Origin of the sequence: Alkalihalophilus marmarensis DSM 21297, assembly GCF_000474275.2 — a bacterium.
GTDB classification, from domain to species: domain Bacteria; phylum Bacillota; class Bacilli; order Bacillales; family Bacillaceae_D; genus Alkalihalophilus; species Alkalihalophilus marmarensis.
Genome location: NZ_ATAE01000025.1, coordinates 1 through 49,624, shown reverse-complemented (window position 1 = coordinate 49,624; position 49,624 = coordinate 1). Strand labels below are relative to the sequence as shown.

General features: G+C 39.3%; 55 protein-coding genes, 1 tRNA gene and 1 pseudogene. 45 read left to right on the top strand and 12 right to left on the bottom strand.

Going from position 1 to position 49,624, the window contains the following annotated elements; translation table 11 throughout:
- The first annotated feature begins 201 nt into the window (after window positions 1-201).
- On the top strand, window positions 202-624 hold the full coding sequence (locus tag A33I_RS08665) for a hypothetical protein (protein ID WP_022628077.1): 423 nt from the start codon (window positions 202-204) through the stop codon (window positions 622-624).
- 112 nt (window positions 625-736) lie between these two features.
- Here the strand turns inward: A33I_RS08665 and A33I_RS08660 are convergent, their stop codons facing one another.
- Complete coding sequence (locus A33I_RS08660; RefSeq protein WP_022628076.1) at window positions 737-1,831, bottom strand: metallophosphoesterase; 1,095 nt, start codon at window positions 1,829-1,831, stop codon at window positions 737-739.
- Window positions 1,832-1,984: 153 nt separating this feature from the next.
- On the opposite strand from A33I_RS08660, the gene A33I_RS08655 reads away from it, so the two are divergent.
- On the top strand, window positions 1,985-3,103 hold the full coding sequence (locus A33I_RS08655) for a PQQ-dependent sugar dehydrogenase (RefSeq protein WP_022628075.1): 1,119 nt from the start codon (window positions 1,985-1,987) through the stop codon (window positions 3,101-3,103).
- A gap of 75 nt (window positions 3,104-3,178) precedes the next feature.
- Here A33I_RS08655 and A33I_RS20570 read toward each other — a convergent pair.
- A tRNA-Sec gene (locus A33I_RS20570) sits at window positions 3,179-3,275 on the bottom strand.
- A gap of 459 nt (window positions 3,276-3,734) precedes the next feature.
- On the opposite strand from A33I_RS20570, the gene selB reads away from it, so the two are divergent.
- The 6 genes from selB (at window position 3,735) to phnC (ending at window position 9,638) form a co-directional block, all read left to right on the top strand.
- Window positions 3,735-5,687 carry a selenocysteine-specific translation elongation factor gene (gene selB / locus A33I_RS08650; RefSeq protein ID WP_235806179.1) on the top strand — a complete coding sequence of 651 codons (1,953 nt, stop codon included), beginning with the start codon at window positions 3,735-3,737 and terminating at the stop codon, window positions 5,685-5,687.
- Window positions 5,684-6,694, top strand: coding sequence for a glycosyltransferase (locus A33I_RS08645; protein WP_022628073.1), 1,011 nt, complete (start codon window positions 5,684-5,686; stop codon window positions 6,692-6,694). Before selB ends, A33I_RS08645 begins: the two co-directional genes overlap by 4 nt.
- A gap of 25 nt (window positions 6,695-6,719) precedes the next feature.
- The gene (locus tag A33I_RS08640; RefSeq protein WP_022628072.1) at window positions 6,720-7,049 is read left to right on the top strand and encodes a hypothetical protein; all 330 of its coding nucleotides are present in this window, start codon (window positions 6,720-6,722) and stop codon (window positions 7,047-7,049) included.
- A gap of 133 nt (window positions 7,050-7,182) precedes the next feature.
- A complete protein-coding gene (gene phnD / locus A33I_RS08635; RefSeq protein WP_022628071.1) occupies window positions 7,183-8,118 on the top strand; it encodes a phosphate/phosphite/phosphonate ABC transporter substrate-binding protein in 936 nt (311 codons plus the stop codon).
- 11 nt (window positions 8,119-8,129) lie between these two features.
- Window positions 8,130-8,891, top strand: coding sequence for a phosphonate ABC transporter, permease protein PhnE (gene phnE, locus A33I_RS08630; protein ID WP_022628070.1), 762 nt, complete (start codon window positions 8,130-8,132; stop codon window positions 8,889-8,891).
- A gap of 12 nt (window positions 8,892-8,903) precedes the next feature.
- Window positions 8,904-9,638: a phosphonate ABC transporter ATP-binding protein gene (gene phnC, locus A33I_RS08625; RefSeq protein WP_022628069.1), complete on the top strand. Its 735-nt coding sequence runs from the start codon at window positions 8,904-8,906 to the stop codon at window positions 9,636-9,638.
- A gap of 72 nt (window positions 9,639-9,710) precedes the next feature.
- Here phnC and selD read toward each other — a convergent pair whose 3' ends face one another.
- On the bottom strand, window positions 9,711-10,763 hold the full coding sequence (gene selD / locus A33I_RS08620; protein WP_083477618.1) for a selenide, water dikinase SelD: 1,053 nt from the start codon (window positions 10,761-10,763) through the stop codon (window positions 9,711-9,713).
- Window positions 10,764-10,941: 178 nt separating this feature from the next.
- Here selD and A33I_RS21470 point away from each other — a divergent pair.
- The 3 genes and pseudogenes from A33I_RS21470 to A33I_RS08605 all read left to right on the top strand — a co-directional run.
- Window positions 10,942-11,130: pseudogene (locus tag A33I_RS21470) on the top strand (Rdx family protein); the annotation flags it as partial.
- A 75-nt stretch (window positions 11,131-11,205) separates the two neighbouring features.
- Window positions 11,206-12,597 (top strand): L-seryl-tRNA(Sec) selenium transferase, encoded by a 1,392-nt coding sequence (selA, locus tag A33I_RS08610; RefSeq protein WP_022628066.1) that lies wholly within the window; start codon window positions 11,206-11,208, stop codon window positions 12,595-12,597.
- Window positions 12,598-12,599: 2 nt separating this feature from the next.
- A complete protein-coding gene (locus tag A33I_RS08605) occupies window positions 12,600-13,094 on the top strand; it encodes an acyl-CoA thioesterase (protein WP_022628065.1) in 495 nt (164 codons plus the stop codon).
- 57 nt (window positions 13,095-13,151) lie between these two features.
- On the opposite strand, the gene A33I_RS08600 is transcribed toward A33I_RS08605, so the two are convergent.
- Window positions 13,152-13,289, bottom strand: coding sequence for a small acid-soluble spore protein P (locus A33I_RS08600; protein ID WP_012959260.1), 138 nt, complete (start codon window positions 13,287-13,289; stop codon window positions 13,152-13,154).
- A gap of 114 nt (window positions 13,290-13,403) precedes the next feature.
- Here A33I_RS08600 and A33I_RS08595 point away from each other — a divergent pair, with 114 nt between their 5' ends.
- Entirely contained in the window at window positions 13,404-13,652 is a 249-nt protein-coding gene (locus A33I_RS08595) for a hypothetical protein (protein WP_022628064.1), read from the top strand.
- A 103-nt stretch (window positions 13,653-13,755) separates the two neighbouring features.
- Here the strand turns inward: A33I_RS08595 and sspO are convergent, their stop codons facing one another.
- Complete coding sequence (sspO, locus tag A33I_RS08590; RefSeq protein ID WP_012959258.1) at window positions 13,756-13,917, bottom strand: small acid-soluble spore protein O; 162 nt, start codon at window positions 13,915-13,917, stop codon at window positions 13,756-13,758.
- A 270-nt stretch (window positions 13,918-14,187) separates the two neighbouring features.
- Here sspO and acnA point away from each other — a divergent pair, with 270 nt between their 5' ends.
- From acnA to A33I_RS08555, 9 genes are all read left to right on the top strand, one after another.
- A complete protein-coding gene (gene acnA, locus A33I_RS08585; protein WP_022628063.1) occupies window positions 14,188-16,911 on the top strand; it encodes an aconitate hydratase AcnA in 2,724 nt (907 codons plus the stop codon).
- A 141-nt stretch (window positions 16,912-17,052) separates the two neighbouring features.
- Entirely contained in the window at window positions 17,053-17,502 is a 450-nt protein-coding gene (locus A33I_RS08580; protein ID WP_022628062.1) for a MarR family winged helix-turn-helix transcriptional regulator, read from the top strand.
- Window positions 17,503-17,701: 199 nt separating this feature from the next.
- Window positions 17,702-21,052, top strand: coding sequence for an efflux RND transporter permease subunit (locus A33I_RS08575; RefSeq protein ID WP_022628061.1), 3,351 nt, complete (start codon window positions 17,702-17,704; stop codon window positions 21,050-21,052).
- 127 nt (window positions 21,053-21,179) lie between these two features.
- Window positions 21,180-21,323, top strand: a complete 144-nt coding sequence (locus A33I_RS21090) for a hypothetical protein (protein ID WP_012959254.1) — start codon at window positions 21,180-21,182, stop codon at window positions 21,321-21,323.
- Between the two features lie 9 nt (window positions 21,324-21,332).
- On the top strand, window positions 21,333-21,599 hold the full coding sequence (locus tag A33I_RS08570; RefSeq protein WP_022628060.1) for a DUF1657 domain-containing protein: 267 nt from the start codon (window positions 21,333-21,335) through the stop codon (window positions 21,597-21,599).
- Window positions 21,600-21,689: 90 nt separating this feature from the next.
- Entirely contained in the window at window positions 21,690-22,418 is a 729-nt protein-coding gene (locus A33I_RS08565; RefSeq protein ID WP_022628059.1) for a DUF421 domain-containing protein, read from the top strand.
- A 59-nt stretch (window positions 22,419-22,477) separates the two neighbouring features.
- Window positions 22,478-22,606: an FbpB family small basic protein gene (locus tag A33I_RS20245; protein ID WP_022628058.1), complete on the top strand. Its 129-nt coding sequence runs from the start codon at window positions 22,478-22,480 to the stop codon at window positions 22,604-22,606.
- A 75-nt stretch (window positions 22,607-22,681) separates the two neighbouring features.
- Complete coding sequence (locus A33I_RS08560; protein ID WP_012959250.1) at window positions 22,682-22,819, top strand: acid-soluble spore protein N; 138 nt, start codon at window positions 22,682-22,684, stop codon at window positions 22,817-22,819.
- 177 nt (window positions 22,820-22,996) lie between these two features.
- Window positions 22,997-23,473, top strand: coding sequence for a VanZ family protein (locus tag A33I_RS08555; protein WP_022628057.1), 477 nt, complete (start codon window positions 22,997-22,999; stop codon window positions 23,471-23,473).
- Here the strand turns inward: A33I_RS08555 and A33I_RS08550 are convergent.
- A complete protein-coding gene (locus tag A33I_RS08550) occupies window positions 23,468-24,112 on the bottom strand; it encodes a TVP38/TMEM64 family protein (RefSeq protein ID WP_012959248.1) in 645 nt (214 codons plus the stop codon). The genes A33I_RS08555 and A33I_RS08550 overlap by 6 nt on opposite strands.
- A 190-nt stretch (window positions 24,113-24,302) precedes the next feature.
- Here A33I_RS08550 and A33I_RS08545 point away from each other — a divergent pair, with 190 nt between their 5' ends.
- The 11 genes from A33I_RS08545 (at window position 24,303) to A33I_RS08495 (ending at window position 34,169) form a co-directional block, all read left to right on the top strand.
- On the top strand, window positions 24,303-24,875 hold the full coding sequence (locus A33I_RS08545; RefSeq protein ID WP_022628056.1) for a copper resistance CopC family protein: 573 nt from the start codon (window positions 24,303-24,305) through the stop codon (window positions 24,873-24,875).
- Window positions 24,872-26,491, top strand: a complete 1,620-nt coding sequence (locus tag A33I_RS08540) for a copper resistance D family protein (protein ID WP_022628055.1) — start codon at window positions 24,872-24,874, stop codon at window positions 26,489-26,491. The genes A33I_RS08545 and A33I_RS08540 overlap by 4 nt, the downstream gene beginning before the upstream one ends.
- Window positions 26,492-26,577: 86 nt before the next feature.
- A complete protein-coding gene (locus A33I_RS08535) occupies window positions 26,578-27,501 on the top strand; it encodes a DMT family transporter (RefSeq protein WP_031311524.1) in 924 nt (307 codons plus the stop codon).
- Window positions 27,502-27,545: 44 nt separating this feature from the next.
- A complete protein-coding gene (locus A33I_RS08530) occupies window positions 27,546-29,897 on the top strand; it encodes an AAA family ATPase (RefSeq protein ID WP_022628053.1) in 2,352 nt (783 codons plus the stop codon).
- A 5-nt stretch (window positions 29,898-29,902) separates the two neighbouring features.
- Window positions 29,903-30,319: an acyl-CoA thioesterase gene (locus A33I_RS08525; RefSeq protein WP_022628052.1), complete on the top strand. Its 417-nt coding sequence runs from the start codon at window positions 29,903-29,905 to the stop codon at window positions 30,317-30,319.
- A gap of 75 nt (window positions 30,320-30,394) precedes the next feature.
- Window positions 30,395-30,625, top strand: a complete 231-nt coding sequence (gene tlp / locus A33I_RS08520; protein WP_022628051.1) for a small acid-soluble spore protein Tlp — start codon at window positions 30,395-30,397, stop codon at window positions 30,623-30,625.
- 550 nt (window positions 30,626-31,175) lie between these two features.
- Window positions 31,176-31,445, top strand: coding sequence for a hypothetical protein (locus tag A33I_RS08515; RefSeq protein ID WP_152976458.1), 270 nt, complete (start codon window positions 31,176-31,178; stop codon window positions 31,443-31,445).
- A 31-nt stretch (window positions 31,446-31,476) separates the two neighbouring features.
- A complete protein-coding gene (locus A33I_RS08510; RefSeq protein ID WP_022628049.1) occupies window positions 31,477-31,788 on the top strand; it encodes a hypothetical protein in 312 nt (103 codons plus the stop codon).
- A gap of 62 nt (window positions 31,789-31,850) precedes the next feature.
- Complete coding sequence (gene nadE, locus A33I_RS08505) at window positions 31,851-32,675, top strand: ammonia-dependent NAD(+) synthetase (RefSeq protein ID WP_022628048.1); 825 nt, start codon at window positions 31,851-31,853, stop codon at window positions 32,673-32,675.
- 113 nt (window positions 32,676-32,788) lie between these two features.
- Window positions 32,789-33,274 (top strand): DUF4352 domain-containing protein, encoded by a 486-nt coding sequence (locus A33I_RS08500; RefSeq protein WP_022628047.1) that lies wholly within the window; start codon window positions 32,789-32,791, stop codon window positions 33,272-33,274.
- 28 nt (window positions 33,275-33,302) lie between these two features.
- Window positions 33,303-34,169, top strand: a complete 867-nt coding sequence (locus A33I_RS08495) for a PHP domain-containing protein (RefSeq protein ID WP_022628046.1) — start codon at window positions 33,303-33,305, stop codon at window positions 34,167-34,169.
- Window positions 34,170-34,329: 160 nt separating this feature from the next.
- Here A33I_RS08495 and A33I_RS08490 read toward each other — a convergent pair whose 3' ends face one another.
- Window positions 34,330-34,845 (bottom strand): RNase H family protein, encoded by a 516-nt coding sequence (locus tag A33I_RS08490; RefSeq protein WP_022628044.1) that lies wholly within the window; start codon window positions 34,843-34,845, stop codon window positions 34,330-34,332.
- Window positions 34,846-34,978: 133 nt separating this feature from the next.
- On the opposite strand from A33I_RS08490, the gene metA reads away from it, so the two are divergent.
- Window positions 34,979-35,893, top strand: a complete 915-nt coding sequence (gene metA / locus A33I_RS08485) for a homoserine O-acetyltransferase MetA (protein ID WP_022628043.1) — start codon at window positions 34,979-34,981, stop codon at window positions 35,891-35,893.
- A gap of 25 nt (window positions 35,894-35,918) precedes the next feature.
- Here metA and A33I_RS08480 read toward each other — a convergent pair whose 3' ends face one another.
- Window positions 35,919-37,451, bottom strand: a complete 1,533-nt coding sequence (locus A33I_RS08480; protein WP_022628042.1) for an HD-GYP domain-containing protein — start codon at window positions 37,449-37,451, stop codon at window positions 35,919-35,921.
- Window positions 37,452-37,538: 87 nt separating this feature from the next.
- On the opposite strand from A33I_RS08480, the gene A33I_RS08475 reads away from it, so the two are divergent.
- The 6 genes from A33I_RS08475 (at window position 37,539) to A33I_RS08450 (ending at window position 42,650) form a co-directional block, all read left to right on the top strand.
- Window positions 37,539-38,408 (top strand): alpha/beta fold hydrolase, encoded by an 870-nt coding sequence (locus A33I_RS08475; protein ID WP_338012129.1) that lies wholly within the window; start codon window positions 37,539-37,541, stop codon window positions 38,406-38,408.
- 68 nt (window positions 38,409-38,476) lie between these two features.
- A complete protein-coding gene (locus A33I_RS08470; RefSeq protein ID WP_022628040.1) occupies window positions 38,477-39,694 on the top strand; it encodes an EAL domain-containing protein in 1,218 nt (405 codons plus the stop codon).
- Window positions 39,695-39,824: 130 nt separating this feature from the next.
- Window positions 39,825-40,610 (top strand): VLRF1 family aeRF1-type release factor, encoded by a 786-nt coding sequence (locus tag A33I_RS08465; RefSeq protein ID WP_022628039.1) that lies wholly within the window; start codon window positions 39,825-39,827, stop codon window positions 40,608-40,610.
- A 70-nt stretch (window positions 40,611-40,680) separates the two neighbouring features.
- Window positions 40,681-40,878, top strand: coding sequence for a DUF2188 domain-containing protein (locus tag A33I_RS08460; RefSeq protein ID WP_012959229.1), 198 nt, complete (start codon window positions 40,681-40,683; stop codon window positions 40,876-40,878).
- Between the two features lie 174 nt (window positions 40,879-41,052).
- The gene (locus A33I_RS08455; protein WP_022628038.1) at window positions 41,053-42,210 is read left to right on the top strand and encodes an MFS transporter; all 1,158 of its coding nucleotides are present in this window, start codon (window positions 41,053-41,055) and stop codon (window positions 42,208-42,210) included.
- 236 nt (window positions 42,211-42,446) lie between these two features.
- Window positions 42,447-42,650: a hypothetical protein gene (locus A33I_RS08450; RefSeq protein WP_022628037.1), complete on the top strand. Its 204-nt coding sequence runs from the start codon at window positions 42,447-42,449 to the stop codon at window positions 42,648-42,650.
- A gap of 1 nt (window position 42,651) precedes the next feature.
- Here A33I_RS08450 and A33I_RS08445 read toward each other — a convergent pair whose 3' ends face one another.
- Both A33I_RS08445 and A33I_RS08440 read right to left on the bottom strand, forming a co-directional pair.
- A complete protein-coding gene (locus tag A33I_RS08445) occupies window positions 42,652-43,026 on the bottom strand; it encodes a YppG family protein (protein WP_022628036.1) in 375 nt (124 codons plus the stop codon).
- Between the two features lie 13 nt (window positions 43,027-43,039).
- On the bottom strand, window positions 43,040-43,474 hold the full coding sequence (locus A33I_RS08440) for an Hsp20/alpha crystallin family protein (RefSeq protein ID WP_022628035.1): 435 nt from the start codon (window positions 43,472-43,474) through the stop codon (window positions 43,040-43,042).
- Between the two features lie 93 nt (window positions 43,475-43,567).
- Between A33I_RS08440 and A33I_RS08435 the strand changes: the two genes are divergently transcribed.
- From A33I_RS08435 to A33I_RS08415, 6 genes are all read left to right on the top strand, one after another.
- A complete protein-coding gene (locus A33I_RS08435; protein ID WP_022628034.1) occupies window positions 43,568-44,491 on the top strand; it encodes a dipeptidase in 924 nt (307 codons plus the stop codon).
- A 77-nt stretch (window positions 44,492-44,568) separates the two neighbouring features.
- Window positions 44,569-44,853: an iron-sulfur cluster assembly accessory protein gene (locus A33I_RS21465; RefSeq protein ID WP_336623224.1), complete on the top strand. Its 285-nt coding sequence runs from the start codon at window positions 44,569-44,571 to the stop codon at window positions 44,851-44,853.
- Window positions 44,854-45,117: 264 nt separating this feature from the next.
- Window positions 45,118-45,879 carry a SurA N-terminal domain-containing protein gene (locus tag A33I_RS08430; RefSeq protein ID WP_022628032.1) on the top strand — a complete coding sequence of 254 codons (762 nt, stop codon included), beginning with the start codon at window positions 45,118-45,120 and terminating at the stop codon, window positions 45,877-45,879.
- Between the two features lie 141 nt (window positions 45,880-46,020).
- Window positions 46,021-46,920: a chemotaxis protein gene (locus tag A33I_RS08425; RefSeq protein ID WP_022628031.1), complete on the top strand. Its 900-nt coding sequence runs from the start codon at window positions 46,021-46,023 to the stop codon at window positions 46,918-46,920.
- Window positions 46,921-46,983: 63 nt separating this feature from the next.
- Complete coding sequence (locus A33I_RS08420) at window positions 46,984-47,202, top strand: hypothetical protein (RefSeq protein WP_022628030.1); 219 nt, start codon at window positions 46,984-46,986, stop codon at window positions 47,200-47,202.
- A 322-nt stretch (window positions 47,203-47,524) separates the two neighbouring features.
- Window positions 47,525-47,824: a HesB/YadR/YfhF family protein gene (locus tag A33I_RS08415; RefSeq protein WP_012959216.1), complete on the top strand. Its 300-nt coding sequence runs from the start codon at window positions 47,525-47,527 to the stop codon at window positions 47,822-47,824.
- A 35-nt stretch (window positions 47,825-47,859) separates the two neighbouring features.
- Here A33I_RS08415 and A33I_RS08410 read toward each other — a convergent pair whose 3' ends face one another.
- Both A33I_RS08410 and A33I_RS08405 read right to left on the bottom strand, forming a co-directional pair.
- Complete coding sequence (locus A33I_RS08410) at window positions 47,860-48,804, bottom strand: nucleoside hydrolase (RefSeq protein ID WP_235806180.1); 945 nt, start codon at window positions 48,802-48,804, stop codon at window positions 47,860-47,862.
- A gap of 93 nt (window positions 48,805-48,897) precedes the next feature.
- Entirely contained in the window at window positions 48,898-49,125 is a 228-nt protein-coding gene (locus A33I_RS08405) for a YuzF family protein (protein ID WP_022628027.1), read from the bottom strand.
- Window positions 49,126-49,624: the final 499 nt, after the last annotated feature.

The following is a 49,624-nucleotide window of genomic DNA, read 5'->3' as shown; positions in this document are numbered from 1 at the left end:
TTTAGACATTAAAAATACTCCCCTTAAAGTAGCCAGATTTTTATTTTTTAATCTGTCTACCTTATGGGGAGCATATCATAATGGATGTGAAGGGCTTTTGCCTGCCAGTAATAAAAAAATGGACTTTCTCTATGTGAACCGTGTGAGATCATGGTAGAGTAAGGAATAATAGGTACGATCGAGGAAAGGAAAGTGTATGAAATGCTTTACATATGGGATATTGAAAAAGCGATCAAAGAGATCGTAGAGGAACATAATTTACAAATCAACTATGAATTTAACAATGAGCTCACCTCGCCGATGAGCTTTAATATTTCTACTACGACATTAAAGTTTAACTATCTTGAAATTAACGGGTACTTAAGTAAAGTCAGGATAAAAGAGTCAAAAGAAAATCTTCTTAAGGTCATCATTTATCATGAACTCGGCTATTATGTGGATTATAAAAAGACAAAGTATGACCTAAGAACATTTATTTATGGAGACGAAGAAGAAATTGAACAATTGAAAGCGCAAATTGAAACAAATGCTTGGGAATACGGGAGAACGTTAGTACCTGAAGAATTGATAGATGCTTATGACAAAGTTCGCGAGCTCGATAAAATGCTTCTTAAGGGACTTTAAAGAAGCGTCTTAAAATAAGGAAAGCCACTGCTTAATGTTAGTCTGCAGTGGCTTTCTTTAATGAAAAATGTTCGTTTTAAAAAATACTTGAACTAGTTAAATTTAATTAAATTTAATTAAATTCAACATTGATCTCAACCAATTCTGCTCTGCTCCCGATACGAAACGGCGGTCCCCATATACCATAGCCAGATGAAACAATGGTGTGGAGATCGTCTAATTGCAGGTGGCCATAATGGTTTTCATAAATCGCGTTTGTAATTAGATTTCCAGGGAATAACTGGCCTTTATGGGTGTGACCAGATACCATCACATCGACTCCAGCGGCACCTACTTTATCAAATTCTCTTGGTTGATGATCAATTAAAAGAATTGGCTTGTCGTGATGCGCGTCTTTAGTAAGCTCGTCAATTGGTAATCGGTTAAAGTCTGAGTAATCCTTGCGTCCAATGACATAAAAAAGGTCATCAATAAGTGCAGCCTCATCGACTAACACCTCAATATCAATTTCATTCATTTCCTTAATAAAAGCAGGAATGTCATCTCCGTAATATTCATGGTTGCCTAAAACAGCATATACTCCCAGCGGAGCCGTTAATCCTGCCATAATTTCACCTAGGTTATGTGAATAATAGGGCTCTATACTACTATCAATAATATCACCAGCTAGTAAAATAACATCCGGCTCGACCTCGTTTGAGAGGTTGATTAGCTCTGTCATCGTTTTAGGGCCAATTGTTTCGCTGATATGGATATCAGACACTAAGAGCAGCTTAATCTCATCCAGTTCGGATTCTTTAGCAACTTCAATATCATATGAAACAACAACTGGATTCCACATGTTATAGGAGCCATATATAAAAACAAACAAATAAAATAAAGAGACAATAAACCCGGCCCATTTTATTCGTTTTCTCGTATCCAGCCTTTTTTTCTTCAAAACGAAGAAAAGGATATTCAATAGCGGAAATAGAAGCAGACTATAGCCAAACACAACAAGCCAAATGTATCCAACCCATAAAAGACCTGAAATAGAATAAAACTGCGCTAAAAAATAGGAAATAGAAATAAAGAAGACGACGAGGAAATAGGTTCGTTTAAAACCGAAACCAAAGGATTTCTTCAGCCAAATCCAGCCGTTATAGGCTACATAAAAAGTAAGGGAAAAATAAATCAATAGAAAGAAAATAAAAAGCATGATTGTCATGAAGCAGTACTCCTACATTAAGTTTTATATATGCCATCTATCATATCATTAGTCTTACATTAACTCATGCTAGAAGTCCTTCCTTTTAGTTTAAGTTTCCGTTCTGGCAGGGTATTCTAATAAAAATAGGTAGTAGAAAGGAAGAGGTGCTAGATGAAAAGACTTATAGCTGTATGTATATTCCTGCTGATAGTAGGGTGTTCTAGTGTAGGGTGCTTTAGTAATGAACAAGAAGACTCTACAGCGGAGCAGCCTGATATAAATGAAGATTCTAATCACTCTGAGGAGGAGCATGCAGCTGGGATAGAAGTCATAGCAGAAAACCTCGAGATTCCATGGTCAATTGAAAAAGCAGACGATACTTTTTACTTAACAGAAAGACCGGGCTCTATTATAAAAGTAGAAAATGGAGAAATGACACGGCAAGATGTACAGCTAGAAAAAAATATTGCAACGGCAGCAGAGGCGGGACTTTTGGGGTTAGTGCTGGCACCAGATTTTTCTGATTCGAATCTAGCATTTGCTTACTACACCTATGAAGACAATGCCGGACAATTCAATCGAATTGTCACTCTGCGATTGGAGGACGACAGTTGGAGGGAAGAGAGCTTGCTTTTGGATCAGATCCCAAGCGGTACCTATCATCACGGAGGACGGTTAAAAATCGTACCAGATGAAACGCTTTACGCAACAGCAGGTGATGCCTCTGCCCCAGATCTAGCACAGGACCTTAACTCATTAGGCGGAAGCATATTAAGGATGAATCTAGATGGATCGATTCCAGAAGATAATCCACTGCCTGACTCCTACATCTACAGCTATGGACACCGCAACCCTCAAGGACTAACATGGTCATCTACAGGGAAGCTTTACTCCAGTGAACATGGCAGCAGTGCCAATGATGAAATAAATGAAATTGAAGGCCGACAAAATTATGGCTGGCCAATTATACAAGGAACAGAGAAAGAAGAAGGAATGATCACACCTTTATTCACTTCAGGAGGTACAGACACATGGGCACCATCAGGTATGGATTATGCGAATGGAAAGCTGTATGTTGCAGCCCTTCGAGGAGAAGGCGTGATCGAATTTGATCTTGAAACAGGAGAGCAACGAAAAGTCATTACTGATTATGGCAGGATACGAGATGTGCTGATTGAGGATGATACATTATATTTCATCAGCAATAATACAGATGGACGCGGCAATCCAAAAGAGAATGATGATAAACTGTATAAAGTCTCTTTAACAGAATTGATTAGAAGTGAATAGAGTCGCTAATAAAATGAATGCCCCTGTGATCAAACGATCCAGGGGCTGATTTATATAAAAAGAATATGTGAAATTTGGCGGGACTGTGTAGGAATCGAACCTACCAGAGACGGCACGCGCCTCTCGAGCGGTTTTGAAGACCGTGACGAACACCAGTGTCGCAGCCAGCCCCAAGAAGTATATATAACTATTAAATTTGAACGATCTCTATTATGCATGAATTACTTATTTTAATCAAGTGAAATGTAAATTAGATGTGTAAGGGATAAAAGTAAGTTGAGTAGAGATTTAATAGTGTGTAATCCTTAGGAATCTTTTGGTTGAAATTCCCTATAATCACATAACAAATTACGCTCTACCTCAGCGGATGGACGATACGAAGACTCCAGCGGGACGAGTGGGTAGGTGAGATCCCACAGGTGTGAAACACCGAGGAAGCTCACCACCCGCCCCGCGGAAAGCGAAGTATCGTTCAGGAGCGGGATGTCACACTACTCCCTGTTTGTCTTTAATATAATTATTTTATGATTACTAACCAAATAGTAACCAGACAAGACTTCCACTCAGATGGCTTCTTTACGTCCCCTTAACATTTTAGTAAATCACTTTTAACAGCTGTGTGGCGTGTAGTATGATAATACAACGTACATACGGAGAGAAGGAAGTGGCTTGTGTGAAAAAACATTTTACGATTGGAATGGCCGGTCATATTGATCACGGGAAAACATCTCTGACCAAAGCATTAACAAATGTCTATACAGACCGTTTAAAAGAAGAGCAGGAACGAAAAATCTCCATAGAGCTAGGTTATGCGCCGCTCACTTTAAATGAAGATATGGAAGTATCGATCATTGATGTTCCTGGTCATGAACGTTTTATTCGGCAAATGATTGCCGGGGTGGCAGGGATAGATATGGTGATGCTTGTGATCGCGGCGGATGAAGGGGTCATGCCGCAAACCCGCGAGCATTTAGATATTCTGACTTTGCTTGGGATCAAGCGAGGTGTGGTTGTGTTGACCAAAATTAATAAAGTAGACTCTGAAATGCTAGAACTAGCAATAATGGATATAGAAGATTCAATCAGAGGAACGTTTCTTGAGAGTCAGCCTGTATTTTCCGTGGACAGCATAGAAGAGGTAGGATTAGAAGAATTGAAAGCAGGGTTAATCGAGCAATTGTCTGACCTAGACGAGCGTAATGCAGGTGGTGCATTTAGACTGCCAATTGATCAAGTGTTTACCGTTCACGGACAAGGTACGGTTGTGAGAGGAACGGTCTATGAAGGGATGCTGCAGGAGGGCGAGATGGTTGAGGTACTGCCGCAGGGGAAATTAGTGCGAGCCAGGCAACTTCAAGTCCATCATCAGCCTAGAGAGAAGGGACACGCCGGGCAGCGGGTAGCTGTTAATTTAGGAGGCATTGAAAAAGCCTCGCTAAAAAGAGGCGATGTGATCGTTGCCCCAGGGCGATATGAAGCAACACAAACGATCGATATTGCTTTAAAAACAGTCAGTGAATTAAACCATGTAATCAAACAGCGTCAATCGATAAAATTACATATTGGTACATCAGAAGTATATGGAAAAATTATCTTTTTTGATCGCAATGAGTTAAAGGCGGAGCAAGACGAGATCCTTTGCCAGCTGCGCTTAGATGAGCCTGTTGTTACAAGACGTGGAGACCGATTTATTTTAAGACGTCCTACTCCAATGGAGACGATCGGCGGCGGAGAAGTCATTGGTGGGCATGGCCAGACGTATAAATTTGGACAGGCTACTGTTCAGATGCTTGCTAAAAAGCGTGAAGGGACGTCTGAAGAATTAATCACGAATCTCTTATCAGTAGAAAAAGCATTGTCAATCGATGAGATAATTTCACATACCGGATTACAAGCAGAAACAGTAGAAGCAGCAATTAAAGGAAAAGAATTTATACCATTGAGCAATTCAATGGTCACCTCAAAAGAAGTGTCAGCCCTTGCTGCGAGAACAGTTATACAAGATCTAACGACATATCATAACGACCATCCAATGAGAAAAGGGATGGCAAAAGCAGAATTGATTCAAGCAAATAAGTCAGCATTCCCGAACGTTTTATTTGAATCTGTAATAGAAAATGAAATTGAGAATGGTTCAGTCCGCCGAATTGGTCCAAGCATTGCTCTTGTCTCTCATCACCCGCACCCTCCGAAGAAGTGGGAGAAAAGGGTTGAACATGTGTTAGGCGCTCTTCGAAAAGAAGGGTTTAAAGTTTCGCCTCTTATCGAGCATCTAGACGCTCAGCAGCTGCCTGAGAATTTAAGAACGGAGCTTATTCACTATTTTGAACAAGAAGAGCTCGTGTACCGTTTAGATGAAAAATTAGTTGTTCATTATGAGCCATTTAAAATGATGGTAAAAGACTTATGGGAGCGCACGAATGAGAGTTTTACATTACAGGAAGCAAAAGATCATACTGAACTTTCACGAAAATATCTTGTTCCTTTTTTAGAAAAACTAGATTCTCTAAAGCTCACAAAACGGGATGACCAAAAAAGAGTGTGGATCACTGAACACGTAGAGCAGTGGGTGAGACAATCGTGAGAGTGTTGTTTTTTACTCCTTACTTTAAACAAAACAGAGGAAATGCGACTACTGCGAAACGTATCGTGCACGGACTGCGTCTAATGGATATAGAAGTAGTTGTTTTCGCTTATGAGGAAATGACGTGGAATGATCGTTGGCAGGAAATTTTTGATGAAATGGATCTTTACCATATTCTACATTTACGAAGGTTTGCCAACTGGAAGAATAAGCATGATGTTAGCCTCAACAAGCCATATGTCCTTACATCAGGAGGGACGGATATTAACGAAGACTTAGCTGATCCAAATGCATTGCTTTTGATGGGGAATGTAGCTGAAGACTCATGTGCTGTTACTGTATTTACGGATGATGGGAAAGAAAAAGTATTAGCCTCCTATCCGGAACTGAGCGACCGGACTCATGTGATTCCGCAAAGTATATGGCTGCCAACAGAGACTGATGAATCTATTCTTTTGCCTAAAGGAAATCCTGTGATTTTATTACCTGCAGGATTGAGAAAGGTTAAGGATATCTTTTATTTATGGGAGGCATTTACTTCCTTATCTGAACGGTATCCAGAAATGAAAGTGGTATTTGTCGGTGCAGCTCTTGAGCATGGTCTTATTAAACAAGTAGAAATGAAAGAAGATGAAGTGGAATGGTTTACGTATATTGGGGAAGTATCTTTAGAGGCAATGGCTCATATATTTAAGCAAGCGGATATCGTGATCAACACTTCGATTTCAGAAGGTCAGCCAACAGCATTACTTGAAGCGATGTATTCAAAACGAGTCGTAGCGGCAAGGAGGAATCCCGGCAATTGCAGTGTGGTCATAGATGGAGAAAATGGGTTTACTTTCGATTCACCAGAGCATTTTATTATGAAGGTGGAATCCTTAATAAATAACCCGAAGCAACAACAGGAAATCGCAGAAAAGGCTTTTCAATACGTGAGTCATCATCATCAATTTGATGCTGAAATAAAAGCTTATGTGAATGTATTCAATCATTGTTTAGACAAGTAATCAATTGAATGAAGGGGGAGTATGTATGGTTCGGACCATCTATTATTATGCAGTGATGTTTGTAACCCTCGTGATGATGATTGGCGGAGGTGTGGCGATGGCCATGAATGTATCTGACTTAGTGGTGCCGTCTCCGTATTATTACTCATTTCAAGATTTTAAGATGAATCAAGAATCGATGCCTGATTTTGATAAAACAGAAGAAGAAATTCGCGCGATTTATCTTGAACAAAAAGAAGAACAAATGGAGATGCAGCGTACTCAGGCGATGAATCAATTATTGAAGAACATTGCTTGGATACTAATCCCTCTGCCTTTCTTTATCTTGTCTAGAAGACAGTTGAGGCGAGAATAGTGTACTAAAAAGTGAATCTACCCTTTCACAAAAGGACATTGCTTTACAAGTGGCCTGTGAAAGTGGTAGATTCATTTCATGTAAAAAAGTAGAAATAGAACATAATTGATGCTGATGAATGGAGAGAGATCGTATGAAAAAATGGCTTTTATCAATTGGACTAGCTCTTACCCTTACTGCTTGCGGAGGAGGAGATGCTCCGGCACCATCTACTGATGAGGCGGATACATCTACTGGCGGTGAATCTTCTGATGAAGTGTTTGAAGTGGCGGTTATTCCGTCGCAGTCTACAGGCGAAATGGAAACAGGACTTTCTAATTTAGAATCACATTTAACGGATGCGCTCGGCCGTGAAGTAGAAGTGAATCAATATCCGAATTATAATGCGGTTGTTGAAGCATTAAATTACAATCACATTGACCTTGCATTTCTTGGACCTTTAACGTATTTAATTGCCCACGAACAAAGCGGAGCACAGGCAATCATTACTCAAGAAATTGACGGGGAACCTTATTACTATTCCTATATCATTACACATTCTGATTCAGAATGGGAAACTCTTGAAGATATGCTTGCCGACCGTGAAGAAGTTAATTTTGCCTTTGCGAGCAACTCTTCGACATCCGGTCATCTAATTCCAGGCCTTGAATTACGTAATCGCGGTCATTATGAAGATGATTTGAATAATGATTTTACTCAAGTGCAATTTGCAGGTTCGCATGACATTGTAACAACTCTTGTTCAAGATCAGTCGGTACAAGCAGGAGCCGTTGACAGTGCAATTTTAGAAGCATTAATGAAAGACGATGAGGCGAATGGCGGAACATTGCGTGAGGATATTAAAGTGATCTGGCAGTCAGATAAGTTATATCAGTACCCTTGGGTCGTTCCAAGTGAGATGACAGAAGAAGAAATTGAAGACATTCGAGCAGCATTTTATGATGTTACTGATGAGGAAATTTTACGTATTTTTGGCGGTGCATCTTCATTTGTAGAGGCTGATGACACTCAATATGCTGATGTACTTGAGGCTGCTCGTGAATTTGACATGCTTAAGCTAGAAGAATAGGAGTTTAATGAATGGTCTGGTTCAGACGTAGATACCTCTTTTATTTGCTGCTGATTATAGCAGCAACTTGGTGGAGTATGAATATGACGGGATTTGAGTGGAGAAAATTAGCTCAAATCCCGAATATTTTTGAAATGATAAGCAATCGCTTCTTTCCAGTGGAGTGGTCACTGTTCCCTCGCATGGCAAGGGAAAGCTTAGTTACGCTTGCTATGGCATTTTTAGGGACTTTTTTTGCACTAATCGTAGCAGTGCCATTAAGTTTTTTAGCAGCTAGAAATACGAGCGGCTCTAGCGTCATATATGGCTCTGTCAGATCGTTCTTAAGCGGCCTGCGGTCCATTCCTGAGATAGTATTCGGTTTAATTTTTGTTACTGCATTTGGTCTTGGTCCTTTTGCAGCTGTACTTGCCATCATTTTGCATAATATCGGGGTGCTTGGCAAACTGATTTCTGAATTAATTGAAGCAGCAGATGACGGACCTCAAGAAGCGATGAAATCTGTTGGCGCAACTAGATGGGTAGGGCATCTTTTTTCGATCATTCCGCAGATTTGGCCGAATATCTTATCTCATTATTTTTATCGTTTTGAAGTGGCGATCAGAACGTCGCTTATTTTAGGTTTTATTGGAGGCGGCGGAATCGGGCAGCAATTATTTAATCACTTTCAAAGCTTTTATTATACAGCCGTTGCCCTAGACATCATTTGTATTATGATACTAGTCATATTCGTTGATGTTATTGGCGGGCGAATCAGAGCTAGAGTCATTTAGGAGAGAAACCTTATGCTAGAGATCTCAAATTTAACAGTCAGGTATCCAAAAGCGAAGGATAACGCATTAGATCAAATAAGCCTTACGATGAATAAGGGAGAATTTATTTGTATTCTAGGACGAAGCGGAGCAGGTAAGTCGACCTTTATTCGGTGTATTAACCGGCTTATTCGACCTACTTCAGGGTCGATACGTTTTGATGGGAGAGAGCTCGTTGGTCTTCGTGAAAAAGAAATGCGTGAAATTCGGGCAGAAATGGTCATGATTTTTCAGCATTTTAATCTTATTCCTCGGATGTCTGTATATCAAAATACATTAACTGGCTCATTTGGGGGGCGTCCTGCTTATAAAAACCTGCTAGGACTCTTCAATGCTTCTGAAAAAGCACAGGCTGATCAAGCATTAAGAGAAGTTGAGCTGGATCGTTTTAGGGATAAGCGTGTCGAGGCCCTAAGCGGAGGGCAGAAGCAGCGTGTAGGTATTGCAAGGGCCCTGATGCAAAAGCCTAGTATCATTTTAGGAGATGAGCCGGTAGCCAGTCTAGATCCTACGACTTCTGAGCGGATTTTTAACTTGCTAAAGCAAATTCATGATGAGAGAGGTCTGTTGACCATCATTAACGTGCATGATGTTGAGCTTGCCAAAAAGTATGCTACACGAATTATCGGCTTTAAAGAGGGAACGTTAATTTTTGATAACAAGCCCGAAGCGCTTACGAATGATGTGTTTGCTAAGATTTATAAATAAAAACGATTCAGCTTTCTTAAAAGCTGAATCGTTTTTTTATGGTTTTTTGGTTTTCTTAAGTTTTTGGTTTTCTTAAGATTGAACATAAAGAGGATAATCTGATTTGTCACTCACGCGGCCAATAATAGAAGCAGTGAGTCCTCTTTTATGCATGTCTTCTACATACTGCTGTGCTTCTTCTTCCGTTAAACTTACAAGAAGACCGCCAGAAGTAATCGCATCACACAAAATGCTTTTTTCAACTTCTGTGATGGAGGATTGATACTCCACATCAGAAGCGATCCAGCGCTCATTCGCTTTTGAGCCGCCAGGAATAATTCCTTGCCGAGCCAATTCTTTTGTACCCTCTAACATAGGTACACTTGATGCTTGAATCTCAAAGCTGACTTCACTGCCCTTAGCCATTTCCAGGCTGTGGCCTAATAAACCAAAGCCCGTAACATCAGTAACCGCATGAGGGTTTAATCCTTCGAGAGCTTCTGCAGCTTCTTTATTAAGAGCTGCCATTGTTCGAGTAACGGCTTCTTCTTGTTCTTTAGTGACAGCTTCGCGCTTAATGCCGGTCGTTAAAATTCCTACTCCAATCGGCTTTGTTAAAACGAGAACATCACCAGGCTTTGCGCCGACATTTTTGAAAATGCGGTCAGGGTGAGCAAGACCAGTAACAGATAAACCAAATTTCGGCTCTTGGTCATCGATAGAATGTCCGCCAACTATTACAGCGCCGGCTTCTTTCACTTTATCTGCTGCTCCTCTGAGAATATCCGCAAGCATTTCAGGTGGAAGTTTTTTAATTGGAAACCCAACAATATTTAATACAGTTGTAGGTTTGGCACCCATCGCATATACATCGCTTAATGCGTTGGCAGCAGCAATTTGACCGAACATATATGGATCATCAACAACAGGAGTAAAGTAATCCACTGTTTGAATCATAGCAAGATCGTCTGTTAAACGATAGGCTCCTGCATCATCTGATGTTTCTAGTCCAACTAATAAATTGGGATCATCTGTCTGTTTAGGTAAGTGACGCAAAACTTGCGTCAGGTCTTCAGGACCAATTTTGCATCCTCAACCAGCTTTTGTTGAGAAAGTAGTTAAACGGATGTTCTCTCTTTTGTCCATCAAAGGAACCCTCCTTCTTTCTTTATAAAGTAAAAACAACAATCATTGATGCGCATATTGTTTTGCATCAGACCACATCTTATCCTACAATAGATAAGAAAAAACTGTAAAGGAGTTTGATTTGATGAAGTATACAGTATCTGTTGAATTTTGCATGATGTGAAACTTTGCACCTAAAGCCGTGAGTCTCACGGATGACATATTAGACCATTTTAGAGGTCAGGTTGCAGAAGTCAAGCTTGTAACAAGTTCGGGCGGTGTATTCGAAGTTGTGGTAAATGGAGAAACGTTGCATTCCAAGAAAGAAACCGGTGTTTTTCCAAAAGCAGAAGATATGATTAAGAAGATGGAAAAGTTGGATCAATAAAGAGAAAAAGCACCAGAGAGGTGCTTTTTCTCCTTCAAAATAGAAGGTGAATATGCACCAAAAAGGAGCTTTGAAATGAAACAACGATTGCTAAGACAAATTCCGCCAATTCATGAGTTACAAAAAGATGAGGCATACATAACGTTGTTAATGTCTAGGAATGTATCGGATGATCTTTTAACAGAATGGTTACAAGAGGCGGTTGCTGAAGTGCGTTCTCAAATCCTTAATGAAATTTGGACAGAAGAGGCTTCGATTAAGGAATCGATATTCACAGCTGTTTCAGCGCGACTAAGTAAGCATTTTGATTATAAGTTAAAAAAGGTGATAAACGGGACTGGAACCGTATTGCACACAAACCTCGGCAGAGCCATCTTGAGTGAGGAGGCAATCAAACAAGTAACTGTTGCAGCAACTTCCTATTCAAACTTGGAATATCAATTAGAGGAAGGTGCGCGGGGTTCGAGGCATGCCTTGATTGAAGAAATCGTTAAAGAAGTGACAGGTGCTGAGGCTGCTATGGTCGTGAATAATAATGCAGCTGCTGTCTATTTTGTACTTACAGCCTTTGCTAAAGGGCGAGAAGTCATCGTCTCACGAGGCGAACTGGTTGAGATCGGGGGTTCTTTTCGCGTATCCTCCATTATGGAAGAGAGCGGGGCTCATCTGAAAGAAATTGGTACCACAAATAAAACACATTATAAAGATTATGAGGCAGCTATTTCGTGTGAAACAGCTATGTTGATGAAAGTTCATACGAGTAATTTTAAGACGATTGGATTTACGAGTGCGGTAGAATCAAAAGATTTAACAAAGCTAGCGAAAGAAAAAGAAGTCATCTTATATGAGGACCTTGGCAGCGGAGCACTATATGATCTTAGTCAGCATGGGATAGGTGATGAGCCGCATGTTAGTGAAGTTCTCGCACAAGGTGTAGATCTGGTAACATTCAGCGGTGATAAGTTACTTGGCGGTCCGCAAGCAGGTATTATTGCTGGCAGGAAACAGTTGATTGATCGCCTGAAAAAACATCAGCTTGCTCGAGTACTAAGGGTAGATAAAATGACATTGGCAGCACTAGAGGCTACATTAAAGTCTTATATTGATTCAAAGACCGCACTCAAAGAAATCCCTACCCTAAAAATGATCGTTAAGAGTAAAGAAGAGATAAAACAGGAGTCAGAACAGTTTAAATCATTACTTAGTAAGGAATGGAATACTGAACTAATTGAAGACTTCTCTATGGTAGGTGGAGGCACAATGCCTGATGTACAACTAGAGACGTGGCTTCTCTTATTGAGTCACCCAAATAAAAAAACACAAGAGATGATTGAAGCGCTCCGTTTAGGGGAGACTGCTGTTGTAACCAGAGTGAAAGATGATAAAATAGCGATCGATTTCAGGACCATTTCCTCAAATGATTACGATGAATTACTAACTCGGTTAGAACTAGTGAAGGAAGTGTAATAATGACGAATTCAAATCAAAAAACAAGTGCAAGTTCAAAAACTACCTTAACTGATATTGTCCTTCCGCCGGATACAAATTATCACGGGACGATATTTGGCGGAAATGTGATGGCTTATATTGATAAAGTAGCAAGCATTGCAGCTATGCGGCATGCAAGAAGTCAAGTAGTGACAGCTTCGAGTGATAGTTTAGACTTTATCTCTCCTATTCGTACAGGGGAGGCGATTTGTTTAGAAGGGTATGTTTCGTATACTAGAAAAACATCGATGGAAGTGTTTGTAAAGGTTGAAGCAGAAGATTTGATTACTGGAGAAAGACGTTTAACCGCTACATCCTACTTAACCTTTGTTGCTCTAGATGAAGCTGGAAAGCCAAAGGAAGTACCTGAAATCATACCGGAAACAGAGGAAGAGAAGTGGCATTACCAAGGGGCGACAGAACGCTACGAAATAAGAAAAAAGCGCAGAAAAGAAGCGCGTGAACGTAAAAAATAGCAGCGTTAAGGCCTTTCACATTATAGGTGAAAGGCCTTTTGTCGTGAGTATTATCGTTTAACCTTCGCCGTCTGTCTGCCCAACATGATTGGCTTTTTTAACTTTCTTAGAACCACTCATCGGCTCTGGCTGTCCAGGGTTATTTCCTTTTGGCGCATTTTTTCGCTGGTCTTTATAAGTGTTGCGTTCAGTCATAGATCATCCCTCCTCCCTGTTAGTATGGGAAAATACCTTAGTGCTATACGAATAATTAAAAGGAATTTTCGAAACCTAAGCTTGTACGCAGTCATTTTAAGGAGGGTATGAATCATGCCATATCAAAAAAATAAACAACAAGCATTTCAAGCAGCACAGCAAGCTGTAGTCCAGGCAGAACAAGCTGTAGGGAATATAAACAGCCATGCTGCAGATGTTGGAGTTCACACTAAACGAGCTGAACAAGAGGTAGAAGAAGCCGTTCAGCAAATTCAAAAAGCACTTGAAGTGGCTTCTGAACACCAGCGCGCACAATTAGAGCAGTACCAGCAGCAAATTGAGCAATTACGTTCCCAAATGTAATAGAAAAGCACTAGGTCCAGAAACTTTAGTGAGGGCCTAGTGCTTTTTTATAGTGTTCAATTTCAACTCGAGCAAACGTATTCGTCATCAGTCGAACCAGCTCTTACTGGCGCTTCTTCGTCTTCTTGTTATTCTGACGTTCCATTTCAGTTAATGGCTCGTTAGCAGATTCTTGATTAAATTGTGAGTTGTACCCAGTACCCTTGCCTTGTCCTGAAGCATGATTCATACCCGGAATAATGTGGTTTGACTTCTTCTTTGTCATTGATTTCACCTCCGCTCTTAGTGTGTACATTCAACAGATTTTCATATGCATTTAGACAGCAATCGAAATATTTTTGCTAAATTGTCTACAAAATTTCAAAAATCCATTTATTCTTAAGACAACTTTTGCTATTCTAAAGAAGGAAGTGCGCGTACATAAATTAAAGCGCTTACTATTTCTTATCAACATACCGTCTAAAAACTGCGGATCATTCATTTAGACAATTTTGACAGTTTGCGGTATGATAGTCTGGAGAAGGAGGGTATACATATGTCAAACAAACAGGATGTTTTTAATGCACGTTCGTCATTTTCAATTGACGGAAAGACGTATAACTACTACTCACTAAAGGCATTAGAAGATGCTGGAGTAGGTAATGTGACGAAACTTCCATATTCAGTAAAGGTTTTACTTGAATCGGTGCTTCGTCAACATGATGGCTATGTAATCAAAAAGGAGCATGTTGAGAACCTTGCGAAATGGGGAACAAACGAATTAAAAGAAATCGACGTTCCATTCAAACCATCACGCGTAATCCTACAAGACTTCACTGGTGTACCAGCAGTTGTTGACTTAGCGTCTCTACGTAAAGCAATGGCTGATATGGGCGGCGACCCTGACCAAATCAATCCTGAAATTCCAGTAGACCTTGTTATTGACCACTCTGTACAGGTGGACAAAGCAGGTACAAATGATTCACTTGACTTTAATATGAATCTTGAATTCCAACGTAACGAAGAGCGTTATCAATTCCTTAGCTGGGCTAAAAAAGCATTTAACAACTACAATGCTGTACCGCCAGCAACAGGGATCGTTCACCAAGTTAACTTAGAGTATTTAGCAAATGTTGTTCACGCTGTTGAGCAAGACGGCGAAACAGTTGCATTCCCTGACACATTAGTAGGTACTGACTCTCATACAACGATGATCAATGGTATTGGTGTCCTTGGATGGGGTGTTGGTGGTATCGAAGCGGAAGCCGGAATGCTTGGACAACCTTCATACTTCCCAGTTCCAGAAGTTATCGGATGTAAATTTGTCGGATCTCTTCCGAGCGGAACAACAGCTACAGACGTAGCACTTAAAGTAACACAAGTACTTCGTGAGAAAAAAGTTGTTGGTAAATTTGTTGAATTCTTCGGTCCAGGACTAGCTGAAATGCCACTAGCTGACCGTGCAACAATTTCTAACATGGCTCCAGAATACGGTGCAACATGCGGATTCTTCCCTGTAGATGAGGAAGCTCTTAACTACATGAGACTAACTGGTCGCTCTGAAGAACAAATTAAGCTTGTTGAAGAGTACAGCCGTGCAAACAACTTATTCTATGTAGCTGGTGAAACAGCAGATCCAGTTTACACAGATACAGTAGAAATTGACCTTTCTCAAATCGAAGCGAATCTTTCTGGTCCTAAGCGTCCTCAAGATTTAGTTCCACTTTCACAAATGCAGAAATCTTTCCGTGATGCAGTTGTGGCACCACAAGGAACTCAAGGTCTAGGATTAACAGAAGATGAGTTCAATAAGAAAGTTGCAGTAAGCTTTAAAGATGGCCGTGAAGCAGAAATGACAACGGGCTCAATCGCTATTGCAGCAATCACTAGCTGTACGAACACTTCTAACCCTTACGTACTTGTCGGGGCTGGACTTGTAGCGAAAAAAGCAGTAGAGCTTGGTCTAGATGTTCCTACATTTGTTAAGACATCTCTAGCACCTGGTTCGAAGGTTGTTACAGGCTACTTAAAAGATTCAGGATTACTTCCATACATGGAGCAATTAGGCTTTAACATCGTAGGTTACGGCTGTACAACATGTATCGGTAACTCTGGTCCTCTAGAAGACGAGGTTGAAGCAGCAGTTGCAGCGAATGACCTTACAGTTACATCTGTACTTTCTGGTAACCGTAACTTTGAAGGGCGTATTCACCCGCTAGTGAAAGCTAACTACCTAGCTTCACCGCCGCTTGTCGTGGCTTATGCTCTTGCTGGTACGGTAGACATTGACCTTCAAAATGATCCAATCGGTCAAGATAAAGATGGTAAAGATGTATTCTTCAAAGACATCTGGCCTACAGCTGATGAAGTAAAAGACGTTGTTAACAAAACGGTTACACCAGAACTATTCCGTCGTGAATATAATGATGTATTCGACAGCAACGATCGTTGGAATGAAATTAAAACAACTGACGATGCGCTTTATAAGTGGGATGATGAGTCTACTTACATTGCAAATCCTCCGTTCTTTGAAGGTCTTTCAAAAGATCCTAAAGATATCACACCATTATCAAGCCTGCGTGTAATTGGTAAGTTTGGTGATACGGTAACAACTGACCATATCTCACCTGCTGGTGCAATTGGTAAAGATACACCTGCTGGTAAATACTTGATCTCTAAAGGCGTTGAGCCTCGTGACTTCAACTCTTATGGTTCTCGTCGTGGTAACCATGACGTAATGATGAGAGGTACATTTGCTAACATTCGTATCCGTAACCAAATTGCTCCTGGTACAGAAGGCGGCTACACAACGTTCTGGCCAACAGGCGAAGTTATGTCAATTTATGATGCAGCTATGAAATACAAAGAAACAAATACTGGTCTTGCGATCCTTGCTGGTAAAGATTACGGTATGGGAAGCTCGCGTGACTGGGCTGCTAAAGGTACAAACCTTCTTGGCATTAAAACAGTTATCGCTGAGAGCTATGAGCGTATTCACCGCAGTAACCTAGTACTTATGGGTGTTCTTCCACTTCAATTCAAAGAAGGCGACAGTGCGGAGTCTCTTGGATTAACTGGAGAAGAAGCATTCGATGTACAAATCACAAACGATGTTAGACCTCGTGATATGGTGAATGTTGTTGCAACGGATAAAGATGGCAACCAAAAAGAATTTGAAGTACTTGTTCGTTTTGATAGTGAAGTTGAAATGGATTACTACCGTCATGGCGGTATCCTTCAAATGGTACTACGCAGTAAATTTGCTCAAATCGAAGCATAAACGAATTGGAGCAATCATAAGAAAAACAGTCTGCCTGTGCGGCAGGCTGTTTTTTGATATGAATATCTTTTTTATTGAAAGCTTGTTAAAATCAACCTAGAAAGTTTCTAGAAATGGATTAGAAAGCTGGAGATGGTGAGAATGGAAGAATATAAAAAAGTATTAATTGAACTAGATGATCTAATGAGAAGTATTGGAAAGCACTTCATTCCTGATTTAGAAATATTAAATGAATTTCATTTAACAAAAAGACAGGTGGCCATTTTATTTCTTATTTTAAAAAAACCGGAAACAACCATTTCAGAAATAGCGCAGTACTTTGAAATCTCCAAGAGCGCTGTTAGTCAATCGATGACAAAACTTGAAGAGGAAGACATTGTAATCAGAGAAGTAAATCATGAAAATCGAAGAGAAATGAACCTGATATTAGGGAACAATGGTCAGAGAATTCAACATGAATTATTTAAGCTCGAACAAAAAATGATGAATATCTATTTAACGAAACTACCAATTGAAGACTTATATCATGTCAGAGACACACTTCAAAAGCTCGATGAGATCATAATGAAAGAAAAAAAGGACAAATCGTGAACATTTATCCCTTGTAAGTGAAAGTAATTGCTAACTATTTTGAAATCATTTAGTATGAAAACAGTTAAGAAATTAAACAGTAAGACATTAAACAGTTAACCCATTCGAAATGAAAAGTACAAGTACATATACGTTTTATTGTATGTCTTCTTGTTAACTTATAGAAAAATCGCGCATAAACAAAGGAGAAAACGCACAAATGACAAACTTTTCAATCAGACGCCCTAAATTTACAATTGTGGCAATGCTTTTGTTTTTAATTTTCGGCTTTGTCTCTGTTACGAATTTACCCCTGCAGCTTTTCCCTAATATCAATCCTCCTGTAGCGGCTGTTGTAACGAGTTATTCAGGGGCAAGTCCAGAAGAAGTAGAAGATAAAGTGACTAAGCCTCTTGAAAGTCAGCTTGCGACCACGTCTGGGCTGAATAAAATTAGTTCAACGACCAGTGAGGGTATGACGCTGATTTTGCTTGAATTCAGCTGGACTACATCTATTGATGATGTAGAACTAGACATTATAAATACGATCCGTCAAACACCTCTTCCTGATGATGCGAACGAACCGAGCTTTTTAAAGTTCGATCCATCCATGATGCCGATGATGCAGCTTGCCATTACGGGTGATGACGATATTTTAGCTATTCAAGATTTAGTTGATGATCTAAGACTTGAGTTAGAGAAAGTTCCAGGTGTAGCAAGTATTGACGAAGCTGGAAGCATGATTGAAGAAGTACAGATTAATTTAAATCAAGATGAACTGACAACCAATAATCTAACACAGCAAGACATTATTCAAACGATTCAATCTCACAATACCTCCATGCCAGGTGGTACTGTTTCTAATGGTGACTTAAGCTTAACAACTCGTGTGATCAGTGAGCTTGTTACAGTGGAAGAAATTGAAGAATTAGTAGTGGGTGTTTCTGCTGACGGCAGTGAACTCACATTAACCGATGTGGCTGAGGTTGAGGTGACTACTGGTGATACAGAAGTGATCACTAGAGCTAATCAAGAACCAGCTATTCAATTCACCATTATGAAAGAGTCTGAATCAAATACGGTTTTAGTATCTAATGCCGTAAATGACCGAATGGATGAACTTCTGGATGATTCAAAATATGATGAGCTGAATGCTGTCATGTTATACGATGAAGGAAGTTATATTAATTCAGCGATTGCTAGTGTCACAAATGCCCTTATTTTCGGGGGGATTCTAGCTATGCTGGTCTTGTTCTTCTTCCTTCGTAATTTGAAGACGCCTTTAATTGTCGGTATTGCAATACCTTTTTCAATTATTGTTACGTTTGCCTTTTTATATTTTGCTGGAATCGGCTTAAATCTAATGAGTTTAGGCGGCCTGGCGTTAGGAATTGGGATGCTTGTTGATAATGCTATTGTGGTAATCGAGAATATATACAGGCATTTATCAATGAATAAAAAACCAAAACAAGCAGCGCTTGATGGAACAAAAGAAGTCTCAAGTGCGATTATTGCCTCTACGCTGACAACCGTTTCGGTCTTTTTACCTATCGTGTTTATCAGCGGGCTTGTTGCTAACTTATTTAGAGAGTTTGCATTAGCTGTTTCCTTCAGTTTGCTTGCCTCTTTATTGGTTGCTTTAACAGTCGTACCAATGATTGCAAGCAGAATATTGAAGAAGCCGAATGAAGATCGTGAAGCAAAACGAATGCAGTCTTCCTTTATGAAAGGAATGGACCGCTCGATTCGCTGGGTATTAATGCATCGTCTAGCCGTACTCTTCATTACGTTTATTTTACTTGTTGCAGGTGGCTTAGGTTTAATGAATGTCGGCACTGAATTAATTCCTGACAGCGATCAAGGAACATTTACTGTTGATGTAGAGCTAGAGCAAGGAACTACGGTTGACCGCACTCAAGATACAGTCAATGCAATTGAAGACGTCTTAAGTGATTACAGAGAAATTTCTGATTTTGTTTCAACAGCAGGCTCAAGTGATCAAAATGTCATGAGCGGAAACTCAGGAAGCCATCAGGCGCAAATATTTGTTAATATGGCTCCGCTTGACCAGCGCCAGATTTCAACTAGTGACTTTATTGAGTCAATCGAATCAGAAGTAGCAAGAGTAGATCGTGATGCAGAAATTTCTTTATCAACGGTAGGTTCACTAGGTACGGAAGCTAATACATTAGTCTTTACGATCAGTGACCCAAATTCTGAACGGTTATATGAATCTGCCCAAGAATTAGAAGAAGAGTTATTATCAATACGTGAAGTCCGTGACTTAGAATTAAGTATTGAAGAAACAAGTCCTGAAATTCAAATTGAAGTGGACCGGACGCTTGCTCGGGAAAATGCATTAGCACCAGCGCAAATTGCCCAGCAGGTGCATGATTTAACAAGGGGTCAATTAGCTTCTGCATTGCAGACAGAAGATAATAATCTATACGATATTTTGGTGCAATTAGATCCTGAATTCACCGAGGATATTGAGGCACTTGAAAATCTACAGCTTCAAAACGGAAATGGTGAATTTGTAGCTTTAAGTGAAGTAGCTGAAATAGTGGAGGGAGAGAGCCCGGCAACGATTCAGCGCATGCAGCAGGAAGAGGCTGTAGAGTTTACTGTTTATTACTCAACATCTACTACTCTTGGTGATATTAGCAGGCTTGTCGAAGAAGCTGTGGATGAAGTAGAATTAGATGAGCAGACGACATTCAGCTACGGCGGGGAACAAGAGCTATTAGAAGATTCGATTGGCAGCATGGCCTTAGCTGTTGTACTTGCGATCATCTTCATTTATCTTGTCATGGCGGCTCAATTTGAATCCTTTAAAATGCCGTTTGTTATTATGTTCACAGTACCGCTTGTTGTGATCGGCGTGGCACTTGCTCTACTTGCAACGCAAACAGCATTAAGTGTAACGGTGTTTATTGGGCTTATCGTCTTGATAGGTATTGTCGTTAATAATGCCATCGTGTTAGTGGATTATGTTAATCAACGTAAAGCAAGCGGAATGACTACGTTTGAAGCGTTGGTTGTGTCTGTAAAAGACCGTACGAGACCAATTTTAATGACCTCTCTTACAACGATTTTAGGGATGGTTCCATTAGCCCTTGGTTTAGGTGAAGGAGCCGAGCTGCAGCAGCCGATGGCTCTTGCTGTTATTGGCGGGTTAATCAGTAGCACGTTCCTTACATTGTTTGTCATACCGGTTGTTTACAGTTTATTTGATAAACAAACAAGAAGAAGGCGTTATGTGACAGTCGAAGGAGAATTTAGTGAAGTGGATGATCGTGCGAGATCTCTTCCACCAATCGTTGAAACAGAACGAGTAAGTGAGTATGGCTATACTGAACAATCGATCGCTGACTCGAGCTCGAATCGTCCAGAAAACGAAGCACTTGAAGATCCGGAACGAAGCGAACAAATAATCTCAAATGTGTCAAAGGATGAAAATTCAAAAGATCAAATTACTCAGGATGATTCCTTATCAAAAGATGACATTCTGAAATTGTTAGAACAAATTGTTCATACCTCAAAAGAAAATAAAAAAGATAAAGATCAATAATTCAAATACCCCACTTGCAGGTTAGTTTGCGAGTGGGGTTTTTTGCTTGTATTTTACCAACATAAATTTAAATCAAACGTACACAATATGGAATGTACGTTTATTTTACTTTTAAGGAGATGAGAAAATGGGTCGTCAGAAGAAAGGCAATGCCAATGCACAACGTAACAATAATGCGAAACAGCAAGGGAAAGAGAATCATTATGATACAGAGTTTGCGTCTTATGCGGAAGTAGAAGCAAAAAAAATGAACAAAAATCAACGTTCGTAGGTGATTTTAATGACTGTCCAAACACAAATGCAGCAAGCAATTGCAGCTGCACAATCTGTTCAATCGAGCTTAACGCAATTCAGTTTAGAAACCGAAAATCAAAAAGCAAAGCAAATGTTTGAACAATTAGCCGAACAGCAAAAGAATATTCTTACATTGCTTGAAGGAAGATATGCTCAAGTATTAAATGAAGAACCACAGTTTAGTCAAAGTGAGCCCAATCAAGGTGAGGCTAATCAAAATCAGGCTCAAAACAAAAATCAACAAAGTAATTAACAACACTCATTCATAGGCGTTTTTAAAAGATAAAACCGAAGATGTTGCTCTTCGGTTTTATCTCATGAATGCGGAATAGGGGGATTCAAAGTGGACATTTGGTTAGGATCTGAGACATTACCGATTCATGGATTCTTAATAAGAGCCATTATTGTGTATGTATATATTTTTTTAATTGTAAAGGTAGTAGGGCAGCGTTCCATGGGTTCTATTGATGCGCTTGATTTTATATTTGGAGTCGTTATAGGTGATATTTTAGGAGAAGCTTTAACAGATGGATCTCTTGCACTGCAAGGACCGATTACGGCAGCTGCTGCTATTGCCGGCCTCCATTTATCACTTAGTATGATTGCACTAAAAACCCCGCGTTTTAGAAGGGTTATTGAAGATGAACCAATTATATTAGCAAGGAATGGTGTCATACTTCATCAGCAATTACGAAAAGTAAAGGTTACACTTGAGTCGTTTATGATGGATATGCGCTTAAATGGAGCAAGCGATTTAAGTGAGGTGGATTATGCTGTACTAGAAATGAATGGCCAAATTAGTGTTATCAAAAAGTCTGCTTATGATAGTGCCACACCGAATGATTTAAATAAACAAACCCCAAACAAAGGGTATCCTTCTGTAATTATTGAGGATGGACAGATTATTCATGCCAATTTAAAAAATCTTGGAAACATTGAATGGTTACGAGAATTAATTCATAAAGAAGGGTACAAAAACCCTAAAGAGATATTCTTAATGACAATAGATGAATCAGGAAAAGTATATATTAGTCCTACAGATACGAAAGATCAAATAAAAAATGGGCGTTAACATGTATAAAAAACCTCCTCTGTTGCCAAACTGGATAAAAAACAAGAGGAGTGTTTCTAATGAGAAAAGTCAGAAAAGTGTCATTTGATCAATTAGTGAGAGAGAATAAAGAAGAAATTTTAAAAAGTAAGGTATTATTAGAGCAGCTTGAAGAAAAGTGGGAGCAGCGTCACGCAATTAATAAATAGAGGTAAGTTATAAAAAGATGTTTCCAGTCATATTTAATGATCTCCGTGCCATCCTAAGGTGAGGAGGGGATTTCATTGAAAAAAACGACAGCTTTTAACCAATACCGACCTAACCATCTCGGAACGCAGCCGCGTGAAGAACCTACGAACAAAGGCAAAAAAATGAATACTAAAGGCAATGAACAGCCTGATTACGTTCCTCCTAAAGGGTAGGAATAAAACAAAGATAAAGCTTAAGGATTATACAAATCCTTAAGCTTTTTTTATCTGTTTTCGTTTGGTAAAATGACGGTTAATCGTGAAAAAAATGTTGTCGATGAAAAGAGCTTGTCAAAATCGGGTATACGACTAATAATGAATATAACAGATTAGTTTTGGGGTGTTGGCACCGTGACAAATAGAAAAAAATTAATGTACATAGTTTTCTTTCTTTATTTAGGGGCTCTGTTTTATGTGACACTGCTTGCCTGGAATTACGGTGCTTCTCTAGGGTCTGCGGCTCCTGGGGGAAGGAATTATAACCTCATTCCATTTAGAAGCATTTACCGAATTGCCGTTTTTAGCCCAGATATTATGGATCCGATTCGAATTTTATTAGGGAATATCGTTATGTTTGTGCCTTTTGGATTCTTTTTATATGCGTTATTCTCAAAATTAAGAAGTATAGGGTTGGTTGCATTAATAGGCTTTTGCACTTCATCCATTATTGAAGTGAGCCAGTTTTTGTTTACCCACCGAGTAGCCAATATTGATGATCTGATTTTAAACACTGCAGGCGCACTTATAGGCGCAGTCATTGCTTGGACGATCATTAAGGCACGAAAAAGAATCATTGTATATTCAAGCAGCCAAAAAAGCTCCCTATAATTCAGGGAGCTTTTCTTTTGATTCAGCTATTCTTTGCCAAACTCTATAAAGTACATAAACGACTAATAAAAACAGGAGATAAAAGCCAGCTATTATAACTAATTGGCCAGGGTCGTTGACAACAGAGTTCCCGACAACGGCAAATAAAATCATTGATGGGACTTTTCCTAGCGAAGAAGCAATCGCATAAGATAAAAATTTCACTCTGCTCAGAGCTGAATAAATATTAACAATAATAGATGGGATCACTGGGATCAGGCGTGTAAGAAAAATCGTCATAAATGCATTTCTTTCAAACAAACTTGTTACTTTATTTAGTGCCTTATAGCGCTTAAGTAATTGAAGCCCCCAATCTTGATAACCGTACCTTACGAAAATAAACATGATGATTGATGCTAATGATGATCCTACCCACGTCATAAAACTGCCTAATACAGGTCCGTAGGCGGCTCCCAAAACTCCTCCGATAATTGGATATGGAATAATAGGAAATAAAGCAAAAAGTGTAGCAAGTACAGCTGTTAACAAGATATAATTTGCCCCGCCTTCGCGAATCCATAGTAAGAGTGACTCTCCGTAATAATAAATCACTAAAGCGAGCAAAACATACATACTAATAATACCTATTTTTTTGATCATTCGTAAAAGCCTCCGCAAAACGTCATCGTTTCTATTTTATAATAATCTCGGCATACGTAAAGGGAAAAGGTTTTCTCAAATCACTTAACTGCTCCAAAGCTTATCGTGAATGTCACACAAAATGGTTTACCTTCATACAAATAAATAGTATATTAAACATAGTATAATACTAGGGAATGGAGGGTCTGTGATGAAAAAGTGGTTGTTTATGGTTATGTGCAGTCTCATTTTATTGCTTCCTTTAAAAGGCTTTGCCCATTCTTATGTGAGTGAGTCATCGCCTGCTGACGGGGAAACGGTAATGGAAGCTGTGGATGAATTACATCTTTTATTTAATGGTGGTATTGAACCATTTAGCACGGTGACTGTTAAAAAAGATGGAGAAGAAATAGAAATTGGTGAAATAATTATTGAAAGTCCTTCTATGTATGTAGAAATGAGTGAATCATTAACGGCGGGCACGTATGAAGTAGAGTGGCAGGCTATTGGTTCGGATACTCATCTTACAGAGGGACAATATTCGTTTACGGTTGATGAATCGGTAAATGCTTCACCTGAGGATGAGGAACCAGCCGAGGAAAGACAAATTATCGATGATGTGGAGAATGAAGAAAAGCATCTAGAAAACGAACGGGCCGAAGAAGGTAATGCTGTAGAAAATACTGATGCTGATGAAGAAAATGCCCTCTTGATGATCGGTGCCCTAGCCTTGATTACAATGATCGTAATAGGAGTTATTGTACTGAGAGGCCGTAAGAAATGATTTCTTTAAGTAATGTCGTCTTAAGCTTTGCATTTCTTATCTTAACGGGATATCACTTATTAGCCTTAATACCTGAGGGGAAAAGGGCGGCCATAGATGTTCCGAGGTGGCTTCTTCTCTTGTTGACGGGACTCATACCCTTTATGCTGCTAGCGCCTGTGTGGAATATATTAACGGTGTTAGTAACACAATTTCAAGTGAGCTGGGTTGAAGCACTGTATACAGTATTCCTCAGTTACTCATCAGGCCAGGCAGCATTGTTAAGTATTTTGACAGCTGGAGTTTTATTTGTCCTTACGATACGAAATAGCGGCTCGGTCTATATGAAAGTCAGTGCATTACTTTTAGTCCTCATTTTAATTGCATTATCAGGCTGGGCAAGTCATGCTGCATCTTTAACTGGTCTATCTGGATTTTTTGCAAACACTGGTCATCTGCTTGGTGTTTCTGCTTGGATTGGCGTCTTGTTTGTATTGGGATGGTTTGGGAGGCACCTTACTGATGCGAAAGCCTTTAGTGCGTGGTTTTCACCTCTGGCGTTGATTAGCGTAACTGTCATCATTGGATCAGGATTTTTATTGATGGGCGACATTGTACCTGAATATGTAAATGCTTGGATGTTAACGTACGGTCAACTATTACTAATCAAACATATTCTATTTATTCCTTTATTACTATTTGGGGCGCACCATATATGGTTGATTCGAAAATCTAATCACCAAATAAATCTTGAAAAGCTGCAAACGACATTTCGAATCGAAGCACTTATTGCCTTTATTATTATCGCGATCTCTGCCTTTATGACGGAGGAGACACCACCGCATGAAGTGATTCAAACGCTGCAAACGGAAAATACTTCGATTTTGTTTGAGTTATTTCAACAGCAGCCGCTGCTTGTGAATCAGACGCTGCAATTAGAATGGAATATGCTCTCTGTTAGCTTGATCGCTTTAAGCCTAGTATTTCTTTTAACTGGATCCAGGTGGTTAACAGGCAGAATGAAGATATGGTCTGCGATGACTTCTTTTTTCATTTTCTGCTTTCTCTTTTATGCGGGACTAATGCAAAGTGTCTTAGCTGTAGATACAGCTGTTGACGAGACCGTTTACGAGACGAAAATTGAAGCAATCGAAGCGAGCTATGCTAGTGATTTGATTGTCACTCTCTTAGCAGCAGAGGAGCTTGATGAACACAGAGTGATGACTATTTATACGGTTAATGATCAGGATCTTGTCGCCGAAGTATTAGAAGCAACAGCTGATGGCTATAAGAGATTACCAGCAGCTATGTTAACGGTTGGCGGAACTGCTGTTACTGATGAAGATCAGAAAATTAGAACGTTCCGTGTTCAACATGGAAATTGGCATGACGAAGCTTATGAATACACGTATGTTACATTCGGAATGATTAAAGAGCCTGTTGGCGTAGCAAGAGTTCAAATTCATTATGAAGGCGGCTCGTATATCGCTGAACTTGAAAACCATGTATTCATTAATAAAGTTTCTAGTCAAGAACGATGGAATGATCAGCACCCTATTGATTTCTTATCAGATGATGGAAGCGTCATCGAAACATATGCAAGACAGGTTATGGAGGAAGGCGTTTATTGTCATTAGGCAATAAGCGTTTTTTTTTGAGGAATTTATTATTTCGTTTTGCGAAGAAAAGGAGTACAATGAGAGAAAAAAAGGAGGGGCATAAAGTGGAGAGAAAGAAGCTATGGTTGATCTATGGCATGCTGACGCTAGCAACAGCCACATGGGGAAGTGCTTTTATTGCAGGGAAATTTGCGATTGAAAGCTTTGAACCAGCGACAATTGCTTTCTTGCGATTTTTAGGAGCAGCTATTTTATTATTTCCAATTATGTGGTTTTTCGAGAAAAATAGACCAAAACCAACTATTAAGGATTGGGGGATGTTTGCTTTATTAGGCCTGACAGGGATTGCAATCTATAATATTTGTTTCTTTTTGGCCAGCAAGCATGCGCCAGTGATTAAAAGCTCTTTATTTATAGCGGCAAATCCGATGTTAATTGTTTTGTTATCTGGTCTCTTTCTAAAAGAAGTGATCACTAAAAAGCAGATCATTGGGTTGTTCCTTGCATTAACTGGCGTTGTCTTGATCGTGACGGAAGGGAATGCGGGTGTAATCACTCAATTTCAATTTGAAATGATCGATCTTGTGTTATTAGGAGCTGTGATCACTTGGGCTCTATACAGTGTTTTAGGCAGAGTGGTTCTGAAAAAATACAGTCCGATCGTCTCTACTACGTATGCAGTAGCTTTCGGTACCTTCTTTTTATTACCATTCTCGTTAGTTGAACAGCCTTGGAATGCCATAGGCACGGCCACACCGGCAGCATGGCTTTCGATTGCTCATATGAGTGTTTTGGTTACGGTTGTCAGCTTTATCCTATACTATTACGGTATTCAACAAATTGGGGCAGCAAGGGCTTCGATCTTTATTAATGTGATGCCGTTGTCAGCAGTAATCATGGCAACAATCTTCTTAGGCGAAACGTTCACCGCTTCATCGATGATTGGAGCATTATTTGTTTTAAGCGGCGTGTATGTTGGAACCTATGTCCATAAAAAAAGGATAAAACGTTTGAGGCATGCAAGTTAGTGTCATTAGTGTTAAAATGTGTGCCATAAGAACGAGGTGAATGTATGTTACGGGAACAATGGACAAAAGAACAAATTGAGCAATGGCTAAAGTCAGTGGACCTGGGTGAGCAAACATTTCAGGAAGCAACGGCTTTGCAGCTTATTAACCAACTTGAGGCAAATTCTTCTATAGGTGAAACAAATAAGATTCGTGGAGAGCTCTATGCAAGGCTTGCTGTTGAAAGAGAAAGCCGAGTACACTCTTTAAATGATCATTTGTTACATGAGTGGATGAATATGGCTCTCGAATCAGATCATTCAAATGAAAAAGCTCACTCTGTAAGATTGAAACTAATCGTAGAGCAATGCAGACACTTGCCGATCCCATCTAAATTCCCGCCCATCAGGGAAACAGACCATGGCAGTGCTAAGAAAAAGACGGCTGAGCTGTATCACGATATAGCTCTAGAGTTCGGCAGACTAGATGAGCAGATGAAGACGTATTTTACACAAGCAGAAGAATCACTTAAATATGCTGATAACGAGGAGTACGGTGAAGTGATCCGTTCACTTCAGCGCATTTACGACTTATTTGTAGAGCCTTTTGAAATGATTGAAGCTGCAACGAGGGAATATGCAAACTCTTTAACAGGTATTTATTATTCAGCAGCACAGTTCAGTCAAATCGACCAAGCGGTAAAACAAATTGAACAGACTAAAAAAGAGTGGGAAGAGCAATTAGATCAAGCAGCCGCTTCAAAAGGCCATACTGAATTAAGTGCTCTTGAAGAGCTTGATTCAATGATCGGACTTCATGATGTAAAAAAAAGAATTGCTAAATTGTATCAATTTTTGCATTATCAAAAAGCACGTAAAGAGCAAGGGTTTCGCTTTAAAGATGAATTAAGCCTACATATGATATTGACTGGAAACCCAGGTACAGGTAAAACTCGTTTAGCAAGATTGATTGCAAAAATTTATTATGAACTTGGTCTTCTAGAACGGCCTGAAGTATATGAAGTAGACCGCTCTCAGCTTGTCGGAGGATATGTTGGTCAAACAGAGGAGCAGACCACTCAAGCCATTGAACGAGCTTTAGGCGGTGTTCTTTTTATTGATGAAGCTTATAGTTTAAAGCGCCAAGGACAATCAACTCAAGATTATGGTCAATCAGCCATTGATACCTTGGTCTCTGCGATGACGAGCGGGAAGTATCAAGGCAAATTGGCTGTCATATTGGCTGGATATCCAGAAGAAATGAGAAACTTTCTTCGTGCAAACCCGGGACTTAGAAGCCGCTTTCCCGAGCAGAATCATGTGCAGATTGAAAATTATTCTACAGATGAATTAATCGAGATGGCCAAGAATGTGGCAGTTGAGAATGATTTTGTGATAACAGAAGAAGCCATTATGGCGTTAAAAGAGCGAATCGAAAAACAACAAGTAGACGAATCCTTTGGAAACGGACGTACTGTAAAAAACATTGTATTAGATGCTATTTTTCAAAAAGGAGCATCTGTTCAATTAGATAAGGTGGAGTCGAATGATTTTCTTCTCTTAGAAGCAGGAGATTTCAAATCAGAAGTCTCATCCAAAACAACTGAAGAAAACGATCCGCTCGAACAATTAAATGAACTCATTGGACTAACAGAAGCGAAAAAAACGATTGAACGTCTCACTTCATTTGTTAAAGTACAGCAGTTAAGAAGGGAGCATCACTTAGAAGTCACACCTATTGGGCTGCATGCGGTCTTTAGTGGAAACCCTGGAACAGGAAAAACGACGGTCGCAAGAATTTATGCTAGAGCACTTCATCAGCTTGGACTTCTTAAAAGAGGGCATATGGTTGAAGTGAGCCGTGCTGACCTTGTTGCCGGTTATGTGGGGCAGACGGCAATCAAGACTAGAGAAAAGATTGTCGACGCCCTAGGCGGTGTCTTATTTATTGATGAAGCATACTCTTTACTGGGTAAAGGAGAAAATGACTTCGGTGCTGAAGCTCTTGCGACCCTCGTTCAAGAGATGACTGTGCACGATGAAAATTTAGTTGTCGTCATGGCGGGCTATAAAACGGAGATGCAAAAATTACTAGAAGTGAACCCCGGACTGCGTTCACGTTTTAAAAATGAAGTAGAGTTTAGTGATTATACGGTAAGCGAGCTAAACGAGATCTTATTAAAACGAGCACATCATCATGGATATCAATTTAATCAAGAGGCGATGAATTCCCTTTCTGAGCTCATCCCTAAAGAAGGACATCCAGGTAACGGCCGTTTTGTTGCAGGGTTACTCGAATCCTTAATACAAGCACAAGCAACGCGATTAGCAGCAGAGAGACAAGCACATATAGATAAAGACATGCTTACAACGTTCACGAAAGAAGATATGTTGTTCCTGCAAAAAATGGAGGGGTAGAAATCATGTTCATTTCTGAAACAAAAGTAGAAGTCCGTTATGCTGAAACAGATCAAATGGGGATTGTTCATCATTCCAATTATGTCGTGTGGTTTGAATTAGGGCGTACCCATCTAATAAAAGAAATAGGCTTTAATTATGCCGAAATGGAAGCGGATGGAATTCTTTCGCCAGTCACTGATATTCAAGTGTCTTATAAACACCCGGCGACATACGGGGAAGAAGTAATTGTTAAAACCTGGGTTGATCGTTACGATGGAATTAGGGTGGCCTATGGCTATGAAGTAATAAACAGCAAGGGGCAGATATGTGTGACTGGTGAAAGTTCACATTGCTGCGTAAAGAAAGATACATTTAGACCGATTTCTATTAGAAAGCAATTGCCTGAATGGCATGAGGTTTACGAAAAAATAAAAAAATAATTTCATCGTATGAAATGATGCGGAACTTCCATACTAAAAGAGGTACCACATCTTACTCATACGGAGGGATTACCTATGGCAAAGCCAGATAATCGTGCAGATAATGTTGAAAAGCTACAACAGATGAAAGAAAACACACAGCACAATATTGAAGCTGCTGAGGAGTCTATGGCAAATACGGATATGACTGCAGAACAAAAACAGCAGATCAAACAAAAGAATGCGAACCGTCAAGAAAGCATCGAAGCATTCGAATCTGAAATCCAAGACGAATCCCAAGCAAGAGAAAACGGGTACCAACAGTAATAGATAAAAAGCAAGGCAAAGCGCCTTGCTTTTTTTATGTGTGAATCGCCCTCATATTTATTACCGCATGCCAGCCCAGTCGCCTCCGCTTTTCTCTGTCTAGCTTCATGATTCAGATAATCGGTGGCTTCACTTTGCCAAACGAAGCAAGAACAGCTTCTTATTGTCAAACCTCCATCCTCCTCATATCTAAACGAATCATTCAGCTTTTCGTGTCTAGCTGCGACTCCTTGTCCTGCGGGTAAAAAAACGGTGAATCGAACGAAGCAAAAAGCGCTTCTCATCACTTCCCCTAATTTTACCGCATGCCAAAACAGTCGCCTCCGCTTTTCGTGTCTAGCTGCGGCTCCTTATCCTGCGGGTAAAAACGGTGAATCGAACGAAGCAAAAAGCGCTTCTCATCACTTCCCCTAATTTTACCGCATGCCAGCCCAGTCGCCTCCGCTTTTCTTCTAAAACTAGACGAATTGTTACAAGATCTCTCAAAGGGAGGAGTGTGGGTTTTGTAGAATTCTTAAGCAAGAAAATAAACTTAGTGAGGGTGATGGTTATGAGTTATCAGAATGAAATGAACTGGAAGAAATTTTCCTATGTTGTGAAGCAGATGCAGTCTGATAATCCAAGGGTTCGTGAAATGGCTGTCCAATCTTTAGACCGCATGGTGGACACTGAAGTATCTGGTATCACTTTAGAAGTGAAAAGTTCACATTCAAAGTCGCCAGAAAAAGATAAACAAGATGTGATGCATAAAATTAGATTGCTTCAAAAAGATAAGGAAAAGAAGCAGCAACGAAGAAAAAAGTGGTTTGCTGTGCTATGATAAGGAAAAATGATGAAGAGGTGCGTTGAATTTGGCTTTTGGGATTACAAAGACTGAACTTCGTGAGTGGAAAGAACGTGCAAAACAAAATGAAATATCCTTCCTCACTCACTTTTGGATCGATGATCGTTTTCCGGGATGTACGTCTGTTACCAAAGTCGCTTGTGCAGATATTGAAAAGTTAGTAAGCTGGGGTAGGAATTATGGCTTGAAGCGTGAGTGGCTTCATTGGCATGATGACTACCCTCATTTTGATTTGCTTGGGGAAACTCAATATCGCATTCTAAAACAAGAGGGATTGCTGTCACAGCTATCTCGTTTTCGTGTTTTAGACAAACTTTAAGTTTGAGTTCTTGGTATAATAGGAATACTTATACAAACTGATCATTTAGAGGAGGGCTAATTATGACAACTACACAACAGCAAATTCAAGAGGAACTATATACAAGACCTTCTATTGACCCGAAAGAGGAAGTCAGAACAAGAGTAGACTTCTTAAAGGATTATTTATTAAAAACAGGCACAAAAGGGTACGTGTTAGGGATTTCTGGTGGACAAGATTCCAGCTTAGCTGGTAAATTGGCACAAATCGCTGTTGATGAATTAAATGATGAAAAAGGTGGTTCGTATCAATTTATTGCTGTTAGACTCCCATATGGCATCCAGCATGATGAAGATGATGCCCAGCTTGCCTTAGAATTCATTAAGCCAAGTGTGATCAAAACGGTAAATATTAAAGCGGCAGTCGATGCAAGCGAGGCTGCATTTAACCAAGCAACAGGAGAAGAAATGTCTGACTTCCATAAAGGAAATACAAAGGCACGTGAGAGAATGAAAGTACAATTTGACTTAGCTGCTCATTACGGCTGCTTAGTAATCGGTACTGATCATGCTGCAGAGGCTATTACTGGATTCTTTACAAAATACGGTGACGGCGCTTGTGATATTGCTCCTTTATTTGGGTTAAATAAACGACAAGGCAAAGAGTTGTTGAGAGTTCTTGAAGCTGATGAGCGTTTATACTTAAAAGTGCCTACGGCCGATTTAGAAGATGATAAACCTGGTATTCCTGATGAAGTGGCACTTGGAATGACGTATGAAAATTTAGATGATTACTTAGAGGGCAAGGAAGTAGATTCAGATATAAAGAGAAGAATCGAACAACGTTACAAATTAACAGAACATAAGCGTCAGCTGCCTGTAACGATCTATGACGAGTGGTGGAAATAAAAAAGGAAGTCAGTCATGAACCTTTTCACTCCATCATATGGTCTAAATAGACAAATAATATGAAATGAAACAAACAGATTGAAATGATTAGGATCAAGGAGAGGAAAAGCTTGATGAAAGGAAAAGTTGTTTTATTATCAGCTTTATTAATTTTGCTTGTTTTAGTAGGTGGATACGCTTTTAGCAGCCAGCCCGCTTCTTCTAGTTTAGATGACCAAGAGAGCATGGGTAAAGTGGAAAGAGGCGAGCAGACCCAAGAGATTAACGGGTTACAAATGACGGTTAACAATGTCCGGACAGAAGAATCAGAACAAGAAGGTATGCACAATGTCATCATTGACATTACTCTTGAAAATGCAAGCTCTTCAGTTCAAGAATTTTCATTGTTTAAGATGAGTTTAGCTGACCCAGAAGGTTATGCCTATACGCATTCTTCACGCGTAGAAACAAAAGGAATCCTAGGCGGGCAGCTTCACCCTGAACGTAAAAATCGCGGTGAAATTGCATTTGAAGTGCCTGTACATGAAGAATATGAGATGATTTATACAGACCATCTTAGAACGGGCCAAGTAACATGGCCGATTACATTAGACCAATAGGGTAGATAAGTAAAGGAGAGTTCCGTAAATGAGCACCATCAAAAATAGTGACCTTCACATGCATTCCACTGCTTCAGACGGAAATTACACTCCAAAAGATTTGATGGGAAAATGCAAGGAGGCGGGGCTTGAAATAGTAGCACTCACCGACCATGATACTGTTCAGGGGATAGAGGCCGCTATCGAAGCCGGACAAGCACTTGGACTTGCGGTCATTCCTGGAATTGAACTTTCTACAAAGATTCACGGCAAAAGTGTACATATTCTTGGCTATGGCATTGATTATACCAACATTGACTTGAAAAGTTTTTTAGCTGCGCAGCAGGAGTATCGCAGTGAGCGTTTAGATGAGATGATTGCTAAGCTTTCAAGAATTGGTATTGAGCTACACCGTCAGCAAGTGTTAAAGCATGTAGATGGGGGAAGCATAGGCAGGCCTCATGTAGCCAAAGCGATGATTGATGCAGGATATGTAAGCTCAGTAAGTGAGGCTTTTGATGAATTTTTAGCAGAAGGCAAGCCAGGGTTTGTTGAAAAACAAAAAGAAATGACTGTTAAAGAAGCAATTGATTTCATCCATAAGTACAACGGTGTGGCGATTGTTGCTCATCCCGATTATTACGGTTTAGATGAAGAAATCGAGTCTTGGGTAATAGAATGGGGGCTAGATGGAATAGAAGCTTTCCATCGTGATCATAACCGATCAGCAGTTGAGAGATATTCAAGTTTGGCACACTCAATTGAAGGGCGCAGTGGAAGACGGCTCTTACTCACTGGCGGCTCAGATTTCCATGACGAGGAATATGGAAGGGTTCCAGAGCCACTCGGTGTGACAAGGCTTGAAAACCGTTACGCAGAAGCATTATTAGAACGTATAGAAGAGAGCGGCTCATGAGAATGAGCCGCTTTTTATGAAGAAGTTTCCTTTTTACCTGAAATTTCGATTCCAGCTAATGCTTGGTTGGCTAGTTGATCTGCTTCTTTGTTTTCTTTGCGGTCAATTTGTATAAATTCACATGTAAGCTTAAGTTTTTGTTTCAGTTCGTCTATTTTATCTAGCAAAGGTTATAATGATCTTCATAACTCGGCCATTCTCCAGATGCTTGATTCACTGCAACTTGCGAGTCGGAATAAAATGTAATCGTTTGATGCCTGACTTCTTCCTCTTCTAATATTTGAAGCGCTAAATGCATGGCTGCAAGCTCTGCTTCATTATTATCAGCTATATATTCAATTTGTTCATTTCTTCTAATACGCCAATTTTTTTTGTGCTGGGTAAAATAAATGACAATCCCCAAGCCTGCTAATTTGCTTTTTTTATCAAAGCCGCCGTCTACATAGATCCTTACATCTTGTGGTTCTGTCTCGTGGATTTTTGATAGCTTGATTAACTCTTTTTTTGTCCAGCTCCGGTCATCTTCATCATAATATTCAATGGATTTTAATCGTCCGCTTTTTTCTAAATCATCAGAAAGGAGCAATACCTCTTTAAGCAGCATAAACTCTGATTTCATAAAGGATGTCATTTTGCCTTTAGGAAGCTGGTAATACCATTCGATTCTTATTTTCATTTTCAACCCTCCGAACGATTGATTAACGTTGAATTTTATGATAATTTAAAACAATCTACTAAATTCAGTTTAACAGTTTAATGTAATGACGGATATATTTACATATATTTATTAGTAAAGGAGCCCTAATGTTATGCCTATTAAGATCCCAGATCACTTACCTGCAAAAGAAGTATTAAATAGCGAAAATATTTTCGTCATGGATGAAAGCCGTGCTTACTCACAAGATATTAGACCACTTAAGATCATTATATTAAATTTGATGCCCATTAAAGAAACAACTGAAACACAATTGCTGCGCTTACTTGGTAATACTCCGCTGCAAGTCGATGTTTCGTTTCTATATCCTGATACTCATGTCTCTAAAAATACACCACATGAACACCTGCAGTCGTTTTATAAAACATTTGAAGAAATTGAATCCAAAAAGTTCGATGGAATGATCATTACGGGCGCCCCGATTGAAAAGCTCGATTTTGAACAAGTTGATTATTGGGATGAATTAAAGCGTATTATGGATTGGAGTGTCAAAAATGTGACGTCCACTCTTCATATATGCTGGGGAGCTCAAGCTGGTTTGTATCATCATTACGGTGTTAGAAAATATAAACTAGATCAAAAAATATTTGGTGTTTTTACTCACAGTATTGAACAGCCTAATGTTAAACTGCTGCGAGGGTTTGATGATGAATTTTTAGCCCCGCATTCTAGACATACAGATATTAGACAGGAAGACCTAGAAGATGTTCCTGAACTTGATGTATTAAGTGTCTCAGAGGATGCAGGAGTGTACTTAGTTGCTGCTAAAAATGGCAAGCAAATCTTTGTCACGGGCCATTCAGAATATGATACATGTACGCTTGAAGATGAGTATCGACGTGATCTTGAAAAAGGATTAGATATCTCTTTGCCAGAGAATTACTTTCCTGAAAACAACTCTGAAGCTAAGCCTAAGCTTAAATGGCGTGCTCATTCTAACTTATTATTTTCAAATTGGCTTAATTACTATGTGTACCAAGAAACGCCATATGATTTAAGTGAAGAATAAACGGGAAAATGTGCATTTGAAAAACCTACAGCACTGCTGCAGGTTTTTCTTTATGCTCATGATTGGCTTGATTATTCTCATTGCACCACTCTATAAAATACTTCACAAACTGCGGGTCCCATTGCGTTCCTGCTCCTTCTTCAAGGATCTGCAAAGCCTTCTTTTGACTCATTCCAAGACGGTAAGGACGGTCTGATGTCATGGCATCAAATGCATCAGCAACGGCAAGGATTTTTCCAAATAGAGGGATTTGATCACCGGTCAACCTGTCAGGATACCCACCGCCATCTATCCTTTCATGATGAGAGCGAACACCAGGTATTAGTTTTTCCATCAAGTCTGCTGGCTGTATCGTTCGGAGGATTTCTTCACCTAAAACAGGGTGAAGCTGAATTGCTTTAAACTCTTCCTCTGTCAATCTCCCGTTTTTAAGCAGGACATCATCAGGGACCCCTATTTTCCCTATGTCATGAAGCAGTCCTGTTTTTCTCAAGGTCTGAAGCTGTTCTTTTGTTAATCCCGCCTTTTTGCCAATTTCAACCGCATACTCAGCAACACGGACTGAGTGCCCTGCCGTATATGAATCACGCGCATCGAGTGTAGTGGCTAATGTCTCAAAAAAGCTTTCATACAATTGATTATTTATAACTTCACGCGTTTTTAGCCCTTTCACCATATGATTAAATCCATTAATGGTTTGTGAGAATTCATCGGAATAGTACTCTGCGGCCCGTACATCAAAGTTGCCTTCTTGAACTTTTTTCATCTTGTCATGGAGATGATTTAGTGGTTCGGCAACGATTGAAAATAATAACCTCGCACCATACAAGGAAAGTCCGCAGCCGACAAGCAAAACAAGGAGAGACCATACCCAATACACTTCTATTAAAAGTGCTTCACCTTGGCTGAGTCTCATTTGTGTCGCTAAACTAAATAATAGAAGAGGAAAAGCACCGAATAATAAAGCACTTAATTGAAATTTTGTTTTTAAAGAAATAATTTTCTTTCCTTCTAAAGTGAGCTTTTTTTGATAAAGGTGTAACGACTTTTTTTGTATATGATCAAGGATCGGAATGATCGCAGTTGATGTATGGTAGTACTCTATCATTGCATGCATACCGGCAATTAATACCGCGCACACTATTCCATATAATATGTATGCATAAGGTATATGCACAAGCTCTATTCGTATAAAGAGAATGGTAAGTATAACTGCCGGTATACTTAAACCAAATAAATGAGGCCCTAGTATCCGGTATCCAGTTAATTTAGGAAATTGATGAGCTTGATAATAAGCAGTTTTTAACTCTTCATAAGACGGCTCTTCAGCCATGCAGGCATTTTTAATTGATTTGGCATGACGTTTAAAAAAGTACCATTCCACACCCATCATGCACAAAATGGAACTAAAGACAATTAAGGCGAGAGGCAGGAGGTCTCTTGGTTCAAGTGCTAACGTGGTTGGGATTAATACAACTCCTACACCTATGACCGCTATGAATGACCCAAAAAGGTAATATATAGCTAAGTTTTTAACAAATTGTTGGTACGTTAACAAAAACGGATCCCCCTTTAATCATCCTAAAACCTAAGGGTCTTTTTACCTATTATATTACGGTTAAATGGTTGGATAAACAATACAAAGATGACAAAAATGAGAGGTGTAGTCATGAAAAACGAACATTCTTTGAAATCTATTGTGTATTTAATGGGTACGGATGTGTATTATGAACGTTATCAATCCGAGAAAACCAAACGTGGCACGCTGGTTTTTATTCATGGTTTTGTGTCATCGAGCTATAGCTTCAGATATTTAATCCCTTATTTACAAAAATACTATGACATCATCTGTGTGGATCTTCCAGGGTTTGGGCGGAGCGGGAAGCAGCGAACGTTTTGTTATTCATTTCAAGGGTACGCTGATTTAGTGATTGCCCTGCTGGAATTGCTAAAAGTGGAGAACATTACGATTATTGGCCATTCAATGGGAGGACAAGTTGCACTATATATAGCCAAAACGAGGCCAAATTTAATTTCCTCCATCATTTTATTATCAAGCTCAGGTTATTTAAAGAGAGTGAAAAAACGATTTATTTATGCTTCATATATTCCTTTTGCTAAACATGCAATGAAATGGTGGATAGGGAAGAGAAATGTACAGAAAATGTTTACTCAGGTGGTGCATAACGAAAAGACAATAACCAAAGAAGCAATTGAGGAATACAGTCTGCCCTTAACAGACCCATCTTTTTGTGATGGGTTAATTGGCTTAATGCGCCAGCGTGAGGGAGACCTTGATAAAAAGGACCTGCAACACATTATGCAGCCTTGTTTAATACTGTGGGGAGATGAAGACACTATTATTCCTTCGAGAATTGGCAAGCGCTTATCGGAAGACCTCCCTTGTGCAGAATTTTATTGTTTTAGAAAGACAGGACACTTATTGTCGGAAGAAAAACCAGACGAAGTTGCAGATAAAATGCTTTCTTTTTTAAGCAAAAATCAGAAGGCTTAATGGGCAGCTAACCCCTTTCTCATTATATGCTATAATAATAGTTGATGAGCGGTATTGGGGGTAGAGGAATGGATCCATTAGATGTCATGATGAATAAAGAGAAGATAAAACCGTATTTCCAAGCCATTGTTAGTGCTGATAAGCAGCTCGTTGTCGGATATGAGGTGCTAACGCGTTTTGAAGGGGAAAATGGAGCGGAAAGCCTTGGCTGGTTCTTTCAGGATAAGTCGATCCCTGATGAATACAGGCTTGAGGTTGAAGACCATGTACAACGGCTTGCGCTAACTAAATATATGGAAGAAGCTCAGACAAGCATTTTATTTTTAAATAATGACATAGATATCGTGTTAAAAGATGATGGGGAAAATTTATTAAATAGAATAATGCCTTTTATTAATCAAGGCTTGCCAGCAGATCGAATTGCTATAGAGTTTAAGGAGTCGCAGATCCTTGATAAAGTGGAAGAGGGTAAGCATCTTTTAACTTATCTTCAAAGCCTGGGTATCCGGATTGCCATAGATAACGTGGGGCAATCTAATGGGAATTTGGAGCGTCTTGCGATGGTGAGTCCTAATATTGTAAAAATTGATACGAGTTTTCTTGAGAATAATTCACTGCCTCATCTTTACCGAGACGTTCACCATTCATTAACAATGCTTTCAAGAAAAATAGGAGCAACTCTATTATTTGAAGGGATATCGACATTTAACCAACTAAATTATGCTTGGAGAAATGGCGGCAGGTATTATCAAGGCTACTATATGCAAATGCCAAAGGCTGATTTTATTGATGAGGGTTCTTGCAAGGAACGGATACAAAAAGAATTCCACCATTTTATTACCTTTGAAAGAAAGAAAATGCAAGCGCAGCTTAGTTTAACGAATGAACTGAGCGTTAAAATCAAGCAAGCTATTAAACGTATTCAAGCAGAAGATACATATGATGAGGTAATAACAAAGATTGCAGAAGATTGCAGAGAGTATGCTTTTAGGATCTATATATGTGATCAAGAAGGGTTTCAATTATCTTCAAATATTGAAAAGGATGAAACAGATCAATGGACGCTAAGGAGTGAGGGCAGATATAAAAACTGGAGCTGGCGCCCATATTTTCTAGAAAACATCGTCAGAATGAATGTTGAAAAACGAGGGATTTTATCTGATTTATACACCGATATTGAACGGGAAGAGCATATTCGAACGTATTCATACCCAATTGCTGAAGAGGCATTTGTTTTTATTGATATACCGTATACGTATCTATTTGAACAAGATGAATTATTGTAAAAGGTAAAAAGAGGGCATTTGTCCTCTTTTTTGTTTTTCTTGAAAAAGAAGGTTTAGTCTTTCGATATACAGGTTATAGTTTTCTAACATTGGAGAATATACTCTCCCATTTTAAAGGAGGACTATGTACATGCCACTAGAAAAAGAACTCCAGAAATTAAGGGATAAGCAATGCGCGGAAGGTTGTCTTACGATATATTTAAATACGGATCAATCCAGTGTCGACCAGAAAAAAGGAGAATGGAAAATCCGCCTTAAAAATGGCCTAAATAAAATAGAGGAGTATATTCAGGCAAGTAGTGAAAGTGAGCTTAAATCATTTAAAAAATTGAAGAAAAAAGCTTCAAAAGAAATTCCAGACATGCAAACTTCACTGTCCCGCAGTCTTATTTTTTTAGGGTCAGCTGATGGTGAATGGGAAATAAAAAAATTAAATGTGCCGGTTGAAAACGAATTCAGATGGGAGAATAAGCCGGCAATTGAACAGCTAGAGAAGATTCAACAGGACTATCCAAAAGTAGGCGTATTAGTTATTCAAAAATTAGATGTGTTTGTCATTGAGACGAGTTTAGGCGAAGTAGATAGGGAATTTGCTTACAGCTGGGACATTGAGGATGAAGATTGGAAAGAGTATGAAGGAATCGCATCAGCTGACAGGACAGCTTCTGGTGCTACACATAAAGATCAATATGACCAACGCTTTGAAGCGAATCAACAGAGATGGTTTAAACAGCTGGCCCAAGATATTCAGAAAAAGGCAAAAGAGGCAGGGTGGCAGGAGATATACGTGTCAGGCTCTAATGAAGCTGCCGGAGAGTTTGAAAAGCACCTCACTTTCAGAGAGGTGACAGTCATTCCTAAAAACTTCACAAAAATAAAAGGGCATGAAATTGTAAGCGAAGTGTTAGCATCTTAATGTCAGGATCAAGTAGTTAATAAAATGAAGGTAAATCAACTGTACAAATCTTTTAAAGGAGTTGTTTTTGATGAAAGAATTTAGTGTTGTACCAAATAAAGATAGTTCTGCATGGATGGTTAAAGTAGAAGACGTATCCCCCGTCCATTCTTATAACAATAAAATGGAAGCCATTGAAAAGGCGAAAGAATTAGCTAAGGAAGACCAGCCTAGTAAAATATCTTTATATGATGGTAATCATGAATTAGAAGAAGTGATTACAGTATAGTTAAAGTAAGCTGAATATTGATATATGATAAGCAGCCTCTCATTCAGAGGCTGCTTTTTAGACTGGCTAAATACTGAATATAGTGATATTTAATATATTCCTAGTCTTTTAAGTGTAATAGGAGTATTCTTAATAGTGGATGTTTTATTGGAAAGCAGGTAAGGAGAGGTTTGAATGGAGTATCGTTCCGTGTACCGCTTAATGGCCTATTTGTTTTTTGCTTATTCTACGATGACGATTGTGATGAGCTATATTCCTTTATATTTTCAGGCTGATGGCTTATCTGGCAATGAAGTAGGAATATTAATGGCAATAGGTCCTTTTGCGACGATTATTGCTCAACCTTTTTGGGGGTTTATGAGTGATAAATATAAAACGATTAAAAGAATGATCGTTATAAGTGCCATTGGCGTCGTAATAGCCGCTGCAGGGTTTATGTTGATGGGGCAATTTTATGGCTATCTAATTATGATGTTTGTACTCTTTCTCTTTTTATCACCGTTGACGGCATTGGGAGATAGCTTGTCTCAAAAAACGGCTACTTTAAAAGGAGTCAGTTTTGGACGGATTCGGATGTGGGGGTCGCTAGGGTTTGCTACTACTTCATTATTAACCGGCTATGTGCTGACAACCATTGGGGTAGAACGTGTGATGATCCCAATGATTATAATGGCGGTATTAGCACTCGTTATGGCGCTTACAATTGAGGATGTTAAAGGGACAAATAAGCCAGTAACGATTATTAGTGCACTGAAAATAGGTTTAAATAAAAAGCTGATGTTCTTTCTTTTATGTGTCGTTTTTATCTCAATTACTCATAGAGCAAACGACAGTTATCTAGGGTTGTATATTGTTGACCTTGGAGGAGCAGAATCTTTGATCGGCTGGGCTTGGTTTGTCGGTGTATCAGCTGAAGCGCTTGTTTTTGCAACGAGTCCTTTATGGTTTAGGAAGTTTAATCCCTTAAGCTTTATTGTGATTGCTGGCTTTATTTACAGCATTAGATGGGTGTTGATGGGTATGATTACTTCACCTTGGATGGTTCTGCCGCTGCAGTTAACTCATGGAATTTCATTTGGGATGTTTTATATTGCCGCATTCCAATATGTGAATAAATTAATCCCTGAGCACCTTCAAGCAACAGGGCATGTCTTATTTATTACAACATTCTTTGGTTTATCCGGCATCTTCGGTTCGCTTTTTGGGGGCTGGATGATTGATGGATTTGGCCTTAAAATGCTATATTTCTGTTTAGGTGCTAGTGCTTTAATCGGAGTAGCAGGATTGATGATTTTTAACCAGAAAACGAAAGTGAATTCTTCCGCAGCTTAAAAACAACTCATTAAACAACTCATTAAACAACTCATCATATAAATCATTATGGGTTGTTTTTTGTATTTTACAAGTTCGTGATAATCAGATAAACTGATAAGAACTTTAATGGCAGCAGGAGGTAGAAAAAAGTGAACATCGTATTAACTGATACATCAAGAGAGTATTTAAAGTCTCTAGAATTAGCAAAAAAAGCAGTTCGAATTGTTGCACGAGATACATATGAATGAAGCACGATGATTGAGTTTTACCTCGCTCTGGATGAGCGAGGCTTAGAAGATACTTTTGTTATTGTAGATGACATTCCTTTTATTTATGATCATAAAGCTCTAGATGAAATTGGATCATATTTAAAAGTTGACTTTATTGGTTCACAAGGGTTGAAGTTAATCAATTCCAACCAAACATTAGCTTATGGGTTAAAGTTAAAAAGATTGTAAATTACTTTTTAACAAAAAATGCACTGACTTGTTTAACAAGAGGGGATACTTGTTTGACGATTGGTGAGACTTGCTGCACCGTCTTAACGACTTGATCCACGGTTTGAAACGTTCTTCCGACATCAAAATTACCATCTTCCCCAGTAAAAGCCGACTTAATTAAAGAAGGCTTTTTGCTGTTAAACGATTGTTGTTGTTGTTGTGAGTATTGGTTTAAAGAGCTTTGATAAGGCAGTTGTTGATTAAATCCCTGTTTCTTTGCCATCGGGGGCTGCTGCATAAATCCCCTTTGACGACGTTGCGGTTGCGGGTGATGCGGCGTGTGTTGATATGGATGCGGTTGGCTGTAGTGGTTCCAATGAGGATGATTCATCATTTGGATTTCCTCCTTATTGAATATCTATTCGTTCTGACCTTAAGGGAACGGTAATAATGAGCAGCCCATTTTTATATCTAGCATGGATCTCAGATTCTGTTGGATGAAACCCTAGTGGAATAAAACGTTCCCGAATTCGGTGTGTTTCAGAGCGTCTCCGAATCTGATTTTGATCGTTTGTTACATCTATGACTTCATTTTCCTGAACTTTTATATGAATGCCTTGGTTATACACATCAATCGTAATTTGCTTACGATCAACTCCCGGAAGCTCAGCTTCAATCTTTAACTCAGATGTTCCCCTGCTAAATCGAATAGGGATCGTTGGTGTAAATAAAGGGTGATCAACTAACCGCTCATGAGTTTGTTGAAAAAAATCGTCAATTGATTTTAATATGTCCTGATAGCCTTGAGGGAGCTTTCTGGACCATGATTCTTTCTCAGACACTGAAAATCCCTCCAATTATGCAATTGTTTTTCTGTATTATATCTATGTCATGACTTTGTAAAAGGTGAGTAAATGTCTAGGGGGGGGATGACCTTGAAAATTATCGATACACACTGTGATGCTTTGCTTAAATTATGGGAAAATCATGATCGAACATTTCTTGATGAGCCGGAGATTGAGGCAAATGCCAACCGCTTATTGGCAGGAGGTGTGGAAGCTCAGTTATTTGCTATATTTGTTGAACCCTTTATTAATAGTGATCAGAAATTTCAGGCAGCGCTTGAACAAGCAGACCTTTTTCATCAAAAAGTAACTACAACAAGCGGTATGAAATGGATTAAACGTTGGTCTGAATTGGATGATCTAAAAAGTGACGAAGTTGGAGCGGTGTTAACTCTTGAGGGCCTTGATCCAATTGGAGATGACTTAACCAAACTTAGAACGTTGTATCAGCTAGGGGTATTATCAGTTGGGCTGACTTGGAATCAAGCAAATTTATGTGCAGATGGAGTAGGTGAACCTCGCGGAGCTGGGCTGACGCTATTAGGACGTGAGGTTGTAAAAATGAATAATGAGCATCATGTACTTACAGATGTTTCTCACTTAAGTGTAAAAGGGTTTTGGGATGTGATGGAGCTAGCTCGATATCCAATTGCCAGCCACTCAAATGCTTACAGCTTATGTGACCATCCAAGAAATTTAAATGATGACCAAATCAAAGCTTTGATTGAAAAAGACGGCTATATCGGCGTTGTCTTTCATCCTTTATTTACAACCGGCAGAGACACTGCTGAGATAGCAGATCTGCTTACTCATATTGACTATTTATGCAGCCTAGGTGCAGCAAGTCATATCGGTTTTGGCTCTGACTTTGATGGAATTAATGTATATATCAATCAATTAGAGCACTCAGGTAAGTTTCCTGCATTAATTGAAGAGCTGTTAAAGTATTACCCAGAAGATATGGTGAAAGGATTTGCAAGCGAGAATTTTAAGCGAATTGTACCTAGAGGGTAATTTTCATTTAATCATTATAAAGAGATGAAAAAATATAGGGGATAGAGTATACTAGGCTACGAAGTGAGGTGAATCTAATGAACATTACTGATAGTGCAAAAGCATTCTTAGAAGAAACGATGCAAGAACACGGATTAAAAACGATTCGCGTGGTTTTTGCAGGCATGGGCTGAGGAGGCCCCAAGCTTGGTCTGGCTCTGGATGAGCCGGCAGAATCTGATAAACGTGAAGTCATTAACGGTATCGATGTTGCTTTTGAAGAAGGCATTTATGATCAAGTAGCTAGTCTTACGCTTGATATGCAGGCAACTGAACAAGGCGAGGGTCTTGTGATGGTTGGCGGCGGGCAAGATTGCTGTTAATGGATTAAACATTATGAGGTTGATCAACCTCATAATGTTTTTTTGTTTAGAAGGAAATGAATTACATAATTTTTTACCTTCTAATGTTTGTCCATTTCAATTCCCTGAAATATCAAGGTTTAATAAAGACTCGGTTTCACAAACTTTCCTAAAAATGATCATTTTTTATAGCTGAATAGCTTAGGAGGAATGCATGTGGTATGTAGTGCTGATTGAATTATGTTACAATCATCACATGCTTTAAGATAAGAAAGGGGTTTATGTATGAAAAAGAAACTAGGACTAGGTATGGCAGCTATTGCACTAGCTGTTACACTAGCAGCGTGTGGAGACAACGAAGAGACAGAAGTCGAAACAGATGAGACAGAAACTGAAGAAACAGCAGAACATCCAGAAACAGAAGCTCCAAGTGAGTTTTCTTTAGATACTGAGGATATTCCTGAAGTTGTTGCTACAGTAAACGGCGAAGACATCGAGAAAGATGATTATGTACGTGCTGTTGAATCTCAAGCAATGATGTATACACAGTTTGGGATTGACTTTAACGATGAAGAAGGACAAGCAATGCTTGAAGAAGTAAAAGATGGTGTGCTGCAAGGGTTAATTGAGGACCGCCTTCTCATTCAAGCTTCAGAAGATGTTGAAGTAACAGATGAAGAGATCGACCAAGAGCTTGAGATGGCAATGGCACAATCTCAAATCGAATCCCAAGAGCAGCTTGAAGAACTTTTAGCTGAACAGGGCTTTACAGTTGAAGATCTTCGTGAAGACTTTGAAAAGCAATTAAGAGTTCAAAAATTTATTGAAGAACAAACAGAAGCTCCAGAGGTTTCTGAAGAAGAAATCCAATCAGCTTATGACCAGCAAGTAGAAATGGCAGAACAAAGCGGAGCGGAAGAAATTCCTTCATTTGAAGAGCAGCGTGATTCAATTGAAGCTGAGTTAATTCAAGAAGCAAGAATGGCTCAACGCGATCAAATTGTTGCTGAATTACAAGAAGAAAGTGATATTGAAACAAACGTATAATAAAGTAAGCCTGCGATATAATCGCAGGCTTTTTTGATAAAAAAGTTGCCGGATCCTTCTTTTATCCTATACACTAACAGTATAGAAGTCTCATAGAGATGGTATAGGTACATAACAGTTGCCTCGGAAGGTGGAGGGTGTATGAACGATCAGACAGATATTTTATTAGATAGCGGCACCAATGAATTAGAAGTAGTGATGTTTGAAGTTGCAAACGGGACTTTTGGGATTAATGTCTTGAAGGTAAGAGAGATTATTAATCCTCTTCCTATTACGTTAACGCCTAATGCTCATAAGCATGTAGAAGGTGTGATCCGCCTAAGACAAGAGGTCATTCCAGTGGTTGACCTAGCTAAGGTGTTAAACCTTCCTGCATCAGACGATCCCACGCAAGATAAATTTATTGTCGCTGAATTAAATAAGATGAAGGTAGCTTTTCATGTCCACAGTGTATCAAGAATACATCGTATATCATGGGAACAAATTGAAAAACCAAGTGAGCTATCTTTGAATGCCGAAAGTCATACAATCGGTATTGTTAAACTTGAAGATGAGATGTCTTTGCTGCTTGATTTTGAAAAGATCGTAGTAGATATTAATCCAAAAACGGGATTAAGTGTTGAGCAAATTAAGAAGCTCGGCCAAAGAGAACGTTCAGAAAAAAGAATTATGATTGCAGAAGACTCTGCTATTTTAAGAAAACTCTTATCTGATACACTCAAAGAAGCAGGGTATGAAAAGCTCACTTTTTATGAAAATGGCCGCCAAGCGTGGGATGTTCTTGAAGAGTATAAACAAAGTGATGGTGATCTTCCTGTTGATTTAATTATTACTGATATTGAAATGCCGCAAATGGATGGACACCATCTAACTCGGCGCATTAAACAGGACCCAGTCTTAAAGCAGCTTCCTGTTCTTATTTTCTCTTCGTTAATTACGAGTGATCTTCATCATAAAGGTGAGAAAGTAGGAGCAGATAAACAAATAAGTAAGCCTGAGATTGTAGAGCTTGTTCAAACGATTGATACGTTTGTAAAATAACCCTCTCACCGTTTTGCCTCCTTTGCATAAGATACAGCATCTAAGCAAAAAAGAGGCGATGAGATGGCTGCTAAAAAGAAATCATCAAAGGCAAAGCACGTTCCTAAGAAAACCCCGAGTGAAAAATATGCGTTTACACAAAAAATGGTCACTTCAGAAACCTGTATCAAATGCAGCACGCCATGTGCAAGAGGCATGGCCTATGTTGAAAAAATGAAGGATCCTGGGGCAGTAGGTAAGGGGGTTCCTTGTCATTTAACAAAAGGAAAAGGATTTAAATAACGTGAAGCAAACAGCTTCACGTTATTTTTTTTGTTTAAAATCATTGAGCAGCTGTGATTTTTGAGCTTCCGATAGAGCTCCCATTTTCGTAAGTAAATAGGCATATTGGACAATTCTTTTTTTATAGCTCATCTTTATCATCTCCTTATGGATTTTATTTTTCTTTACTACAATATATTCAACAAGCAGCAAAAAAGTTTCTTGAGGGAAACTTTTTAGGCGGATTTAGCTGCTTGCTGAAAATCAGATGATAGACAAGGTTCATTGTTTCTTGTTACACTACATGAAATACATGTACGCATTTTGAGTAGGAGTGAGGCAGTTGGACATCCAAATTACAAAGCCGGCACTAGCTTGGTTTAAAGAAGAATTTCAATTACAGGGAGAGGGAGAATATATCCGTTTTTTTGCAAGATATGGAGGCTGCGGTAATATTCAAAGCGGGTTCTCACTGGGGATCAGCCAAGATCCTCCGGTTAAAATCGGTACAAAGGCAGAAGTAGACGGTATTATTTTCTATATTGAAGAAAAGGACTTATGGTATTTTAAAAACCTCGATCTTAAAGTGAAATACAGCCGCAAATTTGATGAAATTGAATTTGTGTATGAAGAGCAAACGTAACTAGAAAACCAGCACCTGAGTGCTGGTTTTCTAGTTTAGTCTGGTTTCCTTGTCATAATGTCTAGTAAATGTTCTTCAAAATGTGTCATATTCATTTTTGTTGCCACTTTGTGAATTGGAGCAGGTGGCAGTGTTTCGTAAGGGCGCATGTCAGCACTTGTTATCCCGCGCGCAATTCCGACTTCTTTTTGGATATAAATTAAATAGTTTTTTAATGTAAACCACTCTGGATTCGTCAGGGCAATCATCGGTATTAAATCATGCACGGGACTACCTTCAATATCCGGAATTTGACTCTGATAAAAAGAATAATAAAAATCAAGAATCGGATACAAAATACCTTCGCAGCCTACAACGTCTAATTGTTCAGCAAGCTCTGGGGTAATATAAATATGATCGGTAATATTAAGTGGAAATAAGGTTATGTTTTTTGCGAATTTCATAACAATGAGTGCTGCTGTGGGGTCACCATAAATGTTTGCCTCAGCAACAGGTGTGACATTTCCTGGAACAAAAAAAGCTCCGCCCATTATGTGGTAATTAGTGATTCTACTCATTAAATTAGGGTATAGAAGAAACAACATTCCTAGTGAAGTCAAACGGCCGAGTGTGACAATCGTTAATTCATCGCTGTATCTTTCTAATAGTTGGATGAGGTCGCAAAAGTTTTCACGAAGACTCTCATCCGTATCTGGAGGTGTAAAAGGGCCGAGGCCAAAATCGCCGTGAATGGTCGGGTGTGCGACAGGCTCTTCTCCACTTAATGCGCGTTCAGCCCCGCTAAATACAGGTACATCTGTTTTTCCAAGTAAAGATAGCAAGTATTGGACATTACGAACAGCGAACCGTCTGTTAGTATTTCCGTATTCAGCCACGATTCCAACCACTTCAATTTCTGGATTTTGAAAGGCGTAGATTAGGGCGATTGTATCATCAATTCCGGGATCACAAAATACAAGTATCTTTTTCAAAGTTATCACCAACATTTGGTATTTATAACATGTTTATGCAAATGCCTAATGCAGGGACACAAAAAATCTTCCCGTATGAGGGGAAGATCCTTCTAGCAATTATTAGACAGGCATAATCCATACAATTTGCTGAATACGGACAAAGAAAGTAGAATTGCTCGATTCAATGACTACATGATCTGGCAGCACATTTGAAACTGTACCCCTTACATTCCCTCGAGTGGTTTCTATGACAACTTCACTTCCTGTCACAGATTGAAGGGTTTGAACCACATAAGGATCGACAGAACTGATCATTTGAGGTACTTGATGGTCATTTTGATTATTCATAGTCGTGCGCCTCCTCTAAATTTATATCAATCTCATCCTATGCGTTTGCCTAAAATATGTGTTTGCTTTGTAAGACTTCTACAAAAAAAGGCAGGCCGCTGAAAAGCTGAGAAACATGGGAGGTAAGAGTAAGCTCGCCGCTTCTGAACTACACTACGCTTTCCGTGTGGAGCTAGTGAGCTTCCTCGGGCTACTGCCCTGCGGGATCTCACTCCTGCTCTAGTCCACACAGGAGTCTCCGTATAGTTCATCCGCTAGGTTATAGCGTTTTTTAATTATTGTGTGAAGCGTTATAGTTATTCGTTCAGTTCAAATTATAAAATTGCTTGGGTTCATCAGCTAAGTTCACTAAAAAGCTGCTTATAAAAATGGGAGAACTATACAACATCCTTCCTCCGTTGATTGGAGCGGAAGGCAATCGACTCCTGCGGGATGTGCGTGGCCAGGGGAGACCCCACAGGGCGAAAGCCCGAGGAGGCTCCCGGACCGCCCGCGGAAA

What these genes read in the sequence shown, in the direction of transcription:
- A33I_RS08660 (WP_022628076.1), bottom strand. Translation starts at nt 1,831, where the DNA reads ATGACAATCATGCTTTTTATTTTCTTTCTATTGATTTATTTTTCCCTT.
- A33I_RS08490 (WP_022628044.1), bottom strand. Translation starts at nt 34,845, where the DNA reads ATGAAAATAAGAATCGAATGGTATTACCAGCTTCCTAAAGGCAAAATG.
- A33I_RS08655 (WP_022628075.1), top strand. Translation starts at nt 1,985, where the DNA reads ATGAAAAGACTTATAGCTGTATGTATATTCCTGCTGATAGTAGGGTGT.
- selB (WP_235806179.1), top strand. Translation starts at nt 3,735, where the DNA reads ATGATAATACAACGTACATACGGAGAGAAGGAAGTGGCTTGTGTGAAA.
- A33I_RS08595 (WP_022628064.1), top strand. Translation starts at nt 13,404, where the DNA reads ATGCCATATCAAAAAAATAAACAACAAGCATTTCAAGCAGCACAGCAA.
- phnC (WP_022628069.1), top strand. Translation starts at nt 8,904, where the DNA reads ATGCTAGAGATCTCAAATTTAACAGTCAGGTATCCAAAAGCGAAGGAT.
- A33I_RS08580 (WP_022628062.1), top strand. Translation starts at nt 17,053, where the DNA reads ATGGAAGAATATAAAAAAGTATTAATTGAACTAGATGATCTAATGAGA.
- metA (WP_022628043.1), top strand. Translation starts at nt 34,979, where the DNA reads ATGCCTATTAAGATCCCAGATCACTTACCTGCAAAAGAAGTATTAAAT.
- A33I_RS08405 (WP_022628027.1), bottom strand. Translation starts at nt 49,125, where the DNA reads ATGAATAATCAAAATGACCATCAAGTACCTCAAATGATCAGTTCTGTC.
- A33I_RS08605 (WP_022628065.1), top strand. Translation starts at nt 12,600, where the DNA reads ATGACGAATTCAAATCAAAAAACAAGTGCAAGTTCAAAAACTACCTTA.
- A33I_RS08420 (WP_022628030.1), top strand. Translation starts at nt 46,984, where the DNA reads ATGGCTGCTAAAAAGAAATCATCAAAGGCAAAGCACGTTCCTAAGAAA.
- A33I_RS08445 (WP_022628036.1), bottom strand. Translation starts at nt 43,026, where the DNA reads ATGATGAATCATCCTCATTGGAACCACTACAGCCAACCGCATCCATAT.
- A33I_RS08530 (WP_022628053.1), top strand. Translation starts at nt 27,546, where the DNA reads ATGTTACGGGAACAATGGACAAAAGAACAAATTGAGCAATGGCTAAAG.
- A33I_RS08450 (WP_022628037.1), top strand. Translation starts at nt 42,447, where the DNA reads ATGATTGAGTTTTACCTCGCTCTGGATGAGCGAGGCTTAGAAGATACT.
- phnD (WP_022628071.1), top strand. Translation starts at nt 7,183, where the DNA reads ATGAAAAAATGGCTTTTATCAATTGGACTAGCTCTTACCCTTACTGCT.
- A33I_RS08475 (WP_338012129.1), top strand. Translation starts at nt 37,539, where the DNA reads ATGACAAAAATGAGAGGTGTAGTCATGAAAAACGAACATTCTTTGAAA.
- A33I_RS08575 (WP_022628061.1), top strand. Translation starts at nt 17,702, where the DNA reads ATGACAAACTTTTCAATCAGACGCCCTAAATTTACAATTGTGGCAATG.
- A33I_RS08540 (WP_022628055.1), top strand. Translation starts at nt 24,872, where the DNA reads ATGATTTCTTTAAGTAATGTCGTCTTAAGCTTTGCATTTCTTATCTTA.
- A33I_RS08455 (WP_022628038.1), top strand. Translation starts at nt 41,053, where the DNA reads ATGGAGTATCGTTCCGTGTACCGCTTAATGGCCTATTTGTTTTTTGCT.
- A33I_RS08570 (WP_022628060.1), top strand. Translation starts at nt 21,333, where the DNA reads ATGACTGTCCAAACACAAATGCAGCAAGCAATTGCAGCTGCACAATCT.
- A33I_RS08665 (WP_022628077.1), top strand. Translation starts at nt 202, where the DNA reads ATGCTTTACATATGGGATATTGAAAAAGCGATCAAAGAGATCGTAGAG.
- sspO (WP_012959258.1), bottom strand. Translation starts at nt 13,917, where the DNA reads ATGACAAAGAAGAAGTCAAACCACATTATTCCGGGTATGAATCATGCT.
- A33I_RS08465 (WP_022628039.1), top strand. Translation starts at nt 39,825, where the DNA reads ATGCCACTAGAAAAAGAACTCCAGAAATTAAGGGATAAGCAATGCGCG.
- tlp (WP_022628051.1), top strand. Translation starts at nt 30,395, where the DNA reads ATGGCAAAGCCAGATAATCGTGCAGATAATGTTGAAAAGCTACAACAG.
- selA (WP_022628066.1), top strand. Translation starts at nt 11,206, where the DNA reads ATGAAACAACGATTGCTAAGACAAATTCCGCCAATTCATGAGTTACAA.
- A33I_RS08640 (WP_022628072.1), top strand. Translation starts at nt 6,720, where the DNA reads ATGGTTCGGACCATCTATTATTATGCAGTGATGTTTGTAACCCTCGTG.
- A33I_RS08425 (WP_022628031.1), top strand. Translation starts at nt 46,021, where the DNA reads ATGAACGATCAGACAGATATTTTATTAGATAGCGGCACCAATGAATTA.
- A33I_RS08550 (WP_012959248.1), bottom strand. Translation starts at nt 24,112, where the DNA reads ATGATCAAAAAAATAGGTATTATTAGTATGTATGTTTTGCTCGCTTTA.
- A33I_RS08515 (WP_152976458.1), top strand. Translation starts at nt 31,176, where the DNA reads ATGAGTTATCAGAATGAAATGAACTGGAAGAAATTTTCCTATGTTGTG.
- A33I_RS08500 (WP_022628047.1), top strand. Translation starts at nt 32,789, where the DNA reads ATGAAAGGAAAAGTTGTTTTATTATCAGCTTTATTAATTTTGCTTGTT.
- nadE (WP_022628048.1), top strand. Translation starts at nt 31,851, where the DNA reads ATGACAACTACACAACAGCAAATTCAAGAGGAACTATATACAAGACCT.
- A33I_RS08545 (WP_022628056.1), top strand. Translation starts at nt 24,303, where the DNA reads ATGAAAAAGTGGTTGTTTATGGTTATGTGCAGTCTCATTTTATTGCTT.
- A33I_RS20245 (WP_022628058.1), top strand. Translation starts at nt 22,478, where the DNA reads ATGAGAAAAGTCAGAAAAGTGTCATTTGATCAATTAGTGAGAGAGAAT.
- phnE (WP_022628070.1), top strand. Translation starts at nt 8,130, where the DNA reads ATGGTCTGGTTCAGACGTAGATACCTCTTTTATTTGCTGCTGATTATA.
- A33I_RS21090 (WP_012959254.1), top strand. Translation starts at nt 21,180, where the DNA reads ATGGGTCGTCAGAAGAAAGGCAATGCCAATGCACAACGTAACAATAAT.
- A33I_RS08460 (WP_012959229.1), top strand. Translation starts at nt 40,681, where the DNA reads ATGAAAGAATTTAGTGTTGTACCAAATAAAGATAGTTCTGCATGGATG.
- A33I_RS08430 (WP_022628032.1), top strand. Translation starts at nt 45,118, where the DNA reads ATGAAAAAGAAACTAGGACTAGGTATGGCAGCTATTGCACTAGCTGTT.
- A33I_RS08600 (WP_012959260.1), bottom strand. Translation starts at nt 13,289, where the DNA reads ATGACTGAACGCAACACTTATAAAGACCAGCGAAAAAATGCGCCAAAA.
- A33I_RS08495 (WP_022628046.1), top strand. Translation starts at nt 33,303, where the DNA reads ATGAGCACCATCAAAAATAGTGACCTTCACATGCATTCCACTGCTTCA.
- A33I_RS08470 (WP_022628040.1), top strand. Translation starts at nt 38,477, where the DNA reads ATGGATCCATTAGATGTCATGATGAATAAAGAGAAGATAAAACCGTAT.
- acnA (WP_022628063.1), top strand. Translation starts at nt 14,188, where the DNA reads ATGTCAAACAAACAGGATGTTTTTAATGCACGTTCGTCATTTTCAATT.
- A33I_RS08525 (WP_022628052.1), top strand. Translation starts at nt 29,903, where the DNA reads ATGTTCATTTCTGAAACAAAAGTAGAAGTCCGTTATGCTGAAACAGAT.